Here is a 56,109-nt window from a genome sequence, read left to right on the forward strand (position 1 = left end):
TTGTTTACAACCCCTGCAAAGAAAAATGCCGTTCAGACTTAACTGAACGGCATTACCGCAATCCCGCGGGCTTTTTTGTTGGCTGAGGCGTCTTGCATGCCGGCCGCGCCAAGGGGGGCGACGGCTCGCTTCAATCCCCGCCCGGCGTCCGCTCGATCTCCTCCAGCGTGGCGTCCAGCCACTCCACCAGCCGGGCCTCCAGCGACTGCGTCAGCTCGCTGGCGAGCTGCGCCGTCAGCGGCGCCAGCCGCGCCTGCAGCGTGGCTTCGGTATGGGCCTCGACCACCTGCGGCCACTCGGTGCGAAAGCGCAGCATCACGCGCGACAGCAGCTCGCTGCGCATGGCGCGCAGGTCGTCCTCGCCGGGATCGGTCGCCCCTGCCGGGGCTTGCGGCGCCGCTGCTTCGGCCTGCGGCTCCGCGCTATCGCCAGTATCGCCCACATGCATGACCATGCCGGATTCGGCCATGCCGAAGGTATCGATGACGCCCTCCTGCGTAGCGGCCTGCGGCTGCGCCGCCGATTCCGCATCCGGCAGTTCGACCACCTCCGTCAGCAGCGGAATGCTGTCGTTGGGCCCCGGCCGCGGAATCACCCGCGATGTGGTGCGTTCGCTCATGCTGCGTCTCCCTTGGGCTGGCCGATATCGTGATGAGTCAGCGGATAGCCGCGTTCGCGGTAGAAGCGGTAGCGCTGGCGGCCGGCTTCGCGGGCGGCGTCGCCGGACCCCACCACTTCAATCAGGCGTTCGAAACTGGCGAATTGCGCCGGCGGCTGGTCGGACACGTTGATCAGCAGCTGGTGGTGCGGCACGCCTTCGGTGGTGGCGGCCAGCAGGATCGGCGTGACCGCCGCATTGGGGTGTTCAAGCCCGCAATGCGGCAGGAAATCCAGCGCCGAAAAGGTCCACAGGCGCGCATCCAGGTCCGCCAGCTGCGCCGGCGTGCCGTGGATCACTACCTTCTGGCCGGCGCCGTAGGCCTTGCGGACCAGCCGGCAGACATAGCCGAGCAGGTCCGGCACGTTGCTGTGGAAGTCGATGCGCGTCATGGGCGTTTGCTGCTTGCGTTGCCGGGGTGGCTGACTGCTGCCGTCAGGCCGCGCGGTCCATCAGGAACTGCGTCAGCAGCGGCACCGGGCGGCCAGTGGCGCCCTTGGCCGCACCGCTCTTCCAGGCGGTGCCGGCGATGTCCAGGTGGGCCCAGTCGTACTTCTCGGTAAAGCGCGACAGGAAGCAGGCCGCGGTCACGCTGCCCGCCGGGCGCCCGCCGATATTGGCCATGTCGGCGAAGTTGGACTTGAGCTGGTCCTGGTACTCGTCATCGAGCGGCATGCGCCAGGCGGTATCCATGGCATGGCGGCCGGCCTGCAGCAGCTGGTCGGCCAGCATGTCGGAGCGCGAGTACAGGCCGCTGTTCTGGTGGCCCAGCGCGATGATGCAGGCGCCGGTCAGCGTGGCCACGTCGATCACCGCGGCCGGCTTGAAGCGCTCGACGTAGGTCAGCGCGTCGCAGAGGATCAGGCGGCCCTCGGCGTCGGTGTTCAGGATCTCGATGGTCTGGCCCGACATGCTGGTGACGACATCGCCCGGCTTGGTGGCGACGCCGCTGGGCATGTTCTCGCAGGTCGGCACCACGGCCACGACGTTGAGCTTCAGGCCCATCTCGGCCACGGCCTGGATGGTGCCCAGCACCGAGGCGGCGCCGCACATGTCGTACTTCATCTCGTCCATGCCCTCGCCCGGCTTGAGCGAGATGCCGCCGGTGTCGAAGGTGATGCCCTTGCCCACCAGCACCACCGGCGCCTGCTTGGCACCGGCGCCGTCATAGCGCAGCACGATGAACTGCGGCGGCTCCTCGCTGCCCTTGGTCACGGCCAGGAAGGCGCCCATGTTGAGCGCCTCGATCTGCTTGCGGCCCAGCACTTCGGCCTTGAGCTTGTGGCGCTTGGCGATGCTGCGCGCGGCATTGGCCAGGTAGGTCGGGGTGCAGATATTGGACGGCAGGTTGCCCAGGTCACGCGTCACTTCCATGCCGTTGGCGATGGCGGTGCCGCGCACAGCGGCCTGGGTGGCGGCGCGGGCGTCGCTGCTGTCGACCGCGATCACGACCTTGCGCAGCGACGACTTGTCGGCGCCGTTGGGCTTGCCGTTGGCATTGGCGCGCTTCAGGCCGGGGTGGCGCTCGAGCAACCGGTAGCCGGCGTCGCGCACCAGCGTGATGGTGCTGATGATGGCCCACGAAACGTCGCGCTGCTGCGGCGCCTGCTGCGCCAGGCACCACAGCGCGGTGGTGGCGCGCGTGGACGACAAGGCACGCACCGCGGTGCGCACGGCGTCGGCAAAGGCCTTGTCCGAGAACTCGGCTTCCTTGCCCAGGCCCACCAGCAGCACGCGCGCGGCGCCGACGCCGGCCACTTCGTGCAGCATCAGGTGGGTGCCGCGCTTGCCTTCGAAGTCGCCCTGCTTGACCAGCCGCGCCACCAAGCCCTTGGTGGCCGTATCCAGCGCCTTGGCCACGCCGGCCAGGTTCTGGCCCTCGAACAGGCCGACCACGAGGCAGTCGGTCTTGGTCGCCAGGAAACCATTTTGGCCGGCTTTGCTCAAATCAAGGGCTTTTGTGCTAAATTCCATCGCGCTTCCTTCCAGGGGCTCGTTAGACACGAAAGCCTCCATTATCCGCGATTTTTACCCCGCGACCTGCCGCCGCTGATACGCCCCGGCCACGCTGACAGCCAGTTGTGCTGCCAGCCCGCTGTTCTGCCAGGCACCTCGCACGGCACATCGCCCGCTCCGGCCGGCAGCCCGGAACCGAACCCGCATGATCCTTCAACAAGCCCTGCGACGCGAGCTCGCCTACACCGCCGGGGCGGTGTTCCTGGTGATGCTGACCTTCATGCTCACGTCGCTCGTGATCCGCATCCTGGGATTGGCCGCCAACGGCAAGGCCAGTCCCAACGACGTGCTGATGCTGATCGGCCTGGCCACCATCGGCTACCTGTCCATCCTGCTGTCGGCCACCCTGTTTATCTCGACCCTGATCGTGCTCACGCGCTGGTACAAGGATTCGGAGATGGTGGTGTGGTTCTCGGCCGGCATCTCGCTGCGCGACCTGGTCAAGCCGGTGCTGCAGTTCGCCGCGCCGTTCATCGTGCTGGCGCTGCTGCTGGGCATGTTCGCGTGGCCGTGGGCCAACCAGCAGAGCGCGCTGTTCCGCGACCGCTTCGAGCAGCGCGGGGTGATGTCGATGATCGCCGCCGGCCGCTTCATCGAGCCGGCCAAGGCCAACTACGTGCTGTTCATCGAGGGCATGGACCCCGGCATGAAGTTCGCGCGCAATGTCTTCGTCGCCAATGCCGAGGCCGACAAGATCGGCGTGGCGCTGGCGCACCAGGGCAAGTTCGAGACCATGCCCAATGGCGACCGCCTGGTTGTGATGGAGAACGGCCGCCGCTATTCCGGCACGCCCGGCCAGATCGACTACCGCATCGTCGAGTTCGAACGCTACGCGGTCAAGGTGGACAGCAAGCCGCCCGAGTCCGAGGCCAAGTTGCCGCCCAAGAGCCGCGACACCATCGAGCTGATCCGCAACCCCACGCGCGAGAACCTGGGCGAGCTGATCTGGCGTATCTCGCTGCCGATCCTGGCGTTTAACTTCGTGATGATCGCGATCCCCCTGGCCTATGTGAACCCGCGCCTGGGCCGCTATACCCCGCTGGTGTTCGCGGTGCTGATCTACCTGACCTACAGCAACCTGGTCAACCTGACGCAGTCCTGGGTGCGCAACGGCTCGGTGCCGTTCTGGCTGGCCTGGTGGCCGATCCACCTGACGGTGTTCCTGGGGGCGCTGATGCTGTTCCGCTACCGGCAGAACCGCAGCCTGGGCGGCTGGCGCGCCGTGTTCGGCCTGAAACGGCGCAATGCCGCCACCAGCGGGAGCCAGGCATGAGGATCCTGCGCGTCTATGAACGCTACTTCGGGCGGCTGGTCTATAGCGTGTTCGCCTTCATCCTGTTCGCGGTGCTGTCGCTGTTCGTGTTCTTCGACATGCTCAACGAGCTGGAGAACGTCAACGCCCAGTACACCTCGCTGGTGGCGCTGTTCCACGTGCTGCTGCAGGCCCCTACCCGGGTCTACGAGGTGCTGCCGATCGCGGTGCTGATCAGTGCGATCTACGTGTTCTCGCAGCTGGCCAGCCAGTCCGAGTTCACCATCTTCCGTGTCGCCGGCCTGAATACGCGGCAGGCGCTGTTCTCGCTGTTCAAGCTGGCGGTGCCGCTGGCGATCGTGACCTTTCTCTTCGGCGAGTTCATCGGCCCGCGCGCGGAGCAGTATGCGCAGAAGCTCAAGCTCGAGGCGATCGGCGCGACGGTATCGGCGGGCTTCCGTTCCGGCGTCTGGGTCAAGGACCGCGACCAGGATCCGGCCGGCGGCGGCGAGATCACCCGCTTCGTCAACGTGGCGGGGCTGCGCCCGGACCAGACCATCACCGGCATCACCATCTACGAATTCGACCCGCAATACCGCCTGCGCGTGATCCGCGTGGCCAACGAAGGCCGCTACCAGGGCGGCCAGGCGTGGGAACTGCAAGGGGTCAGCGAGACGCGCTTTACCGAGCTGATGCCGCAGGCCGATCCGGCCAAGCCCGCGCCGCCGCGTGATGCACTGGCGCCGGATTTCCGCGCCGAGCAGCTCAAATTCCCGCGCGTGGCGATGCACTCGGAGCTGACACCGCAGATCCTGTCGGTGCTGCTGGTGACGCCGGAGCGGATGTCGACGCTGGACCTGTTCCGCTATATCCGCCACCTGCGCGACAACAAGCAGGACACGCAGCGCTACGAGATCGCGTTCTGGAAAAAGGTGATCTACCCGCTGACGCTGTTCGTGATGGTGGCGCTGGCCCTGCCCTTTGCCTACCTGCACGCGCGTGCCGGGGCGGTGGGCGTGAAGGTGTTCGGCGGCATCATGCTGGGGCTGTCGTTCCACCTGTCGAATACGCTGTTCTCGCACGTCGGCCTGCTGCATACCTGGCCGCCGATCATCTCCGCGCTGGTGCCAGGCACGCTTTACCTGACGGTGGCGCTGCTGGCGCTGCGCTGGGTCGACCGGCACTGAGGACGGCCATGGCAGCTTCCGGTCGTGCCCTGGTCCTGTTCGCACACGGCGCGCGCGATGCGCGCTGGCGCGAGCCGTTCGAGCGGCTGCAGCAGAAGCTGGTTGCCGCCCTGCCCGGCTGCGAAGTGCGGCTGTCGTTCCTGGAACTGATGTCGCCCCTGCTGCCGGATACGCTGGCGGAACTTGCCGCGGGCGGCGTGGCCGAGGTCACCGTGGTGCCGGTGTTCTTTGGCCAGGGCGGCCATATCCGGCGCGACCTGCCTGCCCTTCTCGACCAGTGCCGGCAGGCCCATCCTGGCCTGCAGCTTCACTGCGCGGCCGCGGTCGGCGAGTCCGATGCGGTGCTGGATGCGATCGCGGCTTACTGCATGGCGTCGCTGCCGGGCGCGGATCGCGCACAGCCCTGAGCGGCACCTTGCCTCGAAACAATGAAAAAAGCCCCGTGCCGGCATACCGGCACGGGGCTTTGTCATTCTGGCGTGCGCTTGTGGCTCAGGCAGCGCGCGGCGTGCGCACTTCAGTCACGCCCACGTCCTCCCGCGGCGCCTCCGTCGCGCGCGCGGCCAGCGCGGCGCCGATCATCAGCAAGCTGGGTTGCACCGGGTCAATCCATGCCGCCGCTTCCCCGGCCGCCATCTGGCCGAGCGTGAACTCGCGGCTGCGCTGGCGCGGCGTGGTGGCGGCTTCCACCACCCATGCCGGCGTCGATGCGGGCTTGCCGTGCGCGATCAGTTGCGCGGCGATCGAGGCGGCCTGGTCGCGGCCCATGTAGTAGACCAGCGTGTCGGCCCTGACCGCGGCTTCGATATCGGGCGAACCCTCGCCGTCCGCCGCCTTGGCCTGCGTGGCAAACGCCACGCTGCGCGACACGCCGCGCCTGGTCAGCGGCTTGCCGATGGCCGACGCGGCCGCCAGCGCCGCGGTGATGCCGGGCACCACCTCATATTCGATGCCGGCCGCTTCCAGCGCCTGCAGTTCCTCGTCGGCGCGGCCGAACAGCATCGGGTCGCCGCCCTTCAGGCGCACCACGCGCTCGTACTTGCCGGCCAGGTCGACGATCTGCCGGTTGATGAACAGCTGCGCGGTGGAGCGCTGGCCGCAGCGCTTGCCGACTTCGACCAGTTCCGCCTGCGGACACCAGGCCAGCATCTCCGGTGACACCAGTGCATCGTGCAGCACCACCTGGGCTTCGCCCAAAAGCCGTGCACCACGCACCGTAATGAGGTCTGCCGCACCGGGGCCTGCCCCGATGAGGTACACCTTGCCGTAAGTCTTCCGTGCCTGCTTGCCCATCTCCAGCCCCTCGTCCGCCGTGTTCCTGTTGATTACCGATCAGGAGAACGCACGGATCATGCCTGCGGCCACCGTGTGGTTGGTCGCCTCGTCGATCAGCACGAAGGCGCCCGTTGCCGGATTATCGCCGTAGGCATCGCACACGATCGGCTTCTGCAGCGAGATCTGCACCGAACCGATATCGTTCAGGCGGATGTCGTGGCGGCCGGTCTCGTGCGACAGCGTGTGCACGTCCAGCACGCGGTCCACCGCCGACACGCGCGCGAACACGCTGGCCGTGGTGTGCTTGAGCACGTACTTGCGCGACGGGTTCAGCGACTCGTCGTCGAACCAGCACAGGTCGGCCTGCAGCTTCTTGGCCGACGCCGCGGTCGCGTCGGCGGCAACGAACATGTCACCGCGTGATACATCGACGTCCTCGGCCAGGCGCACGGTGACGGTGTCGCCGACGTTGGCCGATTCAGCGGCGCCATTCGGTGTCAGCACTTCGGCCACCACCGCTTCGCGGTTGGCGGGCAGCACGCGCAGCCTCTGGCCGACGCGCACGGTGCCGGCTTCCACGCGGCCGGCATAGCCGCGGAAATCGTCCGATTGCGAACCGTCCTGGCGGATCACCAGCTGCACCGGGAAGCGCAGCGCGGCGTCATCCTCGGGCGCGGCTTCTTCCACCGGCAGCTCTTCCAGCAGCGGCAGCAGCGGCTCGCCCTGGTACCACGGCATGGCGTCGCTCTCGTGCACGATGTTGTCGCCGCGCAGCGCGGAGACCGGCACATAGCGCACGTCCTTCAGGCCCAGTTGCTCGGCCAGTTCGGTATAGGCGGTGCGGATCTCGTTGAAGCGCTGCTCGCTGTAATCAACCAGGTCCATCTTGTTGACGGCGACGATCACGTGCTGGATTTCCAGCAGCTTCAGGATCGCCGAGTGGCGCTTGGTCTGCGCCAGCAGTTCGGCGCGGCCGTCATTGACGGTGACGCGCGTGGCATCGACCAGCACGATGGCCGCATGCGCGGTGGAGGCGCCGGTGACCATGTTGCGGGTGTACTGCTCGTGGCCCGGCGTATCCGCGATGATGAACTTGCGGCGCGCGGTCGAGAAGTAGCGGTAGGCCACGTCGATGGTGATGCCCTGCTCGCGCTCGGCTTCCAGGCCGTCGGTCAGCAGCGAGAAGTCGATCTGCTCGCCCGCGGTGCGCTTGTTCTTGGCGTTGGCCAGCGCGGTCAGCTGGTCGGACAGCACAGCCTTGCTGTCGTACAGCAGGCGGCCGATCAGCGTGCTCTTGCCGTCGTCGACGGAGCCGGCGGTGATGAAGCGCAGCAGGCCTTGATGAGTTGCTTGGTGAGTCATGTCTGAATCCTTTGCTGCGGCTTAGAAGTAGCCTTCCTTCTTGCGGCGCTCCATCGAGGCTTCGCTCGTCTGGTCGTCCATGCGGGTGGCGCCGCGCTCGGTGATCTCGGTCACCGCGGTCTCGGCGATGATCGCTTCCGGCGAATCGGCAACGCTGGCCACCGGGCAGGTGCAGCTGATGTCGCCGACGGTGCGGAAGCGCACCGACAGCACTTCGCTGACGTCGCCGTCCTGCTTGGGCGTGATCGGCGTGACCGGCACCAGCAGGCCGTTCTTGCGCACCACTTCGCGCTGGTGCGCGTAGTAGATCGGCGGCAGCGCCAGGTTTTCGCGGGCGATGTACTGCCACACGTCCAGCTCGGTCCAGTTCGAGATCGGGAACACGCGCATCTGCTCGCCCTGCGCCATGCGGGCGTTGTACAGGCTCCACAGCTCGGGGCGCTGGGCCTTCGGGTCCCACTGGCCGAACTCGTCGCGGAACGAGAAGATGCGTTCCTTGGCGCGGGCCTTCTCTTCGTCGCGGCGGGCGCCGCCCATCAGCGCGTCGAACTTGTGCGCCTCGATGGTTTCCAGCAGCGTCACGGCCTGCGCCGCGTTGCGCGAATCGGTTTCCTTGCGCAGGCGCACGGTGCCACGCTTGATCGAGTCTTCCACATGGCCCACCACCAGGCGCGCACCCAGTTCGGCCACGCGCTGGTCGCGGAACTCGATCACTTCCGGGTAGTTGTGGCCGGTGTCGATATGCACCAGCGGGAACGGCAGCTCGATCTTGCGGTCGCCCAGGCGGAAGGCCTTCAGCGCCAGGTGCAGCATCACGATCGAGTCCTTGCCGCCGGAGAACAGCAGCGCCGGGTTGCGGCACTCGGCCACCACCTCGCGGATGATGTAGATCGATTCCGCTTCGAGGCGGTCGAGATGGTCGTTCTGTACCTGCAACAGGTGCGCCACACTGGAGGTGGCTTCTGCGATGTCGTTCATGATGCCCATTTTTGTACCGGCCTCAATGCTTGATGTTCTGTTCGTGGAGCCCGCACTCTTTCGAGTCCTTGCTCTCCCACCACCAGCGTCCCGCGCGCACATCCTCGCCCGCGCGTACCGCACGCGTACAGGGTTCGCAGCCGATGCTGGGATAGCCCTTGGCGTGCAGGTCGTTGACCGGCACGTCGTGGCGCTTCAGGTAGGCCCACACCTCGGCCTCGCTCCAGTCCGCCAGCGGATTGAACTTGGGGATGCCGCGGGCGTCGTCCATTTCCTCGAACGGCAGCTCGGCGCGCGTCACGGCCTGCTCGCGGCGCTGGCCGGTCAGCCAGGCGTCGGCGTGCGACAGCGCGCGGTTGAGCGGCTCGACCTTGCGGATGCCGCAGCATTCCTTGCGCAGGTCGATGCTGTCGTAGAAGGCGTTCAGGCCGTGCTTCTTCAGGTAGTTCTCGACCGCCTCGGCGTCCGGCGTGTATTGCTCGATGCTGTAGCCGTAGTGCGACTGCACCTTGTCGAGCACCGCCAGCGTCTCGGCGTGCAGGCGCCCGGTCTGCAGCGTGAAGACGCGGATGCCGGCTCGCACGGCGGGGGTGCCGCGCAGGATGGCATCGGTCAGCACCATGTCTTCGGCAGCCAGGCTGGAGGCAAAGCGCGCGCGGTAGAAACGCGCGGCGATGCCGGCCAGGCGCTCGCCCAGCTCGCGCTCCTTCTGTTCCAGCGCTTCGATGCTGCCGGTGTATTCCGGCGCCACCCACAGCGCGGGCGGCCGCAGTCCCGACACCGCACTGGCATCGACCACCGCGATATCGCTCAGCACCGTGCTCATGCCGTCGCCTTCGGCTGCACGGCGCCGCCTTCGGTGCGGGCACGGCGGAACAGCGGCAGCGGCTCGTCGACCGAAGCCTGGTAGGTCACGGTGAACTCGGTGAAGCCCTTGATGGCGTCGTCGATGTTCTTGTCGGCGCGGACCGCGAAGGCATCGAAGCCGCAGCGCTTCATGAAGTTGAGCTGGTCGCGCAGCACGTCGCCGACGGCGCGCAGCTGGCCTTCCCACTTGTAGCGGGTGCGCAGCAGGTAGGCCGTGGAGAAGCCGCGGCCGTCGCGGAACACCGGGAAGTCCACCGCTACCAGCGACACGCGGTCGAAGTACGCGGCGGCATCGCCCGGCTCGTCTTCCGGCGCCAGCCACACGCCGGTGCGGGCCGCGTCGCGGCCGGCCAGCAGCGCTTCATTGGCCTTCCACACCGACAGCGGGAACAGCACGGCGTCCTGGCTTTGCACTGCGGCGGCGATGCGCTCTTCGGTCAGCGGTTGCTCTTCAGTGGCGCGTAGCACGGTCCAGTTGTCTTCGACGATCACCGGGGTGACGTTCGCACTGCCCGTTGCATCCTGGCGTTGCAGTTGAATGATCTTTGCCATGTTCAGTCTCTCCGGTCCTCAGGCTTCGGCGCGCTCGCGCGGCTGCTTGTCGGCATAGACGCGCTCCTTGAACGGGGCGATGCCGATGCGGGACAGGGTTTCGATAAAGCGTTCGTCTTCGATGCGGTTGGCCACGAAGGTGTCGATGATGCGGGTCACGACCTCGGGCATTTCCTCGGCGCTGAACGACGGGCCGATCACCTTGCCCAGCGCGGTCTGGTTGCCCTGCGCGCCGCCCAGCGTGACTTGGTACCACTCCGAACCATCCTTGTCGACGCCCAGCACGCCGATATTGCCGACGTGGTGGTGGCCGCAGGCGTTGATGCAGCCCGAGATGTTCAGCGAGATCTCGCCCAGGTCGTAGACGTAGTCGAGGTCATCGAAACGGTCCTGGATCGCCTGCGCGATGGGGATCGACTTGGCGTTGGCCAGCGAGCAGAAGTCGCCGCCCGGGCAGGCAATGATGTCGGTCAGCAGGCCGATGTTCGGCGTGGCCAGGCCAGCCTTCTTCGCCAGTTGCCACAGTGCGTACAGGTCCTGCTTCTTCACGTCCGGCAGCACCAGGTTCTGCTCGTGCGCCACGCGCAGCTCGCCGAAGCCGAACTGGTCGGCGAAGTCCGCCACGGCTTCCATCTGCGCGTCGGTGGCATCTCCCGGGGGCGAGGCCAGGCCCGGCTTGGTCGACAGCGTCACCGCGGCGTAGCCCGGCACCTTGTGGCCGTGCACGCTGCGGCTGACCCAGCGCGCGAACGCCTTGTCTTCCAGCAGGTGGTTTTCGTACGAGGCGTCGGTGTCGGCCAGCTTTTCATACGCGGGCGGCGTGAAGTACTGGGCCACGCGGTCGAACTCGACCTGCGTCAGCGTGGCGGGGCCGTCCTTGCTGTGCTGCCATTCTTCCTCGACTTCCTGCGCGAACTTCTCCACGCCGATGGCCTTCACCAGGATCTTGATGCGGGCCTTGTACTTGTTGTCGCGGCGGCCATAGCGGTTGTACACGCGGATGGCCGACTCGACGTAGGTCAGCATGTGCTGCCACGGCAGGTCTTCCTTGATCACCGAGCCCAGGATCGGGGTGCGGCCCAGGCCGCCACCGGCCAGGATGCGCAGGCGCGTTTCGCCGTCGGCATTCTTGTAGGCGTAGATGCCGATGTCATGCATCTGCACCACGGCGCGGTCATCCTTCGAGGCCGAGATCGCGATCTTGAACTTGCGCGGCAGGAAGGCGAATTCCGGCTGGAACGTGCTCCACTGGCGCAGCAGTTCGGCCAGCACGCGCGGGTCCACCGACTCGTCCGGCGCAACGCCGGCGAAGTGGTCGGTAGTGATGTTGCGCACGCAGTTGCCCGAGGTCTGGATGCCGTGCATCTCGACGCTGGCCAGCTCGGCCAGCACGTCGGGCACGCGCTCCAGCTCCATCCAGTTGTACTGGATGTTCTGGCGGGTGGAGAAGTGGCCATAGCCGCGGTCGTATTCGCGCGCGATGTGAGCCAGCTTGCGCAGCTGCGTCGACGACAGCAGGCCGTACGGGATCGCCACGCGCAGCATGTAGGCATGGCGCTGCATGTACAGGCCGTTCTGCAGGCGCAGCGGCAGGAATTCTTCCTCGGTCAGCTCGTCCGACAGGCGGCGGCGCACCTGGTCACGGAACTGGGCGACGCGCTCGTTGACGATGCGCTGGTCGTATTGGTCGTACTGATACATGGCGGGGTCCGTTCAGTATTCGTTGAATTCAGGAAACGAGCTTGATGGCGACCAGCGTCAGCGTGGTCGCCAGGGCGGCACGCACCAGCCGTTCGGGCAGCGCCCGCGACAGTTGCGCGCCCAGCCAGATGCCGGGGATCGAACCCACCAGCAGCGCCAGCAGCAAATTCCAGTTGACGGTGCCGAGCCACACGTGGCCCAGCCCGGCCAGCGCCGTCAGCGGGACGGCGTAGGCGATATCAGTGCCGGCGACTTCGGCCGGCTTCATATGGGGATACAGCAGCAGGATCAGCGTGGCGCCAACCGCGCCGGCGCCGATCGACGACACCGTCACAAGCACGCCGATGACCGCGCCGACCACGATGGTGGCGATGACCTGGGTGCGGCCGTGCAGCTGGAAGCGCGGGTTGCGCTCGAGCCAGGCCAGCATCTGCTTGCGGAACAGCAGCGACAATACGGTCAGCAGCACCGACACGCCGATGGTCACGCGGATCGCGTGCAGCCACTGGGCGTTGAGCTCGCCGGCGCTCTTGAGCACCAGGATCGCCACGACCGCCGCCGGCAGGCTGCCGATGCACAGGCGCCGCACTACCTGCCACTGCACATGGCCGTGGGCACGGTGCGCGATAGTGCCGAAACCCTTGGTGATGGCCGCGAAGGCCAGGTCGGTGCCGACAGCGGTCGCCGGCGAAAAGCCGAACAGCAGCGTCAGCAGCGGCGTCATCAACGAGCCCCCACCCACGCCGGTCAGACCGACGAGGACGCCTACAAACAGACCGGAAACGGTATAGGCCAGCGACATGAGGGACTCGGTGGGCCCTGGCCCGTGAGGCTCGCATCACAATCCGGGGGCTGCGAGCGGACGCACTGAGGGCAGGACGTTCATTAACAAAGTTCGAGAATCGTAATAAACTGGCCTCATACCTCAAACTAATAAGAAGTTGTTTGTTTATACGACCCGAGTTATATGAACCTGCACCAGTTTCGCTTCGTGCGCGAGGCCGTCCGGCAGAACTACAACCTGACCGAAGCCGCTAAAGCGCTCTATACGTCACAACCCGGCGTGTCCAAGGCCATCATCGAGCTGGAAGAAGAGCTGGGTGTCGATATCTTCACGCGCCATGGCAAGCGCATCCGCAGCCTGACCGAGCCCGGGCGGCGGATCCTGACCTCGGTCGAGAAGATCCTGCAGGAGGTCGAGAGCCTGAAGCGGGTCGGCATGGACTATGCTGCGCAGGACCAGGGCAACTTCACCATTGCCACCACCCATACCCAGGCGCGCTACGCGCTGCCGCGGGTGATCGGCGAGTTCACCAAGCGCTACCCCAAGGTGCGGCTGTCGATCCAGCAGGGCAACCCGGCGCAGATCGCCGACATGCTGCTGCATGACCAGGCCGATATCGGGATCGCCACGGAAGGCATCACCGACGACAAGAACCTGGTGTCGCTGCCGGGTTACCAGTGGACACATATGGTGATTACGCCACCCGATCATCCGCTGCTGGACAAGAAGCACCTGGCGCTGGAAGACCTGATGGGCTACCCGCTGATCACCTACGATCCCAACTTTGCCGGCCGGCCCAAGATCGACAAGGCCTTCGAGCTGCGCCACCTGAAGCCGGACATCGTGCTCGAGGCGATCGACGCCGACGTGATCAAGACCTACGTGGAGATCGGCCTGGGCGTGGGCATCGTCGCCGGCGTGGCCTATGATGCCGAGCGCGACCGAAACCTGCGCGGGATTTCGGCCGGGCACCTGTTCGGCAGCAATGTGACGCACCTGGCGGTCAAGCAGGGGGCCTACCTGCGCAGCTTTGTCTACACCTTTATCGAGCTGTTCTCGCCGACGCTGAACCGCAAGCTGGTCGAACAGGCCATGTCGGGCGAGCACGAAGCCTACGAACTCTGAGCGCGGCAGCCCGCCGCCTCTCTCTATATAAGAAGCAGAACCCAATATGCATTCCCAATCCGTCACGCCGCGCCGGCCGGAGGCGCTGTGAGCAAACCCATGAGCGAACCCATGAGCGAAGCCACCAGCGAACTGCCCCGCATCCACTGGACCGAGGACGGCACCGAGCGCAGCGCCGCCTGGCGCTCCGAGGCCGGCAACCCGCCGCCGCGCCGCGTGGTGGTCGCCGACGACACCACCAGCGCCGACACCGCCTACCGGCTAGCCTGCGAGGGCACTGCCCTGCTGTGGCGCGGCGACTTCCAGAACGCGCGCCAGCTGCTCAACGCCATGGCGCGGCGCACCGAGCGCAAGCCCAAGAAGGCCAGCCGGCCAGGCCAGAAGGCCAAGGGCGCGCCCGGCTCCGCCACCGAGGCGTTCCACCTGCACCGGCTGGCGCAGTCGCAGCGCGCCCGCACGCTGGGCATGCTGCTGCTGCCGTTCGAGGCCGACCACAGCGTGCCGCTGCGCCGCGCGCCCGATGTCCGCGAAGCTTGCGAGCAGGTCTACGGTCCGGCGGGCGAGCCCTATGTGGCGTCGCTGCGAGAGCTGCTGGGCATGATCGGCGCCTATGAATGGCGCAGGAAAGGCGTGGAAATCCCGGCGCTGGAAGACCGCATCCATCCCTGGTACGGCGTGTTCTCGCCGGTGCGAGGCGAGTATGTCGACCTGGTCGCCGCCGAGCCGCTGCCGTCGAAAACGCTGGCCTTCGACATCGGCACCGGCACCGGCGTGCTGGCCGCGGTGCTGGCCCGGCGCGGCGTGCAGCGCGTCGTCGCCACCGACCAGGACCCGCGTGCGCTGGCCTGCGCACGCGAGAACATCGGCCAGCTCGGCTATGCCGGCGCCGTCGAGATCGTGCAGGCCGACCTGTTCCCGGAAGGCCGTGCGCCGCTGGTGGTGTGCAACCCGCCGTGGGTGCCGGCCCGGCCCAGCTCGCCGGTCGAGCGCGCCGTCTACGATCCGGACAGCGCCATGCTGCACGGCTTCCTCGATGGGCTGGCCGCCCACCTGGAACCCGGCGGCGAAGGCTGGCTCTTGCTATCCGACCTGGCGGAGCACCTGGGCCTGCGCCCGCGCGAGCAGCTCGAAGGCTGGATCGAGGCCGCCGGGCTGAAGGTGCTGGGCCGCTCCGATATCCACCCGCGTCATCCGCGCGCCGCGGACCCCAGCGATCCGCTGCATGCGGCGCGCTCGGCCGAGGTGACTTCGCTGTGGCGCCTGGGCGTGCGCTGACGCGCGTGCCCTTGCAGGCGGAGTTCGGCTATCCTTCCCGTCACAAATAAGACTGGAGGAGACAAATGCCGAAGTTGCCCCGCCTGCTGCCCGCCATCGTACTTTCCACCCTGCTTGGCGCCAGCGCCGCCGCGCTGGCCGATATCCGCGTCGGCATCGACGTGTCCACCACCGGACCGGCGGCCTCGATCGGCATCCCCTCCAAGAACACCGTGCTGATGTGGCCGCAGACGCTGGGCGGCCTGAAGGCGCACTACGTGATCCTGGACGACGGCTCCGACCCGGCCGCGGCGGTGCGCAATGTGCGCAAGCTGATTTCCGAGGAAAAGGTCGACGTGATCGTCGGCCCCAATATCACGCCGACTGCGCTGGCCGCGCTCGACGCCGTGTCCGAGGGCGAGACGCCGATGGTGGCGCTGGCCGCGTCGGCGTCGATCGTCGAGCCGCAGACCGACGCCAAGCGCCGCTGGGCCTTCAAGATGCCGCAGAACGACTCGCACATGGCGACCGTGCTGACGGAGTACATGAGCAACCACGGCATCAGGACGGTCGGCTTCATCGGCTTTGCCGATGCCTATGGCGAAAGCTGGTGGCGCGAGTTCTCCAGGCTGGCCGAAGTGCGCAAGATCAAGGTCGTCGCCAACGAGCGCTTCTCGCGCAACGATACTTCGGTGACCGGCCAGGTGCTCAAGCTGATGGCGGCAAACCCCGACGCCGTGCTGATCGCCGGCGCCGGCACGCCCTCGGTACTGCCGCAGAAGACGCTGGGCGAGCGCGGCTACAAGGGCAAGGTCTACCAGACCCACGGCATCGCCACCTGGGAATTCCTGCGCATGGGCGGCAAGGACGTGGAAGGCACGCTGTTCCCGACCGGCCCGGTCGTGGTCGCGCGCCAGCTGCCCGAGAACCACCCCGTGCGCAAGGTCGCGCTGGACTTCGTCAACCGCTACGAGGGCAAGTACGGCGCCGACAGCGTGACGCAGTTTGCCGGCGACGCCTGGGGCGCGTGGCTGCTGCTGGACGATGCCGCGCGCCGCGCGCTCAGGACCGGCGCCCAGCCCGGCACGCGCGAATTCCGCGCCGCCATGCGCGACGCGCTCGAATCCACCACCAATCTCACCATCCCCAACGGCGTGCTGAACCTGAACGCGAAGGACCACCAGGGCTTCGACCAGCGTTCGCGCGTGATGGGGGTGATCCGCAACGGCAAGTTCGCCTATGCGGGCGACAAGTAGCCCAGCGCCCGCCGAACCCGGCCTTCTGAAAGGAAGCATCGCATCATGACCACCACTTCCACTCCTTCCGCCACCGTTGCCTTCATCGGCCTGGGCGCCATGGGCTCGCACATGGTCCGCCACCTGCTGGCCGCCGGCCACACCGTGCGCGCCTTCGTGCGCCGCGCCGAGGCCGCCGAAGCGGCGCGCGCCATGGGTGCGGAGCCGTTCTTCACGCCCGCCGAGGCCGCGCGCGGCGCCAGCGTCGTCTTCACCAACGTGACCTCGTCCGAAGACGTGCGCGAAGTGCTGCTGGGCGAGCAAGGCGTGATCCACGGCGCGGCCCCCGGCACGGTATGCGTCGACCACAGCACCATCTCGCCGGTGGTCACGCGCGAGATCGCCGCGGCACTGGCCGAGCGCGGCCTCGAGGCGCTCGACTGCCCGGTCTCCGGCGGCACCATGGCCGCCGCGTCCGGCAAGCTGACCATCATGGTCGGCGGCAAGCTCGACGTTCTGGAACGCGTGCTGCCGCTGCTGGAGCTGCTGGGCACGACCATCACGCATATCGGCGACAACGGCGCCGGCCAGGTCGCCAAGCTGTGCAACCAGATCGCGCAGGTGGTCAATATCGAAGGCATCGCCGAAGCCATGCGCTTTGCCTCGGCGCAGAACGTCGATACCGGCCGCGTGCTGCAGGCCATGTCGACGGGCATGGCGGGCAGCCGCATGCTCGACCTGATGGGGCCCAAGATGGTGTCGCGCAATTTCGCCGCCGGCATCGAGGCGCGGCTGCACGACAAGGACTTCGGGCTGGCGCGCGCTATCGCCGAGGAAATCGGCCTGGACCTGCCGGCGATGCAGGCCACCTCGGCGCAGCTGCGCACGCTGATGGCCAACGGCTGGGGCAAGGACGATACCTCGTCGCTGCTGCGCGTGCTGGAGGGCTGAGGGCCGCTCAGGTGCCCGCTCAGGTGCCTGTCAGGCGCAGGACGGCGCGTACCAGCGCGCTGTCGGCATCATTGAAGCCGTCGAGCACATTGAAGTGATGGCAGCCCGGCAGCACGAGATCGCTCGCTGCCGGACTGCCGACATTGGCGGGCCACGCCGCCCGCATCAGCGCATGCTGGCGGTGGTATTCGGCCGCTTCCAGCTCGCCCACGGCGAGCGCCAGCGGCGCGGCGGTGGCTGGCGCCATGTACGCCGGCGACAACCGCGTCACATCGTCTTCCGATAGCCGCAGGTCGCATTGCAGGAACGCGGCGCGGCGCAGCGGCTCCATGTCGTACAGCCCGCTGACCGAGAGCCCGCCCCGGACCAGGTCCGCGGGCAGGTCTGGCGCCAATTGCGGCCAGCGTGCCGCCATCAGCATCGCCACCAGGTGGCCGCCGACGGAATGCCCGGCGGCGAACAGCCGTTGCGGGTCATGTCCCAGCACGCCGGATTGCCGGTACAGCCACGCCACGCTGCGCAGCACCTGCCGCACGATGTCGGGCACCGTCACCGACGGCACCAGCGAATAATTGACCACGGCCACCGACACGCCGAGCGCCGGCAGCACGCTGGCGACGAAACTGTGGTCGCGCTTGTCGAGCGCGCGGTAGTAGCCGCCGTGGACGAACACCAGCAGCGGCGGCGCCGCGCCGTCATCCGCTGGCGCCGTCGCCGGGAAATAGTCCAGCGTCTGATCCTGCGGATGCCGCGAGCCTGCATCGGCATAGCCCAGGTCCGCGATAAAGCCACCGCGCTCGCGCACCCGCGCCGACCATTCACCCCAGCGCGCCATATGCGCCGGGTTGTCCGGCACATTGGCTCGGTTGTTGTATTCGCGGTCGTAGAAGACGGGGTCCTGCGAGGGCAGGCTGGCGAGGCTCGCCAGCGAGGCTTGGTCGGTCATGGCGGTCGGTGGGTGCGGGGTCGGGACTGGTTTGGCGCGGCGTCGGTGATGCACGCGGTGACGGCGATGCTAACCGCAATCGCGATGCACAAGTTATCGGGGCCATTACCATCGCCACGGCGGCCGGTTGTCGGCCGGGGGGAATTGCGGCATAATCGCCGGCTCAGCCCGGCATCGGTTCCGATGCCGTCACACCTGCCCGGGTGGTGAAACAGGTAGACGCAGGGGACTCAAAATCCCCCGCCGCAAGGCGTGTCGGTTCGAGTCCGACCCCGGGCACCACATTTCCCTCCAAAGCAATCAGTCGTCCACATGATGGGCGGCCCGGGGCTCATGCTCAAACCTCGATTTCGTCGAGCTTGTGCGTTTTCAGCCAATCGCGAACCAATACGTTGAGCCGTGTTTGCCAACGTGGCCCGCTCGCCTTCAGGGCTTCCAGGACATCGTCATCGAGTCGCACCGTGGTGGCTGTCTTCGTGGTACCGCGCGGACGGCCGCGCCCTCGCTTGACGAGCTTGTCAGACAACAGTGTTTTTGTACGTACGAAATTAGCTCTGCATCACCAGCCAATCACGTCACTTATACCCGCGACTCCTTTCGGCTAAAGCCTTGAAAGGTGTCGGACAGCGCCCACTGGTGCCCCTGCGCCTGGCTTCCTATCCTATGGCATTGCCATCCCGTCAACAGGAGCCACCATGAACCGACCGACCCTACCCGCCCTCGCCTGCGCCGCCCTGCTCGCCGGCTGCGCCGGCGCAAATGTGGAAAACCTGACCCAGGCAGGCGGCAGCCTGTTCACCGCCGCCACGCTGTCGGACACCAACGTCAAGACGCTGTCCGACCAGTCGTGCGCGGAAATGGACCAGAAGAACACCATTGCCCCGCCCGACAGCACCTACGCCAGGCGGCTCGCGAATGTGATGAACGGGCTTGGCAATACCGGGCTGCCGCTCAATGCCAAGGTCTACGTGACCAAGGACATCAACGCATGGGCCATGGCCAATGGATGCGTGCGCGTGTACAGCGGGCTGATGGACTTCCTCAGCGACGACGAGGTGCGCGGCGTGGTCGGACACGAGATCGGCCATGTGGCGCTGGGCCATACCAAGGCGGCGATGCAGGTGGCCTACTCCACCGCCGCTGCGCGCGGCCTGCTGGGATCTACCGGCATTGCTTCGCTGACCGCGCTGTCGTCCTCACAGATCGGGGATCTGGCGGAGACGTTCGTCAATGCACAGTTCTCGCAGCGCCAGGAAACCGCTGCGGACGACTACTCCTTCAACTTGCTGACCAAGAACGGCGCCAACCGGCAGGCGCTGGCGTCGGCGTTCCGCAAGATGTCGCAGCTTGACGGCGGGAAGTCGAGCATGCTCGGCACGCACCCCGGCTCGCTGGAGCGCGCCAAGCATATCGAAGATCGCCTGGCTGGCGGGCGCTGAGCGCGCTGCCTGACGCGCCCCGCCTGGCGCCTTACCGCGATTCGACGAACGCGAGCACCGTGGCCAGCATGCCTTGCAGCGCCGGCTGCAGCGCCGCCGACCGCGCCTCATCGTAGGCGAACGGGTATGTCTCGCTCATATACGCACACTGCGACAGCTCGAGCTGCACCGCGTGCACGCCATCCTGCGGCTTGCCGTACTGGCGCGTGATATAGCCGCCCTTGAAGCGGCCGTTGAGCACCGCGGTATGGCCGGGCACCGCGCTCGCCAGCTCGAGCAGCTGGTTCGCGAGCCCCGCGTCGCAGCTCTCGCCATTGGCCGTGCCGAGGTTGAAATCCGGCAGCTTGCCTTCGAAGAAGCGCGGCAGCAACGAGCGGATCGAATGCGCGTCCCACAGGGCGACGGTGCCGTGCTCGGCCTTCAGGCGCGCCAGTTCCGCAGCCAGCGCTTCATGGTATGGGCGCCAGATCGCGTCGCGGCGTGCGGCGATTTCCGCGTCGTCGGGGCCGTTGCTGCCATCGGCATAAAGCGCCGTCTTGTCGAAGGTGTCGACCGGGCACAGGCCGGTGGTGTCCTGGCCGGGATACAAGTTGGCATTGTCGGGCGGGCGGTTCAGGTCGACCACATAGCGCGAATGCGTGGCGACCAGCACCGAGGCGCCCAGCTCGCGGGCAAAGCCGTAGAGCCGTTCCAGGTGCCAGTCGGTATCGGGCACGGTGCGCGCCTCGGCGGTAAGGCGCTGAGAGACCGAAGCCGGCAGGTGCGTGCCGACGTGCGGCATCGATACCAGCAGCGGGCGCGTGCCGCGATGCAGGGTGAAGGCGGGGGTATCGGTGGAGAAGGACATGTTCTTTGCAATGCGTTGGGCGGTGCCCGTATTTGTCGCGTACTTGTCGCGTATCAGTCGGCCAGCAGGCTGGCGCGGGCGGCGATGAACTGCCGGGCCGCTTCGGACTGCAGCGCATGCGCGCCATGCTGCACGCGGCTGCGGCCGGCGGTGCGGACCTCCGCTAGTGTCTCATGACCGTGGTTCGCAAACACGTGGGTGGCCAGCGCCTGGGCGCCGTCGAGGCCGGTCAGCGTCGGGTGCGCACCGTCCAGCACCACGAAGTCCGCCTGCTGGCCAGGCGCCAGCCCGGCCACGCCGCGGCCACTGGCGCGTGCGCCGCCCGCCACGGCTTCCAGATAGAGGCGGTCGGCCACCTGCAGGTGGGTATCCGAGGCCAGCACGTTGCGCTGCTGCAGGCCCAGCCGCTGGCCGTATTCGAACAGGCGCAGTTCCTCGGCCACGCTGACGCTGGCATGGCTGTCCGAGCCGATACCCCACGCGCCGTGCTGCGCGAGGTAAGGCGCCGCCTCGAACACGCCATCGCCGAGGTTCGCTTCGGTGGTCGCGCAGATGCCGGCCACGGCGCCGCTATGCGCGAGGCGCCGGCGCTCGTCCCAGTCCATGTGCGTGGCGTGCACCAGGCACCAGCGCGCGTCGACGTCGACATGATCGAACAGCCATGTCACCGGGCGCGTGCCGGACCACGCGATGCAGTCGTCGACTTCGCGCTGCTGCTCGGCGATATGGATATGGACCGGCGCCTGCGCGTCGATCGCCTTCAGCCCCGCCAGCGCATGCAGCAGGCTGTCTTCGGGCACAGCGCGCAGCGAATGCGGCGCCAGGCCGAGACGCGCGCCGGCCTGCGCGCACACGGGCGACAGCCGCTCCAGCAGGCGCAGCATGGCGTCGGTGTTGTGCAGGAAGCGGCGCTGTTCGGCGAGCGGCGGCTTGCCGCCGAAGCCGGCGGTCTGGTACAGCACCGGCAGCAGCGTCATGCCGATGCCGGTGCGCTGCGCCGCGCGCAGCAGCCGCAGCGACATCTCGGCGGCATCGGCGTAGGGCTTGCCGTCGGCGTCGTGGTGGACGTAGTGGAACTCGCACACGCTGGTATAGCCTGCGCGCAGCATCTCGATGTAGAGCTGGGTGGCGATGGCTTCCAGCGTGTCGGGCGAGATCCGCTGCGCGAAGCGGTACATCAGCGTGCGCCAGCTCCAGAACGAATCGGCGCCGGCGGGATTGTCGCCCTGCGGGCGGCTGCGGTATTCGGTCAGGCCGGCAAAGCCACGCTGGAATGCGTGCGAATGCAGGTTGGGCATGCCCGGCAGCACCGGGCCCGCGGCGCGCGGCACGCCGGCATTTGCGGCGGCACCGGCCTGCACGGTGGTCAGGCGGCCCTGCTCGTCCCAGGCGAGCAGCACATCGCGCGCCCAGCCTTCGGGCAGCAGGGCCCAGTCTGCGAACAGCTGCGATGCGCTCATGGCTGTGCCCCCGCTTGCGCCGGATATACGCGCCCTTGCCGCACGACCGCGGCAGCAGGATTGCGGCCGAACCAGTACGCCAGCTCCGCCGGCGAATCGACGCGCCATAGCACGAAGTCGGCCTCTCGCCCCGCTTCCAGCTTGCCATGGCGATCCGATGCGCCCAGCGCGCGCGCCGCATGCAGCGTCACGCCGGCCAACGCTTCGGGCACCGTCAGGCGGAACAGCGTGCAGGCCATATTCATCATCAGCAGCAGCGACGTCACCGGCGACGTGCCGGGATTGTGGTCGGTAGAGATCGCCATCGGCACGCCGTACTGGCGCAGCAGCGTGATCGGCGGCAGGTTGGTGTCGCGCAGGAAATAGTAGGCGCCGGGCAGCAGCACCGCGACCGTGCCCGCATCTGCCATCGCGGCGACGCCGGCCTCGTCGAGATGCTCGAGGTGGTCCGCCGACAGCGCGCGATGGCGTGCGGCCAGCGCCGCGCCGCCGAGATTGCTGAGCTGCTCGGCGTGCAGCTTGACGCGCAGGCCGTGGCGCGCAGCGGCATCGAAAACGCGTTCGGTCTGCGCGATCGAGAAGCCGATCGATTCGCAGAAGGCATCGACGGCGTCGACCAGCCCTTCTTCGGCCAGCGCCGGCAGCATGCTGCCGCACACCAGGTCGATGTAGTCGTCGGCGCGCCCCGCGTACTCGGGCGGCAGCGCGTGCGCGCCGAGGAAGGTGGTACGCACCGCGACGCCGAACTGCTCGCCCAGGCGACGCGCCACGCGCAGCTGCTTGCGCTCGGCTTCCAGGCTGAGGCCATAGCCGGACTTGATCTCGATGGCGGTCACGCCTTCGGCGAGCAGCGGTTGCAGGCGCGCGGCGGCCTGCGCGAACAGCGTGTCTTCGTCGGCGTCGCGGGTGGCGCGCACGGTCGAGACGATGCCGCCGCCGGCGCGCGCGATTTCTTCATAGCCGGCACCGGCGAGCCGCATCGCGAACTCGTCGGCGCGCTGGCCGCCGTAGACCAGGTGCGTGTGGCAATCGACCAGTCCCGGCGTGATCCACGCGCCGTTGGCGTCGTGGCGCGGCAGGTCGCGGTAGGACTGCGGCAATTCTGCCGCGGCGCCAAGCCAGGCAATGCGGCCTTGCTCGACCACGAGCGCGGCATCGCGGATGGCGCGCGCCGGGTCGGCGTCGGGCAACAGGTGGCAGTTGTGCCAGACACCGTCGGCGCTGGCAGCATTGGCTGCACTGGCGGTGCCAGGTACGGAAGGCAGCGTCATTGATCGGACTCCATTTCCAGCGTGACACACAGGCACAGCGCGTCGCCGGCGCCTGGCGCGAAGGCTTGCCGGCCAGCGGGTTCGCCGGCGGGATACAGCACGCCCTGCCCCGCGTCCAGCGCTACGGCCGGCTGCGCGTCCTGCGCCAGCCAGGTGCCGGACACGGCAAGCAGGCAAACGGTATCGGCGCCGGTGCTGATGGCAAACCCCTGGCGAAAGGCGTCGACGCGCGCGCGGCAGCGGCCACGCCGCGTCATCACGTTGAAGTCGCGCGTGGCGCCATCGAGCAGCGCAGCCTGCAGGCCGGTGTCGCCCGAGAATGCAAAGGGCGCGCCCGGCTGGACCATCCGATGGTTAAAGCTGCCATCGTCGGCGCGCAGCATCACGCCGGCGCCGTCGAGCAGCACGATCTGCCGATCGATGCCGGGAAAGGCGGAGAACGGGCCGTCGGCTTCGATATCGGCCACGCTCAGGCGCCAAACGAAGTCATCCATGCCGGCACCCGGCGGCCACACCGCGATCTCGCGCGTGTTGCCGCCGCCATTCTTCCAGCGCGTCGGGTCGATGGCCGCGAGCGTGAACGTCCTCATACGCCCTTCACCATCGGCAGGTTCAGGCCCTTTTCCTGCGCGCATGCGATGGCGATGTCGTATCCCGCATCGGCATGGCGCATCACGCCGGTGGCCGGGTCGTTCCACAGCACGCGCTCGATGCGTTTGGCTGCTGCATCGGTGCCATCGCAGACGATCACCACGCCGGAGTGTTGCGAGAAACCCATGCCCACGCCACCTCCATGGTGCAGGCTGACCCAGGTGGCGCCGCCGGCGGTATTGAGCAGCGCGTTCAGCAGCGGCCAGTCGGACACGGCGTCGGAACCGTCGCGCATCGCTTCGGTCTCGCGGTTGGGCGACGCCACCGAGCCGCAGTCCAGATGGTCGCGGCCGATCACCACCGGCGCCTTCAGCTCGCCGGACTTCACCATCTCGTTGAAGGCCAGGCCGGCGCGGTGGCGCTCGTCCAGGCCAACCCAGCAGATACGCGCCGGCAGGCCCTGGAAGGCGATGCGGTCGTGCGCCATGTCGAGCCAGCGGTGCAGGTGCTTGTCCTCGGGGAACAGCTCCTTCATCTTGGCGTCGGTCTTGTAGATATCCTCGGGATCGCCCGACAGCGCGACCCAGCGGAACGGGCCCTTGCCGCGGCAGAACAGCGGGCGGATATAGGCCGGCACGAAGCCCGGGAAATCGAAGGCATTGTGCACGCCCTCATCGAACGCCACCTGGCGGATGTTGTTGCCGTAGTCGACCGTCGGCACGCCCATCTTCTGGAAGTCGAGCATGGCCTGCACGTGCTTGACAATCGACGGGCGCGCGGCGGCTTCCACCGACTTGGGATCGCGCTTGCGTGCGTCTTCCCACTGCTCTACCGTCCAGCCTTGCGGCAGGTAGCCGTTGACCAGGTCGTGCGCCGAGGTCTGGTCGGTAACGATATGCGGACGCATGCCGCCGGCCTGCGCCCGTTTGGCCAGTTCCGGCACGATGTCGGCGGCGTTGCCGAGCAGGCCGACCGAGATGGCTTCTTTCTTTGCCGTGGCCTCGGCGATCATCGCCAGCGCCTCGTCCAGCGTGGTGGCCTTCTTGTCGAGGTAGCGCGTGCGGATGCGGAAGTCGATGCGCGATTCCTGGCACTCGATCGCCAGCACGCAGGCACCCGCCAGCACGCCGGCCAGCGGCTGCGCGCCGCCCATGCCGCCCAGGCCCGCGGTCAGGATCCACTTGCCCGACAGGTCGCCGTCGTAGTGCTGGCGGCCGGCTTCGACAAAGGTCTCATACGTGCCCTGCACGATGCCCTGCGTGCCGATGTAGATCCACGAGCCCGCGGTCATCTGGCCATACATCATCAGGCCGGCGCGGTCCAGTTCATTGAACTTGTCCCAGGTGGCCCAGTGCGGCACCAGGTTGGAGTTGGCGATCAGCACGCGCGGCGCGTCGGGGTGCGTGCGGAACACGCCGACCGGCTTGCCCGACTGCACCAGCAGCGATTCGTCCTCGCCCAGGCGGCGCAGGCTGTCGAGGATGGCGTCAAAGCATTCCCAGTTGCGCGCGGCCTTGCCGATGCCGCCGTACACCACCAGGTCCTGCGGGCGCTCGGCCACGTCGGGGTCCAGGTTGTTCTGGATCATGCGGTAGGCAGCTTCGATCAGCCAGTTCTTGCAGTGCAGCTGGGTGCCATGCGGGGCGCGGATTTCGCGCTGGCCGCGCTGGATGAATTGGCTTTCGTTGGCGTTCATGTGCTTGTTCTCCTTCGTTGGCGCTTGTGACGCGCTCCAATCAACCAGCGTTGGTCGGCAAGATTTCCCGAACCGCCTGCGGCCACCCCGCCCCCGCATCCCCCTGCACCACCCACTGCTTCATCGCTTCGATATCCGGCGCCAGGTAGCGGTCGCCTTCCACAAAATCCACCCGCGCACGGATACGTGCCAGTTCCTGCTCCACCAGCGGCGATGACTTCAACGGGCGGTGGAACTCGATACCCTGCGCCGCTGCCATCGCCTCGATGCCGACCACTACCGCGGTGTTGGCCGCCATGTCGCCCAGCCGGCGCGCGCCGTAGGTGGCCATCGACACATGGTCCTCCTGGTTGGCCGAGGTCGGCAGGCTGTCCACGCTGGACGGATGCGCCAGCGACTTGTTCTCCGAGGCCAGCGCGGCCGCGGTCACCTGCGCGATCATGAAGCCCGAGTTCAGGCCGCCGTCGCGCACCAGGAACGGCGGCAGGCCCGACAGGCCGGTATCGAGCAGCAGCGCCAGCCGGCGCTCGGAAATCGCACCGATCTCGGCGATCGCCAGCGCAATGATGTCGGCGGCAAAGGCCACCGGCTCGGCGTGGAAGTTGCCGCCGGAGACCACGTCGCCCTGCTCGGAAAACACCAGCGGGTTGTCCGACGCGGCATTGGCCTCGATCTGCAGGATGCGCGCGGCGTGCTGCAGGTTGTCCAGGCAAGCGCCCATCACCTGCGGCTGGCAACGGATCGAATACGGGTCCTGCACGCGGCCGCAGGTTTTGTGCGAATCGACGATCTCGCTGCCATCCAGCATCGCGCGCACGGCGCCGGCCACGGCGATCTGGCCGGCCTGGCCGCGGGCTTCATGGATGCGGGCGTCGAACGGCTTGACCGAGCCCTTGATCGCTTCCAGCGACAGGGCGCCCGCCACCAGGCCGGCGGCAAAGGTGTCTTCGGCGGCAAACAAGCCGGCCAGTGCCAGCGCGGTCGACACCTGCGTGCCGTTGAGCAGCGCCAGGCCTTCCTTCGGGCCCAGCTCGAACGCCTTCAGGCCGGCACGGGCCAGGCCCTCGGCTGCCGGCACGCGCTTGCCGTCGACCAGCACGTCGCCCACGCCGATCAGCGTGCACGACATATGCGCCAGCGGCGCCAGGTCGCCCGAGGCACCGACCGAACCCTTGGCCGGGATGCACGGCGTCACGCCGTGGTTGACCAGCGCCAGCAATGCCTCGATCAATTCCGGACGCACGCCGGAATGGCCGCGCGCCAGGCTGACCGCCTTGGTGGCCAGGATCAGGCGCACCGTATCCTCGGCCAGGTCCGGGCCGGTGCCGACGCTGTGCGACAGCACCAGGTTGCGCTGCAGCTGCGCCAGTTTGTCGTTGGGGATACGGGTCTGCGCCAGCTTGCCGAAGCCGGTATTGATGCCGTAGACCACGGCGTCGGCGTCGATGATGTCCTGCACGGTGGCCTGCGCGGCGCGCACGCCGGGCCAGGCGGAATCGGCCATGGCCACGCGCACTTCGCCGCGGTAGATGCGGCGCAGGTCGGCCAGGGTGACTTGGCCCGGCTGCAAGGTCAGCAGCGGGCGGGAGGCTTGGTCGTGTTGGCTCGCAGTCATTTGTATGTTCCTGTCTATACAGCTTAGGATAAAAATTGAAGCAATGGCTGACCCTCGCGCGGATCAGCCGAAAGCGGGATTGCCGTCGGCGCGGAATCGGCTGCCGAGGCGGTAACGGTTGCCCGGGTGCAGGCAACGAACGAATGTCACTGGCACGCCATTGGTCCAGGTGCGGCGGGTCAGCATCAGGCAAGGTTGCGTTGGCGGCATTTCCAGTTGCGCGGCCTGCTCCGGCGTGGCGGCAATGGCATCGACCACGTGCTCTACCTGATCGTAGGGCACGTGGCGCAACAGGTATTCGCCGGGCTGGGTCGCGCTGAAGTCCTGGCCGATGAAGTCCGGCGCCACGCGCGGGTTCACGTAGCGGTCTTCCAGCTGCACCGGCACGCCATCTTCGCGATGCACGCAGACCGAATGGAACACGGACTCTCCGGTGTGCAGCTCCAGCGCGGCCGCCACCTCGATCGACGCCGACACCCGCTCGACCAGGATCACGTCGCAGGCATAGTCATGCCCGCGCATGCGGATCTCGTCCTGCAGGTTGACCACCGACAGCAGCGTGGACTGCGGCTTGTGCTCGGCGACGAAGGTGCCGACGCCGGCGACGCGCACCACCCGCCCCTGCTCCGACAGCTCGCGCAGGGCCCGGTTGACGGTCATGCGCGAGACGCCGAAGCGGTTCACCAGTTCCTGCTCCGACGGCACCCGGTCGCCCGGCTGCCACGCGCCACTCTGGATCTGGCGGGCGATGTACTCCTTCACCTGCTGGTAGAGCGCGGTGGGAGAGGAAGCTGGGGTGGCGGAGCCGACGGCGTGGTTCATGGCGTTTCAGTGCTCGGCCGCGGCAATGGCCTCGGCGCGGATTTCCTCGGTCAGCCGCGCCTTGAGCGCGGAAAACTCCGGAGAGGTCTTGATCGTGTAATGGCGCGGATGCGGAAAATCGACCGCGATATCGCTCTTGATCCGGCCCGGCCTGGCGGAAAACACCGCCACCCGGTTGGCCATGAAAATGGCCTCGTCGATATCATGGGTCACGAATAATACCGTCTTGCGCGACGCTTCCCATATGCCGAGCAATAACTCCTGCATCAGCACGCGGGTCTGGTTGTCGAGCGCGCCGAACGGTTCGTCGAGCAGCAGGATCTTGGGATCGTTGGCCAGCGCCCGCGCGATCGCGGTGCGCTGCTGCATGCCCCCCGACAGCTGCTTCGGGTAATGGTGCTCGAATCCGCGCAGCCCCACGCGCTGGATAAAGAAGTCGCTGCGCTCCTTCTGCTCCGCCGCGCTCATGCCGCGCTCGCGCAGGCCGAAGCGCACGTTCTGCTCGATCGTCAGCCACGGGAACAGCGTGTACGACTGGAACACCATGCCGCGGTCGGCGCCCGGGTCGGAGACCGGCTGGCCGTCGAGCAGCACGCGGCCGGTGGAAGGCGTGTCCAGCCCGGCCACGATGCGCAGCAGCGTGGACTTGCCGCAGCCCGACGGGCCCAGGATGGTGACGAAGTCGTTATCGCGCACTTCGAAATCGACCGGCTGCAGCGCCAGCGTCTTCCCGCCGCGCGGGTTGGAGAAGGTACGCGAGACCTGCTGGATGGACAGTGCGCTCATTGGATCGAACTCCACGGGAACAGGCGCTGGTTGGCGCGCTTGAAGACAAGGTCGGAGACCAGGCCGATGCAGCCGATCACGATGATGCCGAAGATGATCTGCCCGGTATTGAGCAGCGCCTGGCTGTCGGTGATCATGTGCCCGATGCCCGACGACGAGCCGATCAGCTCGGCCACGATCACGTAGGTCCAGGCCCAGCCCAGCACCAGCCGCAGGATCTCGGCGATTTCCGGCGCGGCGCCCGGGATCAGCACGCGGCGCACGATGCCGGCGCTGTTGGCGCCGAGCGTGTAGGCGGCCTCGACCAGGTCCTTGCGCGCGCCGCCGACCGCCACCGCCACCATCAGCACGATCTGGAAGAACGAGCCGATAAAGATCACCAGCAGCTTCTGGGTCTCGCCGATGCCGGCCCACAGGATCAGCAGCGGGATGAAGGCCGACGCCGGCAGGTAGCGGCAGAACGAAACAAAGGGCTCGAAGAACGCCTCGGCCGCCTTGTACGCGCCCATGAAGATGCCCAGCGGCACCGCCAGCACCGCCGCCAGCACGAAGCCGCCTACAACGCGCCACACCGTCATGCCGATGTCGCCGATGAAGTTGTGCTCGGTGAACAGGATCAGACCCTCTTTGGCCATCGTCAGCGGATCGGCCAGGAACGTGCGCGGCACGAAGCCGCCCAGCGTCACCACGGCCCACACGCCGAAGAACAGCACGAAGAAAGACAGGCCCAGCATCCAGCGGGTATTGGGCTGCACCGGCACCAGCGGTGCCAGCCAGGGATGGCGCCGGCGCGCCGGTGCCGCCGGGGGGGCGGACACCGCTGCGGGCGCGTGGGAACCGATTCGGGCTTGCGTCATGACGTTCACGCCTCCTTGCGACTGCTCTGCTTACTTGAGGAAACGCGCGTCATACAACGCCGTCACGTCGGGCACCTGGCGGATCACGCCGATTTCCATCAGCACGCCCGCCGCTTCCTTGCTGAAGCTGGCGAGTTCGCCGGAGAAGAACTTCTTGTTGGCCTCGCGATCCTGCCAGCGCAGGTAGGCGGCCGACTTGGCGAACTGCTCGCCGGTCTGCTTGACTGCGGCACCCATGATTTCGTTAGCCTTCGCCGGCTCCTTCTGGATCATCTCGAGCGCCTCGAAGTAGCTGTCGACCAGCGCCTGCGCCGCCTTGGGGTTCTCCTTGAGCCACTTGGGCGCGCAGCCCAGCGTGTCGGTCACCATCGGGTAATCCAGCGTGGTCGCCAGGATCTTGCCCTTGTCCGGGTTCTGGCGGACGGTGGACAGGTAGGGCTCGTAGGTCATGGCGCCGTCGTTCTGGCCGGCCACGAACGCCTGCGCCGCCGCCTGCGGCGACAGCGTCGTGGTCTTGACGTCCTTCAGCGACATGCCGTTCTTCTTCAGCATCCAGGCCAGGCCGAAGTACGGCGCGGTGCCCGGCGCATCGACGCCAATGGTCTTGCCCTTCAGGTCGGCAAAGGTCTTGACGTCGCCGCGCACGGCCAGGCCGTCGGCGCCGTAGGACTTGTCGAGCTGCACGATCTGGGTGATCGGTACGCCGTTGGCGTTCCAGGCCACATGGGTCTCGACCGTGGTCGCCGCGCACTGGATCGCACCGGCGGCCAGCGCCAGGTGGCGGTCCTTCTGCGGGATCATCTTGATGTCGACCTCGACACCGTTCTTCTTGAAGATGCCTGCCTTGTCGGCCAGCGTCAGCGGCGCGAAGCCGGTCCAGCCGCTCATGCCGAGCGTGACCTTGGTGGTCTGCGCGTGGCCGGCGCCTGCCATGGTGACTGCCGCGGCAAACAGCGCGGCCTGCATTGCCTTGCGGCCACGAATCCTGCCTTGAATCCTGCCCTGCATGCGGCTTTCCATCCTCATCGAAACGCTCCTTTGGTGTGTCCGTCGACGGCAGGCCATGCTTGTGGCGCGCTCGTTTTCGGGCATTAAACAATGCCTGTATATACAAGTCAATGTAGGGCTTCCCCCGAGGGGTTAGACGTCACATCACCGCGGAAATCGGCTGGACGGCGCGGAGGCATCAACCACCACAACGGTGCTGCGGCTTGCCGTAGGTGCGGAAAGCACCACGTTGGCACGCCAGAAGTGTTGCTGTATAGACAGGATTGAAGTGACGCCAGGATGAGCAAACCCCGTGCCAGGGGCACGGGGCGCGACCGCGGGCGCGCTCAGGCGTCGAAGAAGGAAGCGACCGTGGGAAAGCGCAGCCGCAGCCGCAACTCGCGCTTCAGGCGGCGGTTGTCGAGCCGGCGCGACTCGCTCATGAAGCTCAGCAGCGTCGGCTCAATCACTTCACGCGCCTGGCCGCGCGTAATACGCGGGGGCCGCGGCAGGCCGCGCCGATCGGCAACGAGGTCGAAGTAGTCGGCCATACGCAGCTCGGTATCGTCGCTGGCATGGACCACCCGCTGCGGCCGGCCGCGGACCAGCGCGGCAACCATGATGCGAGCCAGGTCGTCGGCATGGATATGGCTGGTGTAGACGTCGTCCTGCGGCACCAGCGCGGGCGTGCCCCGCTTGAGCCGGGCCACCGGCAGCCGCTCGGCGGCATAGATGCCCGGGATGCGCACGATGCTGGTGCGCCAGCCGGCATCGCGGCCAAAGGCGCGCACCGCCCCCTCGGCGGCCACGCGGCGGCGCGCGCGCGCCGTCTGCGGCCGCACGGCATGAAATTCCGACACCCGCGCGCCCTGCCGGTCGCCGTAGACGCCCGAGGTGCTGGCGTAGACAAAGGCACGGCGGCGAAGGCCCCGGTCGGGTAGAATGGCGGGCTCGCCGCCAGGCGTGCCGCCCTGCCGCCAGGCCTTGCGGCGCAAGGCGGCGAGCAAGGCACGCGTACGCGGATCGCCCTCGCCCTGACCGGGCGGCGGCGCCAGGTCCAGCACCTGCGTGGCCAGCCCGCGCAGCCGCGCCAGCGTCACCGGCCGGTCCAGGTCCGCCACCAGCGGCACCGCACCGGCGGCGCGCAGTTCGGCGCGGCGCGCCGGCTGCGACGTGACGGCAAACACGCGCATGCGCGACGACAGGATTCGCAGGCAGCGCGTCCCCACATCCCCGCACCCGACGATCAACAGGCGCGGACGACCCAGCCGGCGGCTGGGGACCGGCAAAACTGGTAAAGCCGGCAGGAGCGGGAGGCGCGAGGGCTGCAGCATCGACTGAATTTGGCTCATAGACCGATTATGGCTTATCAAGTAACCGTCATGCCCAGTGGCCACAAGTTCGAAGTGGCCGCGGACGAAACCATCCTCGGCGCGGCCCTGCGCCACAGCATCGGCCTGCCCTACGGCTGCAAGAACGGCGCCTGCGGCTCGTGCAAGGGCCGCGTGCTGGAAGGCACCATCGTGCAGGGCGACCACGCCCCGGCCGCGCTGACCGCGCAGGAAAAGACCGAGGGCCGCGCGCTGTTCTGCTGCGCCAACGCGTCGTCCGACATTACCATCGAATGCCGCGAAGTCCACGGCGCCGGCGACATCCCGATCAAGAAGGTGCCGTGCCGCGTGACCTCGCTGGAGCGGCTGGCCGATGACGTGATCGCCATCAAGCTGCAGCTGCCCGCGACCGAGCGCATGCAGTACCTGGCCGGCCAGTACGTGGAATTTCTGCTGCGCGACGGCAAGCGCCGCAGCTATTCGATCGCCACGCCGCCGCACGAGGACGGTCCGATCGAACTGCATATCCGCCATATGCCGGGCGGCGCCTTCACCGACTATGTCTTCGGCGCCAAGGAAGGTGCCCCGGCGATGAAGGAACGCGACATCCTGCGCTTCGAAGGCCCGCTGGGCAGCTTCTTCCTGCGCGAGGAATCGACCGCCCCGATCATCCTGCTGGCTTCCGGCACCGGCTTCGCCCCGATCAAGGCCATCGTCGAGCATGCCGCCTACACCGGCATCACGCGCCCGATGACGCTGTACTGGGGCGGCCGCCGGCCCAAGGACCTGTACATGCACGCGCTGGCCGAGCAATGGGCGCGCGACCTGCCCAACTTCAGGTACGTGCCGGTGGTATCCGACGCGCTGCCCGAAGACAATTGGCAGGGCCGCACGGGCTTCGTCCACCAGGCGGTGATCGCCGACCATCCCGACATGTCGGGCCACGAGGTCTACGCCTGCGGCGCGCCGGTGATGATCAACGCCGCGCGCGGCGACTTCACCCGCCAGTGCAAGCTGCACGAAGACGCGTTCTTCGCCGACTCGTTCACCTCCGAGGCCGACATGCACCCGGCCACGCCGGCAGCACCCGCTGCCTGACCCGCCCGGGCCGGCACGCCGTTCCGCCAGCGCAACAATGCCCGGGTCCGCCAAAATTGGTTTTGACACCCGGGCCCATGCGCCTTATATTTGCCCGCATGCATACGACCTTCAACCGACGCCGCAGCTTCCGTACGTCGCTCCCCGCTGGGGTGCCACGCGGCTGACCGTCGACTGCGTCTGTTCAGGTCAACGAGCCACGGGCAACCCCCGTGGCTTTTTGTTTTTCCGCGCTTTTCCGCTTTTTTCCTGCTTGTCCGTCCATCGTTTAAAGCCGACCCCTGGAGTCCGCCATGGCATTTGCTGAGTTTCCCGTCCAATCCCTGATGTACATCACCAACCGGCCCGAGCTCGTCTTCACCGAAGGCAAGGGCTCCTGGCTGACGGACCACAACGGCAAGCGATACCTGGACTTTGTGCAGGGCTGGGCGGTCAACTGCCTGGGCCACTCCAACCAGGGCATGATCGACGCGCTGGTCGAGCAGTCGAAGAAGATCATCAACCCGAGCCCGGCCTTCTACAACGAGCCGATGCTGCGCCTGGCCAAACAGCTGACCGATAACAGCTGCTTCGACAAAGTCTTCTTCGCCAACAGCGGCGCCGAAGCCAACGAAGGTGCGATCAAGCTGGCGCGCAAATGGGGCCGCAAGCACAAGAACGGCGCCTACGAGATCATCACCATGGACCACAGCTTCCATGGCCGCACGCTCGCCACCATGAGCGCGTCGGGCAAGGCCGGCTGGGACACCATCTTCGCGCCGCAGGTGCCGGGCTTCCCCAAGGCCGAGCTGAACGACCTGGCCTCGGTCGAGAAGCTGATCACCGACAAGACCGTCGGCATCATGCTGGAACCGGTGCAGGGCGAAGGCGGCGTGATCCCCGCCACGCGCGAGTTCATGCAGGGCCTGCGCGCACTGGCCGACAAGCACAGGCTGCTGTTCATCGTCGATGAAGTGCAGGCCGGCTGCGGCCGCTGCGGCACGCTGTTCGCGTACGAGCTGTCGGGCGTCGAGCCGGACATCATGACGCTGGGCAAGGGCATCGGCGGCGGCGTGCCGCTGTCTGCGCTGCTGTGCAAGGCCGAAGTCGCCAGCTTCGAGGCCGGCGACCAGGGCGGCACCTACAACGGCAACCCGCTGATGACCGCGGTGGGCAGCGCAGTGATCGAGCAGCTGACCGCGCCGGGTTTCCTGGATGACGTCAAGGCCAAGGGCGAATACCTGAAGGAGCAGCTGCTGGCGCTGTCGGCCGAGTTCGGCCTGGGCGGCGAGCGTGGCGAAGGCCTGCTGCGCGCCCTGCTGCTGGACAAGGACATCGGCCCGCAACTGGTGGAAGAAGCCCGCGACATGGATCCGCAAGGCCTGCTGCTGAACGCGCCGCGCGCCAACCTGCTGCGCTTCATGCCGGCGCTGAACGTCACGCGCGAAGAGATCGACCAGATGATCGGCATGCTGCGCACGCTGCTGAAGAAGCTGGCCTGACAAAAAAGCCTCGCGTAAGCGAGGCGTGAGGGCTGCTGCAAACCTTGCACACTGGCAGGTTTGCTCCCCTCTCCCGCTTGCGGGAGAGGGGCCGGGGGTGAGGGCAGGAGCGTCAAAAGCTGATGCTCGCGGGTTTAGAACCGTTGGCTTCGCTCGGCGTGGTGCCTTGCTAGCCCGCCCCTCACCCCAACCCTCTCCCCATGAGGGGGAACACCTTGTTTAGGCCAGTTCGAGCGGCTTGGGAGCACCCAAAACCACTCGACCTTGCCGACGCCTTTACTCGCCCAGGTAGGCGGCCCGCACCTTGGGATCGTCCAGCATCTGCTTGGCGTCACCGCTCATGGTGATCAGCCCGGACTCCATCACGTAGCCGCGGTGCGCTGCCTGCAGCGCCAGGCGCGCGTTCTGCTCGACCAGCAGCACGGTCACGCCCTGCGCCGAGATATCGCGCACGACCTCGAAGATCTTGTCGACCATGATCGGCGACAAGCCCATCGACGGCTCGTCCAGCAGCAGCACCTTGGGCTGGCTCATCAGCGCGCGCGCCATCGCCAGCATCTGCTGCTCACCGCCGGACATGGTGCCCGCCAACTGGTTGGCGCGTTCCTTCAGGCGCGGGAAGATGCCGAACATGCGGTCGACGTCGGCCTTGATGCCGGCCTCGTCGTTGCGCGTGTAGGCGCCCATCTGCAGGTTCTCGGTGATGGTCATGCGCGCGAACACGCCGCGGCCTTCCGGCACCATCGCCAGCCCCTGCTTGAGCAGCGTGTAGCTGGGCACGCCCTTGATCGACTTGCCCATGTACTCCACGTCGCCGCCGGCCCAGCCCTGCAGGCCGGTGATGGCCTTCATGGTGGTGGTCTTGCCGGCGCCGTTGGCGCCGATCAGCGTGACCAGTTCGCCGTCCTGGATTTCCAGGTCGATGCCCTTGACGGCCTGGATGCCGCCGTACGCGACCTTCAGGCCGGAGATCTTCAGTACTGTCTGTTTCATTGCTGGCTGTGTCATTGCTTTCCCTCCCGCCATCAGTGCGCCGAGGTGCCGAGGTATGCCTCGATCACCGCGGGGTTGTTCTGCACCTCGTGCGGCAGGCCCTGGGCAATCACCTTGCCATAGTCCAGCACGGTCAGGCGGTTGCACAGGCCCATCACCAGCTTCACGTCGTGCTCGATCAGCAGGATGGTCTTGCCGTCGTTCTTGATCTTGTCGAGCAGGCCACGCAGCTCTACCTTCTCGGTCGCGTTCATGCCCGCGGCCGGCTCGTCCAGCGCCAGCAGCTTGGGCTCGGTCGCCAGCGCGCGGGCGATCTCCAGCCGGCGCTGGTGGCCGTACGACAGGTTGCGCGCGGTGAAGTTGGCGTACTTGCCGATGCCAACGTAGTCGAGCAGGTCATGCGCCATGTCCTCGATGCCCTCTTCCTCGCGGCGCACCGAAGGCGGCCGGAAGATCGCACCGAACAGCCCGGCCTTGGAGCGCACGTGCCGCCCCACCATCACGTTTTCCAGCGCGGTCATCTCGCCGAACAGGCGGATGTTCTGGAACGTGCGCGCGATGCCGGCCTTGGCCACCTCATGCACGGCGGTCGGCTGGTAGGGCTTGCCGCCCAGCACGAACTCGCCCGAATCCGGCGTGTACAGCCCGGTAATCACGTTGAAGAAGGTGGTCTTGCCGGCGCCGTTGGGGCCGATCAGGCCATAGATCTCGCCCGGCTTGATCTGCAGGCCCACCTCGGACAGTGCCTGCAGGCCGCCGAATCGCTTGTTGACCCCCTGTACCGACAGGAGGAAATCGTTGTTGCTCATGTTGTCCTCCTGGTCAGAAACGGCCCACGCTGCCCGCACGGCGCACCACCGGGCGGTCTTCCTTGCGCGGCGACGGCCAGATGCCTGCCGGGCGGTACAGCATGACGCCAACCAGGGCCAGGCCGAACAGCAGCTGGCGCAGGACTTCGGCATCCACAATCACATGGCCGAACAAGCCGGTCTGCATCGGCTCCGCCACCACGCGCAGCAGCTCCTGGAAGCCCACCAGCAGGACGCCGCCCAGGATCACGCCCGGGATATGGCCCATGCCGCCGAGCACCACGATGGCCAGCACGTAGATCGATTCCCACAGCGTGAACGATTCCGGCGACACGAAGCCCTGGAACGCGCCGAACACCGCGCCAGAGGCGCCGCCGAACGACGCGCCCATGGCAAAGGCCAGCAGCTTGATATTGCGGGTGTTGATGCCCATTGCCTTGGCGGCGATCTCGTCCTCGCGGATAGCGACGAAGGCCCGGCCGATGCGCGAGGTCTGCAAACGCAGGCACACGAACACGATCACGATGACCAGGAACACCAGCAGGTAGTAGTACATGAACACCGGCGTGAACTTCAGCCCGAAGATCTCGTGCGACTTGGAGAAGTCGAAGCCGAAGATATGGACCGGGTCCACCGCGGTGATGCCCTTGGGCCCGTTGGTGATGTTCACCGGACGGTCCAGGTTGTTCATGAAGATGCGGATGATTTCGCCGAAGCCCAGCGTCACGATGGCGAGGTAGTCGCCGCGCAGTTTCAGCGTCGGCGCCCCCAGCAGCACGCCGAACGTGGCGGCCACCAGGATCGCGATCGGCAACACGAACCACATCGACAAATGGATGCCGGTAGGGAACAGCTGGTGGATCCACTCGAACTGGTTCGCCAGGTGCGGCGAGCCGAGCAAAGCCATCAGGTAGGCGCCGACCGCGTAGAACGCGATATAGCCCAGGTCAAGCAGGCCGGCAAAGCCCACCACGATGTTCAGGCCCAGCGCCAGCATGATGTACAGCAGCGCAAAGTCCAGCACGCGGACCCAGTAGTTGCCGCCCAGGGTCTGGACGATGAACGGTGCGCACAGCGCGACCACCAGGAAGCCGATCAGCGCGGCCAGGGTCTTGGCCGGCACCTTCGTCGGAGCCGCGACGGCGGCCGTGGATGGAATCGGGGTATTCATGGATTCGCTCTCCTCAGGCGCGGTCCGCCACGCGTTCGCCCATGATGCCGGACGGACGGAAGACGAGCACAGTGATCAGTACGATGAAGGCGAAGACGTCCTGGTAGTTCGAGCCGAACACACCACCGGTCAGGTCGCCGATATAGCCGGCACCCAGCGCCTCGATCAGGCCCAGCAGCATGCCGCCGACCATCGCGCCGGCAAGGTTGCCGATGCCGCCCAGCACCGCGGCGGTGAACGCCTTCAGGCCCGGGATGAAGCCCATGTAGAAGTGGGCGTTGCCGTAGTTGGTGGCCATCATCACGCCGGCCAGCGCCGCCAGCGTGGCGCCGATCATGAAGGTGGCGGAGATGACAAAATTGGGGTTCACGCCCATCAGGCCGGCCACCTTCTGGTTCTCGGCGGTGGCGCGCATGGCGCGGCCGAGCTTGGTGCGGTTCACCAGTGCCAGCAGGCCCGACATCACCATCACGGCCAGGCCGATGATGACCATTTCCTTTCCGGTGATGGTGGCGCCGGTTCCACCGATATCAATCGGCTCCGACGGCAGCAGTTGCGGGAAGGTCAGCGGGTTGCGCGACCAGATCAGCATGCCCATCGTCTGCAGGATGATGGACACGCCGATCGCGGTAATCAGCGGGGCCAGCCGTGGCGCATTGCGCAAGGGCCGGTAAGCGATTCGCTCGATCGAGTAAGACAGTATTGCGCAGACCGGCATCGCGACCAGGGTCGCAATGACCAGCGTCAGCCATTCGGGCAAGCCGGGGGCGAACTTCTGCAGGCCAAGAATCGCTGACAGGGCGGTCAGCGCGCCGATCATCAGGACATCGCCGTGGGCGAAGTTGATGATCCCCAGAATGCCGTAGACCATGGTGTAGCCCAGTGCGATCAGCGCATAGATGCTGCCGAGCACCAGACCGTTCACGATCTGCTGGATAAGGATATCCATGAAAACTCCTGCTTCAGTCCCTTACCTGACGGCATGGTGTGGATGCCGGGGGAGGGACATTGATGTGGTGATGGGTAAGGTTGCCGAGGTTGCGTTGCTGGTAAGCGGCCCGCCATGCTCCATCCAGGGTAAGGATGCTTCTACATTAGGCGAGGCTAAAAAGAACGGCACCGCAAAATACTCACGGTGCCGTTCGGATGGGCCGGTAAGCCCTGATTACATCTTCACGACATCAAGGACGGACTTCTTCTTGTCCTTGTACTCGTACAGCGTGATGGTGCCTTCCTTCATGTCGCCCTTCTCGTCGAAGGCGATGTTGCCGATCACGCCCTTGTAGTTGGTCTTGGGCATTTCGGCCAGGATGGCAGCCGGTTCGGTCGAGTTGGCGCGCTTCATGGCGTCGACGATGACCATCACCGCGTCATAGGTGAACGGCGCGTAGATCTGCACCGGCGCGTTGAAGCGTGCCTGGTAGCGCTTGGAGAAGTCCGCGCCCTGCTCCATCTTCGACAGGGCCAGGCCGGCCTCGGAGCAGATGATGTTGGTCACGGCATCGCCGGCCAGCTCGGCCACCTTGTCGGTACAGACGCCGTCGCCGCCGACGATCTTGGCGCCGATGCCCAGTTCCTTGGCTTGCTTGGCGAACGGGCCGCCGGTGGCGTCCATGCCGCCGTACATGATCACGTCAGGCTTCTTGCCCTTGATCTTGGTGAGAATGGCCTTGAAGTCGGTAGCCTTGTCGTTGGTGGCCTCGCGTGCCACCACGTTCACGCCGGCCGCCTTGGCGGTCTTCTCGAACTCGTCGGCCAGGCCCTTGCCGTAGGCGGTGGCGTCGTCGACGATCGCCACGCTCTTGGCATGGAGGGTCTTGCTGGCATAGTTGGCCAGTGCCGGGCCCTGCTGTGCGTCGGTGGCCACCACGCGATAGGTGGTCTTGAAGCCCTGCTTGGTGTAGTCCGGGTTGGTGGACGACGGCGAGATCTGCACGATGCCGGCATCGCTATAGATCTTGGAGGCCGGGATCGACGTGCCCGAGTTCAGGTGGCCGACCACGGCCACGACCTTGGCGTCGACCAGCTTCTGTGCCACCGAGGTGCCAGTCTTCGGATCGGCGGCATCGTCTTCGCCGACCAGTTCCAGCTTGATCTTCTTGCCACCGACCTCGAGGCCGGCCTTGTTGACTTCTTCCACGGCCAGGCGGGCGCCGTTTTCGTTGTCCTTGCCAAGGTGCGCGATACCGCCGGTCAGCGGGGCCGCGTGGCCGATCTTGACGACGGTCTCGCCACCGCCCGCGGCAGGGGCTGCTGCGGCCGGCGCCGAAGAGGCCGCATCCGCCGGCTTCTCTTCCTTCTTGCCGCAAGCTGCTACCAGCGCCACTGCGGCCGCGATCGGCAGAATCTTGGCAAACGTGATTTGCATGAGTGATCTCCTAGGATTCACAAAAACAGGGATTTGCAACGCCTCCCGGACGTTTCCCTGGACCGCCTTTGTTTAGTTTCAATTTGAAACGCGCGCATTGTATCCCCTTTCTTTGCAGATGCAATACGCGACGCAACAAGTCGACCGATTTACCCTGCAAATGAGCTAGGGAATTTCCCCAATGCACAAATTGGGGCAATTCCCACTCACATGGCGGGGCCGTCCCACATACTTACAAGAATCGTGCCTGCACCGCCTGGCGGGCGGCATTAGGCGCGGGCTGCGCCACTATAATAGGCCTTAATTAATTAGGCATTTCATTTCAAATGCGGCGCACCAATCTCTAATGTGCAGAATGTAGCGCCGCACCATAATAGGGAAAACCCCAGTTACGGGGATTACCCCTATTTGTCTGTTCGCCAAACACGCGGGTTATACATGCACCGATCGCATTGCACCGATAATGTGCATTGCGCGTCATAAGCCCATGAATCGCGACCGCGCAGGCAAGCGCAAAAAAAAAAGCGCCGCATTGCGCGGCGCTTTTGTCATCGGCGTATCGAGATGCGGGCCGGCCCGCTGCCGTTCAGGCGGCGACGCTGGCCGGCATCAAGCCGCGCGGCAGCGGGAACGCCATGTTTTCCTCGATGCCCTCCAGTGCCCGCACCTGGCGCGCACCGAGCGCGCGCAGGCGATCGACGATCGACTGCGCCAGCGCCTCGGGCGCCGAGGCCCCGGCGGTCAGGCCGATGCGGCGCTTGCCGGCGATCCATTCCGGGCGCACCTGCTCCGGCGCATCGACCATATAGGCCGGCACGCCCAGGCGCTGCGCCAGTTCGCGCAGGCGGTTGGAGTTGGAGCTGTTGGGGCTGCCGACCACGATCACCACCTCGACCTGCGGCGCCATGAACTTGACCGCGTCCTGGCGGTTCTGCGTGGCATAGCAGATATCCTGCTTCTTCGGCTCTCGGATCTGCGGATAGCGCGCCTTCAGCGCGGCGACGATCTCGCGGGTCTCGTCCACCGACAGCGTGGTCTGGGTCACGAAGGCAAGCCGCGCCGGGTCCGCGATCTGCAGCCTGGCGACGTCGTCGGCCGTCTCGACCAGCACCATGCCGCTGTTGGCCTGGCCCATGGTGCCTTCGACCTCCGGGTGGCCGCGATGGCCGATCATTACGATCTCGCAGCCTTCCGCGCGCATCTTGCTGACTTCGACATGCACCTTGGTCACCAGCGGGCAGGTTGCGTCGAACACGTGCAGGCCGCGCTTGGCGGCGTCCTCGCGCACTTCGCGCGACACGCCGTGCGCACTGAAGATGACGGTGGCGCCGGCGGGCACCTCGTCCAGCTCGCGCACGAACACCGCGCCCTTGCTGCGCAGGTCCGCCACCACGTAGGCGTTGTGCACGATTTCATGGCGCACGTAGATCGGCGCGCCGAAGCGCGCGAGCGCGCGCTCGACGATCTCGATGGCACGATCCACGCCTGCGCAGAAGCCGCGCGGCTGGGCCATCAGGATCTCGGCGTCGGGTGCGGTGGTCAGGTCAGGCATGCTGCGTATCTGGACAGGAGTCGGCACGTTGGCGCAATCAGAGGATGCCGATCAGCTGCACGTCGAACAGGATGGTCTGCCCGGCCAGCGGATGGTTGAAGTCGAACAGCGCCGCGGTCTCGCCGATTTCCTTCAGCACGCCCGCGTACTTGCCGCCGCCGGGCGCGTTGAACTCGACCAGGTCGCCCGGGCTGTAGTCTTCCTCGAACGAGCTGTTCTCGCGCAGCGTGGCCAGCGACACCCACTGCAGCAGTTCGGGATTGCGCGGCCCGAACGCGTGCTCCGGAGCGAGACGGTAAGTCATGCGCTCGCCTTCCGGCATGCCCAGCAGCGCCTGCTCCAGCGTGGGCGCGAGCTGGCCCTGGCCGAGCAGCAGCGTGGCGGGCTTGTCGTCGAAGGTGCTGACGACCTCGGTGCCGTTCTCTAGCGAGATGCTGTAGTGCAGGGTCAGGAAAGAGTCGGCCAGGACAGTCTTGCGGCCAGCCGTGCCGCCGTCGGCTTCCGACGCGAAAGTTTGCAAATTCATGGGTGATCAACCGAGGAACAACCCGTATTGTATTCGACTGGCCCATCGCTCGCCGTGCCGAAGCGTATACCCCTTCTACCCTTCCAGTCTCCGGCCGGCGGTCCAAACCCTGAACGCCCATGACCATAGCCAATTGGCCCGCCTGCGAGCGGCCGCGCGAAAAACTGCTGGAATGCGGCGCCGCCGCCCTGTCAGACGCCGAACTGCTGGCGGTGTTCCTGCGCATCGGCGCGGCTGGCAAAAGTGCCGTCGACCTCGCCCGCGAGCTGTTGCACCGCTTCGGCTCGCTGACCGCCCTGTTCGCGTCCGAACCCGGCGCGCTGGCTGGCATCAAGGGCATGGGCGTTGCCAAATACGCACAGCTGCAGGCCATCCCCGAACTGGCGCGCCGCGCGCTGGCCGAATCCCTAAGGCTGCCGACCGGCTTCGACTCGCGCGCGGCGGTGCACAACTACCTGCGCCTGACGCTGGCATCGCTGCCGCACGAAGTCTTCCTGTGCCTGTTCCTCGATCCGCGCAACCGCATGATTGCCTGCGAAGAACTGTTCCGGGGCACCCTGACGCGCACTGCGGTGTATCCGCGCGAGGTCGCGCGCCAGGCGCTGGTGCATAATGCGGCGGGCGTGATCGTGGCGCACAACCATCCTTCCGGCACCACCGCGCCCAGCCAGAGCGACGTGCACCTGACTCGCGAGCTGGCAAGGACGCTCGAACTCATCGACGTGCATCTGCTCGACCATTTCATCGTGGCCGGCCAGGAAATCCGTTCGCTGGCTGACGGTTGCGAATGCCTGCCGGGACTGTGACGCCTGCGGCACAGTGCTGGACGAGACACAACACATGCTGCCGTCATCGTACGGCAGGCATTGATTCGCCGGAGGATTCCGGTCTATAATTTACGTTTCACTGAAGTCCCAACCGCTGCAGTCCGGGCCCGCGCGCCTTTTGTTGATCTGTTGCGAACATTGTCCACGAATAAGATTTAGGAGTGCTTCATGGCACGCGTCTGTCAAGTGACCGGGAAAGCGCCGATGGTCGGCAACAACGTTTCCCACGCAAACAACAAGACCAAGCGCCGTTTTCTGCCCAACCTGCAGAATCGTCGTTTCTTCGTTGAATCCGAAAACCGCTGGGTGAGCCTGCGCGTCTCGAACGCCGGCCTGCGCCTGATCGACAAGAAAGGCATCGACTCCGTGCTCGCAGACCTGCGCGCACGCGGCGAAGTCTAATTAGGAGCACATCATGGCAAGCAAGGGCGGCCGCGACAAGATCAAGCTGGAATCGACCGCAGGCACGGGTCACTTCTACACCACGACCAAGAACAAGCGCACCATGCCGGAGAAGATGGAGATCATGAAGTTCGATCCCGTCGCTCGCAAGCACGTCGCTTACAAGGAAACCAAGATCAAGTAATTGATCCGGTATCCCGACAAGAAGCCCCGCCCGGTTGCGGGGCTTTTTGTTGCCCACTCGTTCTGCTTACGGCGCTCCACGCGCGACGTTGGCGCCCGCAGAAGGCAGGAAGCGCGCCGTTCGGCACACCGCGGCCGGTGCCGCGCCCTTCCGGCGCGATCACCGCCCAATCCCGCCCGGTGCACTGATGCACGGTATGGCGCGCACGGTGTAGACTTTGCCGTTTCCCCCATCCGCCTGGCGCCCTGCGGCGCTCTCTCCGCACCATGAATTTTGATGTCGCCATCGTCGGCAGCGGTCTGGCCGGCCTTACGGTCGCGCTGCAACTGGCCGACACCCACCGGGTTGTCATTCTCAGCAAGCGCGCCATGACACAGGGCGCCAGCGACTGGGCACAAGGCGGCATCGCCGCCGTGCTGGATTCCGGCGACAGCCATGACGAGCACACGCAGGACACGCTCGTTGCCGGCGCAGGACTGTGCGACGAAGAGGCAACCCGCTTTATCGTGGAGCACGGGCGCGAGGCGATCCAGTGGCTGATCGACCGCGGCGTGCCATTCACGCGCGACGAGCAGGCCGAACTGGGCTTCCACCTGACCCGCGAAGGCGGCCACAGCCGCCGGCGCATCATCCATGCGGCCGATGCCACCGGACACGCGGTGGTCAGCACGCTGCTGCAGCAGGCCACGCAGCATCCGAACATCACCATCCTGGAAGACCATTTCGCGATCGACCTGATCACGTCACGCAAGCTGGGACTCCCGGGCAACCGGTGCTATGGCCTTTACGTGCTCGACGACAATACCGGCGCGGTACACACCCTCACCGCCACGCATACGGTGCTGGCCGCGGGCGGCGCGGGCAAGGTCTACCTGTACACCACCAACCCCGACACCGCCACCGGCGATGGCATCGCCATGGCGTGGCGCGCGGGCTGCCGGGTGTCGAACATGGAATTCATCCAGTTCCACCCGACCTGCCTGTACCACCCCTATGCCAAGTCGTTCCTGATTTCCGAGGCGGTGCGCGGCGAAGGCGGGCTGCTCAAGCTGCCCGACGGCACCCGCTTCATGCCCGAGCACGATGAGCGTGCCGAGCTGGCGCCGCGCGACGTGGTCGCGCGCGCCATTGACTTCGAGATGAAGAAGCGCGGCCTGGACTGCGTCTACCTGGACATCAGCCACCAGCCCGAAGCCTTCCTGAAGGAACACTTCCCGACGATCTACGCGCGCTGCCTGGAACTGGGCATCGACATCACGCGCGAGCCGATCCCGGTGGTGCCGGCCGCGCACTACACCTGCGGCGGCGTTGTCACCGATACCGCGGGCCGCACCGATATCGGCAACCTGTATGCAGTGGGCGAGTCTGCCTGCACCGGCCTGCACGGCGCCAACCGGCTGGCCTCCAACTCGCTGCTCGAATGCATGGTGATCGGCCGCGCCGCGGCGGAAGACATCGCCTCGAAGGACAAGGCCGGCGCACCCAATATCACGCTGCCGGCGTGGGACGAAAGCCGCGTGTCCGATGCCGACGAGGAAGTCGTGGTGTCCCACAACTGGGATGAACTGCGCCGCATGATGTGGAACTACGTCGGCATCGTGCGCACCAGCAAGCGGCTGGAACGCGCGCAGCACCGCATCGGCCTGCTGCGCGAGGAAATCGCCGAGTACTACGCGAATTTCCGCGTCACGCGCGACCTGCTGGAGCTGCGCAACCTGGTGGAGGTGGCCTCGCTGATCGTTGACAGCGCGTACTCGCGGCATGAAAGCCGCGGACTGCATTTCAGCCGGGACTATCCGGATTCGCTGCCGAAGGCCCTGCCTACGGTGATGCAACCGCCTGCCGTGCGCAAGCGCTGAGCGCCGCGCAGCAATAAAAAACGGGGTGCGAGCCTGATGGCTCCACCCCGTTTTGGCTTCGGGCTGGCGATGCGTCAGCCGATGATACGCAGCGAGTAATCCGTCGCGCGCACGTCCTTGGTCAATGCGCCCACCGAGATCCGGTCCACGCCGGTCTCGGCGAAAGTGCGGATGGTCTCGGCATTGACGCCGCCCGACACCTCAAGTAGCGCCCTGCCCTGGTTGATCTTCACCGCGTCCTGCATCATCGGCACGGTGAAGTTATCGATCAGCACCGACTTCGCGCCTGCTGCCAGGGCTTCTTCCAGCTCCGCCAGCGACTCGACCTCGACCTGCACCGACGCATCGGTATCGAGCGCCTGCGCCGCCTGCAGCGCGGCGGTGATGCTGCCTGCCGCGGCGATATGGTTTTCCTTGATCAGGATGCCGTCGTACAGCGCCAGCCGCTGGTTCTCGCCACCGCCGATGCGGACCGCGTACTTCTGCGCCAGGCGCAGGCCCGGCAGCGTCTTGCGGGTATCCAGCACGCGCGCGCGGGTGCCGGCGATCAGGTCGGCATAGCGGCGCGTCACGGTGGCCACGCCGGACAGCAGTTGCAGGAAGTTCAGCGACGGGCGTTCGGCAGTCAGCAGCGAGCGCGCCGGGCCGGTGATCTCGCACACCACGGAATCCGCCGCCATCCGCGCGCCCTCTTCCTGCAGCCAGCGCACTTCCAGCGCCGGGTCGACCGCGCGCATGCAGGCATCGAACCACGGCTGTCCGCACAGCACCGCCGCTTCGCGCACGATCACGCGCGCGTGCGCGGGCTTGCCAGCGGGCACCAGCAGGCCGGTCAGGTCGCCGCTGCCGACATCCTCGGCGATGGCGGCCTGCACATTGGCTTGCAGCGCTGCGTGCAGCGCTGCGCCGTAGCTGTCGAAAATCGGATTCACGCTCATGCCGGGCCGATCCCCTGGAACAGCGCCTGTTCCTTCGCCAGGTCGGACGACGGACGCACATTGCGCTTCTGCGCCGCGGCGAAATCGAGCATGCGGTTGATGCAGGTCACCGCCTTGACGCCGATGGCCGGGTCGACGTGGATCTCGTTGCGCCCGGTCTCCAGCACCTCGGCCAGGTTGGTCAGCGCATTCATCGCCATCCACGGGCAGTGCGCGCAGCTTTTGCAGGTCGCGCTGTTGCCGGCCGTCGGCGCCTCGATGAAGTGCTTGCCAGGCGCGGCCATGCGCATCTTGTGCAGGATGCCGTTGTCGGTGGCAACGATAAACTCGGTCGCGTCCAGCTTCTGCGCCGCTTCGATCAGCTGCGAGGTGGAGCCGACCACATCGGCCTGCGCCACCACGTTTTCGGGCGATTCCGGGTGCACCAGGATCTTGGCGTTGGGGAATTCGCGGCGCAGCAGGTCCAGCTCGATGCCCTTGAACTCGTCGTGCACCAGGCACGAGCCCTGCCACAGCAGCATGTCGGCGCCGGTCTGCTTCTGGATATAGCTGCCCAGGTGCTTGTCGGGTGCCCACAGGATCTTCTTGCCCTGCGCGTGCAGGTGCTCGACGATCTTCAGCCCGATGCTCGACGTGACCATCCAGTCCGCGCGCGCCTTCACCGCCGCGCTGGTATTGGCGTACACCACCACGGTGCGGTCCGGGTGCGCATCGCAGAAGGCGGCGAATTCGTCGGCCGGGCAACCCAGGTCGAGCGAGCAGGTCGCATCCAGGTCCGGCATCAGCACGGTCTTCTCGGGGCTGAGGATCTTGGCGGTCTCGCCCATGAAGCGCACGCCGGCCACCACCAGGGTCTTGGCTTCGTGGTCGCGGCCGAAGCGGGCCATTTCGAGGGAGTCGGAGACGCAGCCGCCGGTTTCTTCGGCGAGGTCCTGCAGGTCGGCGTCGACGTAGTAGTGCGCCACCAGCACCGCATTACGTTCCTTCAGCAAGCGGCGGATACGCGCCTTCAGCGACTGCCGCTCATCGGGCGACAGCACCGGCGGCACCTTGGCCCAGGCATGGGCCACGCAGCTGCCGCCAGTGGCGTTTTCGGCATCCGCCAGGTTCGGCTTCTCGAACTCGACGGTCTTGATCGATTGTGGGGTCATCTCCGGGTACTCCTCTAGACCTCCGCCAACAGGGTGCGGCCGGCCAGAACATGGGGGAGTTTATCTAAAACAAAAGCCCCGCCATGGGCGGGGCTTTGTCAAACCATACGGCGCGGCCGAATTGTATCAGGCGTAGCGGCGCAGGCGCAGCGAGAAATCGTGCAACGCCTGGATGCCGCTGGCCTCGGCACGGTGGCACCAGGCCTGCAGCTGCTGCAGCAGCTGCTCGCGCGTCAGGTTGGAACGGCCCCAGATGGCGGCCAGTTCACGGCGCATTTCGACGAAGGTCTGCAGCGCCTTGTTCTGCTCGACGATGCTCGCCAGCTGCTCGCGCTGCTGTGCGGCCAGCTTGGTTTCCTCGCGGTGGAACCACTTGCTGGCGGGCTTGAAGCTGCGGTACTCGGCCACGCCGCCTTCCTTGAGCTTGTCCAGTTCCTGGCGGAACGCACCCTTGACGGCCTTGGCGTAGCGCGCCATCACGTCATAGCGGTTGGCGATGATGGCTTCCAGCGTGTTGTGATCGACCGGACGGGCTTCCACCAGGCGCGCCTTGGGCGGGGTCTTCTTGACCTTGGCCAGGCCGACCGCCTGCATCGCGCGGATATAGCCCCAGCCCACGTCGAACTCATACCACTTGATCGAAAACTTGGCCGAGGTCGGGTAGGTGTGGTGGTTGTTGTGCAGTTCCTCACCGCCAATGATCAGGCCCCACGGCGACACATTGGTTGACGCGTCTTCGCAATCGTAATTGCGGTAGCCCCACCAGTGGCCCAGGCCATTGATGATGCCGGCGGCATGGATCGGGATCCACAGCATCTGCACTGCCCACACCGACATGCCGATCACGCCGAACAGCGCCAGGTCGATGATCAGCATCAGGCCAACGCCCTGCCAGGTGAAGCGCGAGTACAGGTTGCGCTCGATCCAGTCATTCGGGCAGCCATGGCTGAACTTGGCGATGGTTTCCTTGTTCTTGGCCTCGGCGCGATAGAGTTCAGCCCCTTCCAGCAGCACCTTGCGGATGCCGCGGGTCTGCGGGCTGTGCGGATCGTCCTCGGTCTCGCACTTGGCGTGGTGCTTGCGATGGATCGCGGTCCACTCCCTGGTGACCATGCCGGTGGTCAGCCACAGCCAGAAGCGGAAGAAATGCTGGGCGATCGGGTGCAGGTCCAGCGACCGGTGCGCCATGCAGCGGTGCAGGAAGATGGTGACGCCAGCGATGGTGATATGCGTCATCACCAGGGTGTAGATGACGATCTCCCACCAGGCCCAATTGGCAAGGCCGTTGGCGGCCCAGTCAAGAATAGTGTCGAACAAACTGTTCTCCGTCGGTTAAACAGGACTTTCCCGTGCAGGCCGGCTGGCCGGTGCACACAACGCGCAGAAAAAATAGCTGCGAATCTATTGATTGCGATAGCTGTCTGGCGCTTGCCTCGGGACCCGAAGTCGCTCCGGGCTCCCTGGCACGCGAGTCTGGCGCCGGCCGTGGCAGGCGGGACAAGGTACGAGCCGCTGCAATCTGGCGGCTGTCTGATGTGGGAGCGGGATGTCTCAACCCGCGACAACCCGGCATTCTACCGGATTGGCGAGGGCGCAAGCATACGCTATTTCCCGGATTTGGACGGGGTGCAACGGTTTTCGTTCCGTGGGGTGCCGAACTCGCCGCCTGGCTGGCATCTGCACGGTCCTGTGACGCTCAGGTGACAGTCTAGGTGGCGTTGGCGGCTTCCGGCAAGGTACTTGCCTTGGGGGCGCCTGGTCCGGGCATCGGCGTCTCGTGCATCACACGCAGCTCACGCTGGGGATAGGGAATCGAAATGCCGTGCTCGCGCAGCGTGCGCCAGATGGCGCGGTTCATCGCGGATTGCACCCCTAGCTTTCCGTTCTGTGGATCGGCAATGTAGGCCGCGACTTCGTACTCGATGCCGCTGTCCGCAAACAGCACCAGGAAGGCCGCCGGCTCCGGGTCTTTCAGCACGCGCGGCAGTTCGCGCACGCATTCGGTCAGCAGTGCGATCACGGTCTCCGGGTCAGCGCTGTAGTCGGCCTGGACACGCGTCGCCACGCGCACATTGGTGTTCGAGAATGAATGGTTCTGCACCGACTGCGCCACCAATTGCTCGTTCGGCACCAGCGTCTCGCCGTCGCCGTTGCGCACCACGGTGTAGCGGGTGCGGATCTGCGACACGATGCCGGTGTACTTGTCCACCGTGATCTGGTCGCCCAGCTTGACCGAGCGGTCCAGCAGGATAATGAAGCCCGAGATGTAGTTGCTCGCGATCTTCTGCAAGCCCAGGCCCAGGCCCACGCCCAGCGCACCGCCGAACACCGACAGCACGGTCAGGTCGATCCCGACCAGCGACAGGCTCAGCAGCAGCGACACCAGCAGCAGCAAGGCCTTGGAGATGCGGGTCAGCACCACCTTCAGGTTGACGTCGAGGTTGGCCGAGCGCATCAGCCGCTCCTCCAGCCAGGACCCGAACCACATCGCCACCAGCACCGTCAGCAGGATCCAGACCCCCGCCATCAGCGTGTCGGCGAGGCTGATCTTCTGCTTGCCGCCGATCGAGAAGCGCACGTCCTGCATCCACGCGACCACCTCCGACAGCACGCCAAGCACATAAAGCGCCATGCCGATCCACACCAGCGTGGTCAGCACCTTCTCCACCAGCAGCAGCATGCCGTGCAACTGCCCGCTGCCGGACATGACCCGCCGCAGGATATAGAAGACGACATTGAGCGAGGTGATACCGAACAGCGGCACCAGCGCCAGCCGCAGCACGCTGATCGGGATCAATGGCTCCAGCGCGAAGCGCGCGACCATCACCAGCACCCAACCTGCCAGCGGGAACATGGCCCGCTCCAGGCTGGCGGCTGCAAAGCGCAGCGAGAAGCTGGAACTGGCGTAGCGCGCCTCGAGCCGGTGCACCACATAGCGCCCCAGCGGCCACGCCACCGCGAGGCAGCCGGCCAGCACCAGCAGCTGCCAGAAGAACCCCGGGCCGCCGGCATCGCGGATCAGGTCGTCCAGCATCTTGCCGAACATCGAATGGGAGGCCGTCAGCTCGCCGCCGAGGCCGGACAGGGTTTCACCGTTCATCGGGGAGACTCAGGTTGAGGGCCGCCGTCCGCTGCAGACGGGCGGCGGCCACAGGCGTCAGCTGGTGCGTTCCAGCACCGCGGCAAAGAAGCCGTCGGTCTGGTGCAGATGCGGATACAGCGCGAACATGCCGCTATCCTGAGGCAACGCGGGCACTTCGATCTTCTGGTCGGCCAGCACCTCGCTGGCCGGAACCAGGCGGAAGTTGGGGTGCGCGGCGAGGAAATCGCGCACGATGGCCTCGTTTTCGGCTTCGAGCACGGAGCACGTGGCGTAGACCACGCGGCCGCCGCCCTTGACCAGGCGCGCCGCCGACTCAAGGATAGCGCTCTGCTTGGCAGTCAGCTCCAGCACCGATTCCGGCGTCTGGCGCCACTTCAGGTCGGGGTTGCGCCGCAGCGTTCCCAGCCCGCTGCACGGCGCGTCCACCAGCACCCGGTCGACCTTGCCGGCCAGGCGCTTGATCTTGGCGTCGCGTTCGGAGTCGATCAGGACCGGATGGACGTTGGACAGGCCGCTGCGCGCCAGGCGGGGCTTCAGGTTGGCCAGGCGCTTTTCCGACACGTCGAAGGCGTACAACCGGCCGGTGGAGCGCATCGCGGCGCCCAGCGCCAAGGTCTTGCCACCCGCGCCGGCACAGAAGTCGACCACCATCTCGCCACGCTTTGGCGCCACCAGGTTGCACAGCAGCTGGCTGCCTTCGTCCTGCACCTCGACCAGGCCGTTGACAAAGATTGGCAGCTGGTTCAGCGCGGGCTTGCCGGTCATGCGGATGCCGGCGGGCGCCATCGGCGTCGGCTCGGCGCCCAGGCCGGCGGATTGCAGCTCGGCCAGCGCCGCATCGCGGCTGGTCTTGCCCAGGTTGACGCGCAGGTCAAGCGGCGCCGGGCGCAGCCAGGCATCGCCCAGTGCCGCGGTAAATTCTTCGCCATGGCGGCGCACCAGCTCGTCGTACAGCCATTCGGGCAGATTGGTGCGCACGCGCGGGGCCAGGCTGGAACGCTCGATCGTGGTCAGGCGGTCCAGCCATTCGGCCTCTTCGGGGTGCAGGAACGGCGTCAGCACGTCGCGTCCGAGCGTGGCCGCCAGGCCCAGCAGCGCCAGGCGGCGCGAGCTGGCGCCGGTGCCGCTTTCCGCAAACTGCGCGAACTCCACGCGCCGGCGCAGCACCGCATAGATGGCCTCGGCGATGATGCCGCGCTCGCGATGGCCCAGCTTGCTGTTCTCGCGGAAGTAATAGCTCACCACGGCATCGGCCGGGCGGGCGAACAGCATGACCTTGCCAAGCAGGCGGTCGATATGCTGGATATGCGAGGCGTGCAGCCCGCCGTGCATGCGCGGCGCGCCGTCGCGGACGGCATTGCCGTTGGCGGGCTTGCGGATGGGGCTGCCCTTGCCCTTGCCCTTGCCCTTGCTCTTGCCGCGCGGCGGCGCGTGGCCCTCGCTACGGGTGGGACGGGTTCCTGCCTGGTTGCGGCTCATGCCTCGACTCCTGCCGCCCGGGTATGGGCGGAGATGGCCATCAGCAGTTGCGGCTCGGCCGGGTTGATAACGTTGACCACGCCGTCCTGCAGTCGCAGGCGGTCCTCGACGAACCAGCGGACGGCGCGGGGATAGATCTGGTGCTCGCAGTCGAGCAGGCGCTCGGCCAGGCTTTCGGGCGTGTCGGTGGGCAGCACATCAAGTGCGGCCTGGATCACGATCGGACCGTGGTCGAGTTCCGGGGTAACGAAGTGCACGGTGGCGCCGTGCAGCTTGACGCCGGCGTCCAGCGCTTGCTTGTGGGTGTTCAGCCCCGGGAAGCACGGCAGCAGCGACGGGTGGATATTCAGCAGCCGGCCCGCATAGCGGTCGACAAAACCCGGCGTCAGGATGCGCATGAAGCCGGCCAGCACCACCAGGTCGGGGGCGTGGGCATCGATGGCCTCGGCCATCGCGGCATCAAACGAGGCGCGGTCGGGGAACTGGCGATGGTCGACCACGCCGGTGGCAATGCCTTGCTGCTGCGCGAACTGCAGCCCGGCGGCATCGGGCCGGTTCGACAGCACCGCTGCCACGCGCGCCGGCCAACCGCCGCCCGCGCAGGCACGGACGATGGCTTCCATGTTGGAGCCACGCCCGGAAATCAAGATGACAATTTTTTTCATCGCGCAATTCTACCAAGGCGAGGCACTAAACTCCGGTAAAGCGAACCCATTAGGTACTTAATTCAGCAGATCCGGACAAGTGCAATGCCCCTAACATGTGACGATGGCGCCGCATACCCCCGATTGATGGATTGTGACGCTTCGCCCCCTCTGCTAGAGTGGGCGCTACGTCCACGCGCCAATCCTGTGCAGGTTTTTCACGACACAGTGCTCCAAGCGAGCGGGTGACAACAAGGACAAAACGGGAAATTAGACGGGAACTCGCATGTCGAACGCTGCACCGACGTTGTTGGTGGTCGATGATCATCCTATGGCCTTGTCAGGCACCACGGCCTTCCTTGCCGAAGTCATGCCGGATGTCGCGGTACACGCCGCCGGCAGTGCCCGAGAAGCCCTGGCGAGCCTGCAGCAGGGGCTGCGCCCGGATATTGTGCTGCTCGATATCTGGCTGAACGACGGCACCGGCTTCGATGCCATGCAGTCGTTCAAGACCGTGATCCCCGGGGCGCGCTTTATCTTCATGTCCGCAGAAGCCACGCCCGAAATCGTCGGCCGCGCCCGTGCGCTGTCGGCATGCGGCTTCGTCGGCAAGCATCTCGATGCCAATGCCTTCACCGCCGCGGTGCGCAAGGTGCTGGCGGGTGACACCTCCTTCCCTACCGATGAAGCCCTGAACGGGCGGGCCCAGTCGTTTGGCCCCGCGCACGGCATCCCGGTTACGCCGGCCGAGCTGGGCCTGACGCCGCGCCAGGGGTCCGTGCTGGCCCTGGTGCTCGAAGGCCTGCCGAACAAGGTGATCGCGCGCCGGCTCGGGCTGACCGAGAACACGGTCAAGGAGCACGTGTCGGCGATCCTGCAACGCCTGGGCGTGCGTACCCGGATGCAGGTGATGTCGCGGATGGAACGGTTCCGCCTGCGCCAGTAAGGCGCCGCACTTGCCCTCCCCAGCCTAAGCCGGGCGCAGCCATCGCCGCAGCAGCATCCGCAGCGACGCCGGGTCCACCGGCTTGGGCAGCACGAAATACCCCGCCTCTTCCGCCGCCGCCAGCGCGGCCGATTTCAGGTCGCCGGTCAGCAGCGCGCTGCGCGCCTGCGGTTGCGTGTTCTGCCAGCGCTCCAGCAGGTCCAGGCCGTTCTCACTGCCCGGCAGCCGCAGGTCGCAGAAGATGATGTCCGGGCGCAGGCCCTTGGCAAACAGCTTGTCGGCCTCGGCGCCGTGCGCGGCGCAGGCCACGTGGATGCCCCACGCCTCCATCAGCGCGATCCACGCCTTGCGGATCTGGCTGTCGTCGTCGACCACCAGCACCGTGCCCTGCAGCCGGTCGGGCTTGGCTTCCTGGGCCTGCGCCATGGCACGCATCTCGCGCACGCTGGCGACGGTCTCGGCCGGCACCGGGGCCAGGGCGAACCAGAACACCGAGCCCTTGCCCGGCACCGAGCGCACGCCATAGGTGCCGCGCATCAGCCGCACGCACTCCTTGAAGATCGCCAGGCCGAGGCCGAGGCCCTGAGACGGGTCGCGCTGCGGGTTGTTGACCTGGTAGTACGGCGAGAAGATATCGGGCAGGTGCTCGGGCGTGACGCCGGCGCCGGTGTCCCACACCTCCAGCCGCACGTGCTTGCGGCGCTGGCGCGCGGTCACCAGCACGCCGCCGCGCTGGGTATAGCGCAACGCGTTCTGCACCAGGTTGAACAGCGCGCGGCGCAGCAGCACCGGCTCGGCCATCGCGTACAGTTCGTCGGGCACGCGCGGCGTCAGCATCAGGCCGCTTTCGCGGGCGTCGGCGGCAAACTGGCTCATCACGTCGCGGATCAGCGCGCCCAGCTCGCACGGCTCCAGCGTCGGCAGGACCTTGCGCCCTTCCAGCTTGGACAGGTCCAGCAGCGAGCGGAACAGCAGGTCGATGGTCTGCGTGCCCGCCGCCACCTGCTCCACCAGCGGATGCAGCGACGACGACTGGTTGCGCGCGCGCAGCGCTTCAACCAGCATCACCAGCGCATGCACCGGCTGGCGCAGGTCATGGCTGGCGGCGGCAAGGAAGCGCGATTTTTCTTCGCTGGCATGCAGCGCGCGCTCCTTTTCTTCCTGGAACTGCTTGGCCAGCCGGCGGCTGTCACCCTCGAGCTGGATCGCGCGGACCAGCGTGAGCTGCAGGTTGAAGGCATGGCGCGACAGCATCAGCGCGTAGATCACCAGCAGGCCCTGTACATAAGCGCCATGGCCGGGGAAGGCGAACTCCGCCATCAGGATGCTGGGCACCAGGATCGGCACGCCGGCGTACACCAGGTTGGACGGCACCGGGGCCTGCGATACCGCGCCGCCGGCCAGCACGCCCAGCGTCAGCAGGTACAGCACGCTGGAGAAGACCACCGAGTCCGTATACAAATGCAGCAGTGCCGAGCTGCCCCAGGTTACCCCGGTCAGCAGCGCCAGCACGCGCATGTTGTTCCACCACCTGCGCGTATGCGCGGAACGGCTCATCGAGGCCCCGTCGCGCTGGTAGCCGACATGGAACCACAGGCCGCCCGCGGTCAGCAGCAGCATGATCGCGCACCAACCCAGCAGTGCGGCGTGGCTGACTTCGCCCCAGAATCCCAGCGTGGTCAGCGCCGGCAGCAGCACGGAAGCGACGATGGCGGTCGGCGCATTCTTGTGCACGATGGCCATCAGCTTGGCGCGGGTCTCGACGTCAAGCTCACCGCTCGATTGCGGCAGTATATGGGGCCGAAGCCGGGGGAGAAGCCGGGACAGGAACCGGTTGGGCAGCGCGTTCAAATGTGGCTGGCTTGAGATGGCAGGCGCAAGGCGAGAAAAAGCGGCAAGAAATGTCGTGTCGCGCGCGTTTTGGCTGCATGTGACGTCGGCGTGACACACAAGTGGTGCATATCATGCCGCCTTTTGCCGTATCGCGCCATGCCGGGGTAGGCGGATGCAGCACAAAAACAGCAGCTTAGCGCACATGGGGGCGCAGGCAGCGGCAAGCCGACCCATTCGCCTTATAATGCCCGCTTTAGTGCGACACGCACCCTCGTGTCCGGATAGCTCCAACGTAAGGAGCATCGACCCTGTTGGGACAAGGAGAAGGCTTCGGCCTGACCCGTCCAATCCCAACCATTGCTTGCTTAGACAAACCCGGCCGACCAGCTAGGGGGAGTCCGATGTGCGGTGGGAAAGCCGGAACACTGGCTGACCTGCGGCTTGCTTTTTGCTGGATGGATTTCCAGCCATTGCCCAAGGGCGGGGACGCTCGCCTTTGGGCGAGTTTCTCTGTAAACGCCTCTCTTCGGAGGGTGCGGGTGATTGCGCAGCGGTACTTTAGCTGCGAAATCGCTACATAGCATTCAAACCGATCCGTATGGATCGGCGCTACGTTCTTTGGGGCGGAGGCCCGCGCTCGCAAGAGCCCGAAGCCGACGTCAAGCGCTCGCCTGGATGGGAGCACGTGAGCAAGAAGTGAGGTCCCGGAGCGTCAGCTCCGCGCGTTATGGTTCAGTCAAGCACGCCCGCGAGGACGCCTTGATAGAGAACCTGCTATGCGATTAGCAGTAGCCTAGGGGGACATGCGTCACTGGCAACGGTGGGGTGTGAAGCTTCCCTGACAATGTAGCCCCCGCAAGGGTGCCCGTGGATTGTGAGATTCGCGGGTAGAAGACCGAA

At 66.6% G+C, this 56,109-nt stretch carries 51 protein-coding genes, 1 tRNA gene and 1 pseudogene; 16 read left to right on the top strand and 37 right to left on the bottom strand.

Annotated elements, in window-relative coordinates; genetic code table 11:
- Positions 1–130: 130 nt before the first annotated feature.
- Genes IPF36_RS30620 through IPF36_RS30630 form a run of 3 tightly spaced genes read right to left on the bottom strand, consistent with a single transcriptional unit; the run spans position 131 to position 2,632 of the window.
- Positions 131–619 (bottom strand): hypothetical protein, encoded by a 489-nt coding sequence (locus IPF36_RS30620; protein WP_135705846.1) that lies wholly within the window; start codon positions 617–619, stop codon positions 131–133.
- On the bottom strand, positions 616–1,050 hold the full coding sequence (locus IPF36_RS30625; protein WP_135705848.1) for a DNA polymerase III subunit chi: 435 nt from the start codon (positions 1,048–1,050) through the stop codon (positions 616–618). The genes IPF36_RS30620 and IPF36_RS30625 overlap by 4 nt, the downstream gene beginning before the upstream one ends.
- Before the next feature lie 43 nt (positions 1,051–1,093).
- Positions 1,094–2,632: a leucyl aminopeptidase gene (locus IPF36_RS30630; RefSeq protein WP_133092179.1), complete on the bottom strand. Its 1,539-nt coding sequence runs from the start codon at positions 2,630–2,632 to the stop codon at positions 1,094–1,096.
- A gap of 187 nt (positions 2,633–2,819) precedes the next feature.
- Between IPF36_RS30630 and lptF the strand changes: the two genes are divergently transcribed.
- The 3 genes from lptF to IPF36_RS30645 are packed head-to-tail and all read left to right on the top strand — an operon-like array spanning position 2,820 to position 5,520.
- Positions 2,820–3,947 carry an LPS export ABC transporter permease LptF gene (lptF, locus tag IPF36_RS30635; RefSeq protein WP_133092180.1) on the top strand — a complete coding sequence of 376 codons (1,128 nt, stop codon included), beginning with the start codon at positions 2,820–2,822 and terminating at the stop codon, positions 3,945–3,947.
- Positions 3,944–5,113 (top strand): LPS export ABC transporter permease LptG, encoded by a 1,170-nt coding sequence (lptG, locus tag IPF36_RS30640; RefSeq protein ID WP_133092181.1) that lies wholly within the window; start codon positions 3,944–3,946, stop codon positions 5,111–5,113. The genes lptF and lptG overlap by 4 nt, the downstream gene beginning before the upstream one ends.
- 8 nt (positions 5,114–5,121) lie before the next feature.
- Entirely contained in the window at positions 5,122–5,520 is a 399-nt protein-coding gene (locus tag IPF36_RS30645) for a sirohydrochlorin chelatase (RefSeq protein ID WP_133092182.1), read from the top strand.
- Between the two features lie 85 nt (positions 5,521–5,605).
- On the opposite strand, the gene cobA is transcribed toward IPF36_RS30645, so the two are convergent.
- The 7 genes from cobA to IPF36_RS30680 are packed head-to-tail and all read right to left on the bottom strand — an operon-like array spanning position 5,606 to position 12,650.
- On the bottom strand, positions 5,606–6,406 hold the full coding sequence (cobA, locus tag IPF36_RS30650) for a uroporphyrinogen-III C-methyltransferase (protein WP_133092183.1): 801 nt from the start codon (positions 6,404–6,406) through the stop codon (positions 5,606–5,608).
- Between the two features lie 39 nt (positions 6,407–6,445).
- A complete protein-coding gene (locus IPF36_RS30655; protein WP_195431901.1) occupies positions 6,446–7,750 on the bottom strand; it encodes a sulfate adenylyltransferase subunit 1 in 1,305 nt (434 codons plus the stop codon).
- A 21-nt stretch (positions 7,751–7,771) separates the two neighbouring features.
- Positions 7,772–8,737 (bottom strand): sulfate adenylyltransferase subunit CysD, encoded by a 966-nt coding sequence (gene cysD / locus IPF36_RS30660; protein WP_133092185.1) that lies wholly within the window; start codon positions 8,735–8,737, stop codon positions 7,772–7,774.
- Positions 8,738–8,750: 13 nt separating this feature from the next.
- Positions 8,751–9,554: a phosphoadenylyl-sulfate reductase gene (locus tag IPF36_RS30665; RefSeq protein WP_133092186.1), complete on the bottom strand. Its 804-nt coding sequence runs from the start codon at positions 9,552–9,554 to the stop codon at positions 8,751–8,753.
- Positions 9,551–10,147: a DUF934 domain-containing protein gene (locus IPF36_RS30670; protein WP_133092187.1), complete on the bottom strand. Its 597-nt coding sequence runs from the start codon at positions 10,145–10,147 to the stop codon at positions 9,551–9,553. Before IPF36_RS30670 ends, IPF36_RS30665 begins: the two co-directional genes overlap by 4 nt.
- Positions 10,148–10,165: 18 nt before the next feature.
- Positions 10,166–11,848, bottom strand: coding sequence for a nitrite/sulfite reductase (locus IPF36_RS30675; RefSeq protein ID WP_133092188.1), 1,683 nt, complete (start codon positions 11,846–11,848; stop codon positions 10,166–10,168).
- Positions 11,849–11,876: 28 nt separating this feature from the next.
- Complete coding sequence (locus tag IPF36_RS30680) at positions 11,877–12,650, bottom strand: sulfite exporter TauE/SafE family protein (protein ID WP_133092189.1); 774 nt, start codon at positions 12,648–12,650, stop codon at positions 11,877–11,879.
- A gap of 165 nt (positions 12,651–12,815) precedes the next feature.
- On the opposite strand from IPF36_RS30680, the gene IPF36_RS30685 reads away from it, so the two are divergent.
- The 4 genes from IPF36_RS30685 to IPF36_RS30700 all read left to right on the top strand — a co-directional run bounded on the left by IPF36_RS30685 (position 12,816) and on the right by IPF36_RS30700 (position 17,197).
- Positions 12,816–13,757 (top strand): CysB family HTH-type transcriptional regulator, encoded by a 942-nt coding sequence (locus IPF36_RS30685; protein WP_135705854.1) that lies wholly within the window; start codon positions 12,816–12,818, stop codon positions 13,755–13,757.
- A 111-nt stretch (positions 13,758–13,868) separates the two neighbouring features.
- Positions 13,869–15,032: a class I SAM-dependent methyltransferase gene (locus IPF36_RS30690; RefSeq protein WP_195431902.1), complete on the top strand. Its 1,164-nt coding sequence runs from the start codon at positions 13,869–13,871 to the stop codon at positions 15,030–15,032.
- A gap of 65 nt (positions 15,033–15,097) precedes the next feature.
- Positions 15,098–16,267: an ABC transporter substrate-binding protein gene (locus IPF36_RS30695; RefSeq protein WP_195431903.1), complete on the top strand. Its 1,170-nt coding sequence runs from the start codon at positions 15,098–15,100 to the stop codon at positions 16,265–16,267.
- 45 nt (positions 16,268–16,312) lie between these two features.
- A complete protein-coding gene (locus IPF36_RS30700) occupies positions 16,313–17,197 on the top strand; it encodes an NAD(P)-dependent oxidoreductase (RefSeq protein WP_195431904.1) in 885 nt (294 codons plus the stop codon).
- Between the two features lie 19 nt (positions 17,198–17,216).
- Here IPF36_RS30700 and IPF36_RS30705 read toward each other — a convergent pair whose 3' ends face one another.
- Positions 17,217–18,143, bottom strand: a complete 927-nt coding sequence (locus tag IPF36_RS30705) for an alpha/beta hydrolase (RefSeq protein ID WP_135705858.1) — start codon at positions 18,141–18,143, stop codon at positions 17,217–17,219.
- Between the two features lie 197 nt (positions 18,144–18,340).
- Here IPF36_RS30705 and IPF36_RS30710 point away from each other — a divergent pair.
- Positions 18,341–18,425, top strand: a tRNA-Leu gene (locus tag IPF36_RS30710).
- A gap of 55 nt (positions 18,426–18,480) precedes the next feature.
- On the opposite strand, the pseudogene IPF36_RS30715 reads toward IPF36_RS30710, so the two are convergent.
- Positions 18,481–18,669 (bottom strand): annotated as a pseudogene (locus IPF36_RS30715) (BrnA antitoxin family protein); the annotation flags it as partial.
- Positions 18,670–18,838: 169 nt separating this feature from the next.
- On the opposite strand from IPF36_RS30715, the gene IPF36_RS30720 reads away from it, so the two are divergent.
- On the top strand, positions 18,839–19,582 hold the full coding sequence (locus tag IPF36_RS30720; RefSeq protein WP_195431907.1) for a M48 family metallopeptidase: 744 nt from the start codon (positions 18,839–18,841) through the stop codon (positions 19,580–19,582).
- A gap of 31 nt (positions 19,583–19,613) precedes the next feature.
- Here the strand turns inward: IPF36_RS30720 and hutG are convergent, their stop codons facing one another.
- From hutG to IPF36_RS30775, 11 genes are all read right to left on the bottom strand, one after another.
- Positions 19,614–20,429 (bottom strand): N-formylglutamate deformylase, encoded by an 816-nt coding sequence (gene hutG, locus IPF36_RS30725; RefSeq protein WP_133092197.1) that lies wholly within the window; start codon positions 20,427–20,429, stop codon positions 19,614–19,616.
- A 53-nt stretch (positions 20,430–20,482) separates the two neighbouring features.
- A complete protein-coding gene (locus tag IPF36_RS30730) occupies positions 20,483–21,889 on the bottom strand; it encodes a formimidoylglutamate deiminase (protein WP_135705859.1) in 1,407 nt (468 codons plus the stop codon).
- Positions 21,886–23,160 (bottom strand): imidazolonepropionase, encoded by a 1,275-nt coding sequence (gene hutI, locus IPF36_RS30735; protein WP_195431908.1) that lies wholly within the window; start codon positions 23,158–23,160, stop codon positions 21,886–21,888. Before hutI ends, IPF36_RS30730 begins: the two co-directional genes overlap by 4 nt.
- Positions 23,157–23,750, bottom strand: a complete 594-nt coding sequence (locus tag IPF36_RS30740; RefSeq protein WP_195431910.1) for a HutD family protein — start codon at positions 23,748–23,750, stop codon at positions 23,157–23,159. The genes hutI and IPF36_RS30740 overlap by 4 nt, the downstream gene beginning before the upstream one ends.
- A complete protein-coding gene (hutU, locus tag IPF36_RS30745) occupies positions 23,747–25,447 on the bottom strand; it encodes a urocanate hydratase (RefSeq protein ID WP_133092201.1) in 1,701 nt (566 codons plus the stop codon). Before hutU ends, IPF36_RS30740 begins: the two co-directional genes overlap by 4 nt.
- Before the next feature lie 40 nt (positions 25,448–25,487).
- Positions 25,488–27,062: a histidine ammonia-lyase gene (gene hutH, locus IPF36_RS30750; RefSeq protein ID WP_133092202.1), complete on the bottom strand. Its 1,575-nt coding sequence runs from the start codon at positions 27,060–27,062 to the stop codon at positions 25,488–25,490.
- Positions 27,063–27,125: 63 nt separating this feature from the next.
- The gene (hutC, locus tag IPF36_RS30755; protein ID WP_029046008.1) at positions 27,126–27,884 is read right to left on the bottom strand and encodes a histidine utilization repressor; all 759 of its coding nucleotides are present in this window, start codon (positions 27,882–27,884) and stop codon (positions 27,126–27,128) included.
- 6 nt (positions 27,885–27,890) lie between these two features.
- Entirely contained in the window at positions 27,891–28,670 is a 780-nt protein-coding gene (locus IPF36_RS30760; RefSeq protein WP_133092203.1) for an ABC transporter ATP-binding protein, read from the bottom strand.
- Entirely contained in the window at positions 28,667–29,527 is an 861-nt protein-coding gene (locus tag IPF36_RS30765; RefSeq protein WP_133092204.1) for an ABC transporter permease, read from the bottom strand. The genes IPF36_RS30760 and IPF36_RS30765 overlap by 4 nt, the downstream gene beginning before the upstream one ends.
- 30 nt (positions 29,528–29,557) lie before the next feature.
- Entirely contained in the window at positions 29,558–30,460 is a 903-nt protein-coding gene (locus tag IPF36_RS30770) for an ABC transporter substrate-binding protein (RefSeq protein WP_240746003.1), read from the bottom strand.
- Between the two features lie 401 nt (positions 30,461–30,861).
- A complete protein-coding gene (locus IPF36_RS30775; protein WP_195431912.1) occupies positions 30,862–31,866 on the bottom strand; it encodes an NAD-dependent epimerase/dehydratase family protein in 1,005 nt (334 codons plus the stop codon).
- Positions 31,867–31,875: 9 nt separating this feature from the next.
- Here IPF36_RS30775 and IPF36_RS30780 point away from each other — a divergent pair, with 9 nt between their 5' ends.
- Positions 31,876–32,943 (top strand): CDP-6-deoxy-delta-3,4-glucoseen reductase, encoded by a 1,068-nt coding sequence (locus IPF36_RS30780; protein WP_135705864.1) that lies wholly within the window; start codon positions 31,876–31,878, stop codon positions 32,941–32,943.
- A 293-nt stretch (positions 32,944–33,236) separates the two neighbouring features.
- The gene (locus IPF36_RS30785; RefSeq protein WP_133092207.1) at positions 33,237–34,424 is read left to right on the top strand and encodes an acetylornithine transaminase; all 1,188 of its coding nucleotides are present in this window, start codon (positions 33,237–33,239) and stop codon (positions 34,422–34,424) included.
- A gap of 276 nt (positions 34,425–34,700) precedes the next feature.
- Here IPF36_RS30785 and IPF36_RS30790 read toward each other — a convergent pair whose 3' ends face one another.
- The 7 genes from IPF36_RS30790 to IPF36_RS30820 all read right to left on the bottom strand — a co-directional run bounded on the left by IPF36_RS30790 (position 34,701) and on the right by IPF36_RS30820 (position 41,843).
- Entirely contained in the window at positions 34,701–35,417 is a 717-nt protein-coding gene (locus IPF36_RS30790; RefSeq protein ID WP_195431914.1) for an ABC transporter ATP-binding protein, read from the bottom strand.
- A gap of 32 nt (positions 35,418–35,449) precedes the next feature.
- Entirely contained in the window at positions 35,450–36,226 is a 777-nt protein-coding gene (locus tag IPF36_RS30795) for an ABC transporter ATP-binding protein (protein ID WP_133092209.1), read from the bottom strand.
- A gap of 13 nt (positions 36,227–36,239) precedes the next feature.
- Positions 36,240–37,397 carry an ABC transporter ATP-binding protein gene (locus IPF36_RS30800; RefSeq protein WP_133092210.1) on the bottom strand — a complete coding sequence of 386 codons (1,158 nt, stop codon included), beginning with the start codon at positions 37,395–37,397 and terminating at the stop codon, positions 36,240–36,242.
- A gap of 13 nt (positions 37,398–37,410) precedes the next feature.
- Positions 37,411–38,346, bottom strand: coding sequence for a branched-chain amino acid ABC transporter permease (locus tag IPF36_RS30805; protein WP_135705865.1), 936 nt, complete (start codon positions 38,344–38,346; stop codon positions 37,411–37,413).
- A 216-nt stretch (positions 38,347–38,562) separates the two neighbouring features.
- Positions 38,563–39,765: a branched-chain amino acid ABC transporter substrate-binding protein gene (locus IPF36_RS30810; protein ID WP_133092212.1), complete on the bottom strand. Its 1,203-nt coding sequence runs from the start codon at positions 39,763–39,765 to the stop codon at positions 38,563–38,565.
- 586 nt (positions 39,766–40,351) lie between these two features.
- Positions 40,352–41,317, bottom strand: coding sequence for a 4-hydroxy-3-methylbut-2-enyl diphosphate reductase (gene ispH / locus IPF36_RS30815; RefSeq protein WP_133092213.1), 966 nt, complete (start codon positions 41,315–41,317; stop codon positions 40,352–40,354).
- A 37-nt stretch (positions 41,318–41,354) separates the two neighbouring features.
- The gene (locus IPF36_RS30820; RefSeq protein WP_133092214.1) at positions 41,355–41,843 is read right to left on the bottom strand and encodes a peptidylprolyl isomerase; all 489 of its coding nucleotides are present in this window, start codon (positions 41,841–41,843) and stop codon (positions 41,355–41,357) included.
- Positions 41,844–41,962: 119 nt separating this feature from the next.
- On the opposite strand from IPF36_RS30820, the gene radC reads away from it, so the two are divergent.
- From radC to nadB, 4 genes are all read left to right on the top strand, one after another.
- On the top strand, positions 41,963–42,649 hold the full coding sequence (gene radC / locus IPF36_RS30825; protein WP_133092215.1) for a DNA repair protein RadC: 687 nt from the start codon (positions 41,963–41,965) through the stop codon (positions 42,647–42,649).
- A 189-nt stretch (positions 42,650–42,838) separates the two neighbouring features.
- Positions 42,839–43,072, top strand: a complete 234-nt coding sequence (rpmB, locus tag IPF36_RS30830; protein WP_006575661.1) for a 50S ribosomal protein L28 — start codon at positions 42,839–42,841, stop codon at positions 43,070–43,072.
- A gap of 13 nt (positions 43,073–43,085) precedes the next feature.
- Entirely contained in the window at positions 43,086–43,256 is a 171-nt protein-coding gene (gene rpmG / locus IPF36_RS30835) for a 50S ribosomal protein L33 (RefSeq protein WP_010814980.1), read from the top strand.
- A gap of 266 nt (positions 43,257–43,522) precedes the next feature.
- Entirely contained in the window at positions 43,523–45,115 is a 1,593-nt protein-coding gene (nadB, locus tag IPF36_RS30840) for an L-aspartate oxidase (RefSeq protein ID WP_135705867.1), read from the top strand.
- Positions 45,116–45,189: 74 nt separating this feature from the next.
- On the opposite strand, the gene nadC is transcribed toward nadB, so the two are convergent.
- From nadC to purN, 6 genes are all read right to left on the bottom strand, one after another.
- On the bottom strand, positions 45,190–46,053 hold the full coding sequence (gene nadC / locus IPF36_RS30845) for a carboxylating nicotinate-nucleotide diphosphorylase (protein WP_195431916.1): 864 nt from the start codon (positions 46,051–46,053) through the stop codon (positions 45,190–45,192).
- Positions 46,050–47,204: a quinolinate synthase NadA gene (gene nadA / locus IPF36_RS30850; protein ID WP_195431918.1), complete on the bottom strand. Its 1,155-nt coding sequence runs from the start codon at positions 47,202–47,204 to the stop codon at positions 46,050–46,052. Before nadA ends, nadC begins: the two co-directional genes overlap by 4 nt.
- A gap of 126 nt (positions 47,205–47,330) precedes the next feature.
- Positions 47,331–48,521 (bottom strand): acyl-CoA desaturase, encoded by a 1,191-nt coding sequence (locus IPF36_RS30855; protein ID WP_133092219.1) that lies wholly within the window; start codon positions 48,519–48,521, stop codon positions 47,331–47,333.
- Between the two features lie 391 nt (positions 48,522–48,912).
- Entirely contained in the window at positions 48,913–50,304 is a 1,392-nt protein-coding gene (locus IPF36_RS30860; RefSeq protein WP_133092220.1) for a mechanosensitive ion channel family protein, read from the bottom strand.
- Between the two features lie 57 nt (positions 50,305–50,361).
- Positions 50,362–51,786 (bottom strand): RsmB/NOP family class I SAM-dependent RNA methyltransferase, encoded by a 1,425-nt coding sequence (locus IPF36_RS30865; RefSeq protein ID WP_195431919.1) that lies wholly within the window; start codon positions 51,784–51,786, stop codon positions 50,362–50,364.
- On the bottom strand, positions 51,783–52,451 hold the full coding sequence (gene purN, locus IPF36_RS30870; RefSeq protein ID WP_195431920.1) for a phosphoribosylglycinamide formyltransferase: 669 nt from the start codon (positions 52,449–52,451) through the stop codon (positions 51,783–51,785). Before purN ends, IPF36_RS30865 begins: the two co-directional genes overlap by 4 nt.
- A gap of 265 nt (positions 52,452–52,716) precedes the next feature.
- On the opposite strand from purN, the gene IPF36_RS30875 reads away from it, so the two are divergent.
- Positions 52,717–53,376, top strand: coding sequence for a response regulator transcription factor (locus IPF36_RS30875; protein WP_133092223.1), 660 nt, complete (start codon positions 52,717–52,719; stop codon positions 53,374–53,376).
- A gap of 24 nt (positions 53,377–53,400) precedes the next feature.
- On the opposite strand, the gene IPF36_RS30880 is transcribed toward IPF36_RS30875, so the two are convergent.
- Positions 53,401–55,119: a hybrid sensor histidine kinase/response regulator gene (locus IPF36_RS30880; RefSeq protein WP_255519952.1), complete on the bottom strand. Its 1,719-nt coding sequence runs from the start codon at positions 55,117–55,119 to the stop codon at positions 53,401–53,403.
- Between the last annotated feature and the right edge of the window lie 990 nt (positions 55,120–56,109).

This window comes from Cupriavidus sp. IK-TO18, from assembly GCF_015549295.1.
Classification (GTDB): domain Bacteria; phylum Pseudomonadota; class Gammaproteobacteria; order Burkholderiales; family Burkholderiaceae; genus Cupriavidus; species Cupriavidus oxalaticus_A.

Excerpts from the sequence above, each read along its gene's own strand:
- lptG (WP_133092181.1), top strand. The coding sequence starts at position 3,944 with ATGAGGATCCTGCGCGTCTATGAACGCTACTTCGGGCGGCTGGTCTAT.
- ispH (WP_133092213.1), bottom strand. The coding sequence starts at position 41,317 with ATGCCTGACCTGACCACCGCACCCGACGCCGAGATCCTGATGGCCCAG.
- cysD (WP_133092185.1), bottom strand. The coding sequence starts at position 8,737 with ATGGGCATCATGAACGACATCGCAGAAGCCACCTCCAGTGTGGCGCAC.
- IPF36_RS30620 (WP_135705846.1), bottom strand. The coding sequence starts at position 619 with ATGAGCGAACGCACCACATCGCGGGTGATTCCGCGGCCGGGGCCCAAC.
- hutU (WP_133092201.1), bottom strand. The coding sequence starts at position 25,447 with ATGAACGCCAACGAAAGCCAATTCATCCAGCGCGGCCAGCGCGAAATC.
- IPF36_RS30625 (WP_135705848.1), bottom strand. The coding sequence starts at position 1,050 with ATGACGCGCATCGACTTCCACAGCAACGTGCCGGACCTGCTCGGCTAT.
- IPF36_RS30810 (WP_133092212.1), bottom strand. The coding sequence starts at position 39,765 with ATGCAAATCACGTTTGCCAAGATTCTGCCGATCGCGGCCGCAGTGGCG.
- IPF36_RS30685 (WP_135705854.1), top strand. The coding sequence starts at position 12,816 with ATGAACCTGCACCAGTTTCGCTTCGTGCGCGAGGCCGTCCGGCAGAAC.
- IPF36_RS30795 (WP_133092209.1), bottom strand. The coding sequence starts at position 36,226 with ATGAGCAACAACGATTTCCTCCTGTCGGTACAGGGGGTCAACAAGCGA.
- IPF36_RS30670 (WP_133092187.1), bottom strand. The coding sequence starts at position 10,147 with ATGGCAAAGATCATTCAACTGCAACGCCAGGATGCAACGGGCAGTGCG.
- rpmG (WP_010814980.1), top strand. The coding sequence starts at position 43,086 with ATGGCAAGCAAGGGCGGCCGCGACAAGATCAAGCTGGAATCGACCGCA.
- IPF36_RS30645 (WP_133092182.1), top strand. The coding sequence starts at position 5,122 with ATGGCAGCTTCCGGTCGTGCCCTGGTCCTGTTCGCACACGGCGCGCGC.
- IPF36_RS30665 (WP_133092186.1), bottom strand. The coding sequence starts at position 9,554 with ATGAGCACGGTGCTGAGCGATATCGCGGTGGTCGATGCCAGTGCGGTG.
- IPF36_RS30690 (WP_195431902.1), top strand. The coding sequence starts at position 13,869 with ATGAGCGAAGCCACCAGCGAACTGCCCCGCATCCACTGGACCGAGGAC.
- IPF36_RS30675 (WP_133092188.1), bottom strand. The coding sequence starts at position 11,848 with ATGTATCAGTACGACCAATACGACCAGCGCATCGTCAACGAGCGCGTC.
- IPF36_RS30860 (WP_133092220.1), bottom strand. The coding sequence starts at position 50,304 with ATGAACGGTGAAACCCTGTCCGGCCTCGGCGGCGAGCTGACGGCCTCC.
- IPF36_RS30700 (WP_195431904.1), top strand. The coding sequence starts at position 16,313 with ATGACCACCACTTCCACTCCTTCCGCCACCGTTGCCTTCATCGGCCTG.
- IPF36_RS30800 (WP_133092210.1), bottom strand. The coding sequence starts at position 37,397 with ATGAATACCCCGATTCCATCCACGGCCGCCGTCGCGGCTCCGACGAAG.
- hutG (WP_133092197.1), bottom strand. The coding sequence starts at position 20,429 with ATGTCCTTCTCCACCGATACCCCCGCCTTCACCCTGCATCGCGGCACG.
- hutH (WP_133092202.1), bottom strand. The coding sequence starts at position 27,062 with ATGACTGCGAGCCAACACGACCAAGCCTCCCGCCCGCTGCTGACCTTG.
- IPF36_RS30805 (WP_135705865.1), bottom strand. The coding sequence starts at position 38,346 with ATGGATATCCTTATCCAGCAGATCGTGAACGGTCTGGTGCTCGGCAGC.
- nadB (WP_135705867.1), top strand. The coding sequence starts at position 43,523 with ATGAATTTTGATGTCGCCATCGTCGGCAGCGGTCTGGCCGGCCTTACG.
- nadA (WP_195431918.1), bottom strand. The coding sequence starts at position 47,204 with ATGACCCCACAATCGATCAAGACCGTCGAGTTCGAGAAGCCGAACCTG.
- IPF36_RS30775 (WP_195431912.1), bottom strand. The coding sequence starts at position 31,866 with ATGAGCCAAATTCAGTCGATGCTGCAGCCCTCGCGCCTCCCGCTCCTG.
- IPF36_RS30765 (WP_133092204.1), bottom strand. The coding sequence starts at position 29,527 with ATGACGCAAGCCCGAATCGGTTCCCACGCGCCCGCAGCGGTGTCCGCC.
- IPF36_RS30875 (WP_133092223.1), top strand. The coding sequence starts at position 52,717 with ATGTCGAACGCTGCACCGACGTTGTTGGTGGTCGATGATCATCCTATG.
- IPF36_RS30680 (WP_133092189.1), bottom strand. The coding sequence starts at position 12,650 with ATGTCGCTGGCCTATACCGTTTCCGGTCTGTTTGTAGGCGTCCTCGTC.
- IPF36_RS30865 (WP_195431919.1), bottom strand. The coding sequence starts at position 51,786 with ATGAGCCGCAACCAGGCAGGAACCCGTCCCACCCGTAGCGAGGGCCAC.
- lptF (WP_133092180.1), top strand. The coding sequence starts at position 2,820 with ATGATCCTTCAACAAGCCCTGCGACGCGAGCTCGCCTACACCGCCGGG.
- IPF36_RS30880 (WP_255519952.1), bottom strand. The coding sequence starts at position 55,119 with ATGGCCATCGTGCACAAGAATGCGCCGACCGCCATCGTCGCTTCCGTG.
- IPF36_RS30760 (WP_133092203.1), bottom strand. The coding sequence starts at position 28,670 with ATGAGCGCACTGTCCATCCAGCAGGTCTCGCGTACCTTCTCCAACCCG.
- hutI (WP_195431908.1), bottom strand. The coding sequence starts at position 23,160 with ATGACGCTGCCTTCCGTACCTGGCACCGCCAGTGCAGCCAATGCTGCC.
- hutC (WP_029046008.1), bottom strand. The coding sequence starts at position 27,884 with ATGAACCACGCCGTCGGCTCCGCCACCCCAGCTTCCTCTCCCACCGCG.
- IPF36_RS30820 (WP_133092214.1), bottom strand. The coding sequence starts at position 41,843 with ATGAATTTGCAAACTTTCGCGTCGGAAGCCGACGGCGGCACGGCTGGC.
- IPF36_RS30655 (WP_195431901.1), bottom strand. The coding sequence starts at position 7,750 with ATGACTCACCAAGCAACTCATCAAGGCCTGCTGCGCTTCATCACCGCC.
- IPF36_RS30780 (WP_135705864.1), top strand. The coding sequence starts at position 31,876 with ATGGCTTATCAAGTAACCGTCATGCCCAGTGGCCACAAGTTCGAAGTG.
- IPF36_RS30720 (WP_195431907.1), top strand. The coding sequence starts at position 18,839 with ATGAACCGACCGACCCTACCCGCCCTCGCCTGCGCCGCCCTGCTCGCC.
- IPF36_RS30705 (WP_135705858.1), bottom strand. The coding sequence starts at position 18,143 with ATGACCGACCAAGCCTCGCTGGCGAGCCTCGCCAGCCTGCCCTCGCAG.
- rpmB (WP_006575661.1), top strand. The coding sequence starts at position 42,839 with ATGGCACGCGTCTGTCAAGTGACCGGGAAAGCGCCGATGGTCGGCAAC.
- purN (WP_195431920.1), bottom strand. The coding sequence starts at position 52,451 with ATGAAAAAAATTGTCATCTTGATTTCCGGGCGTGGCTCCAACATGGAA.
- IPF36_RS30790 (WP_195431914.1), bottom strand. The coding sequence starts at position 35,417 with ATGAAACAGACAGTACTGAAGATCTCCGGCCTGAAGGTCGCGTACGGC.
- IPF36_RS30740 (WP_195431910.1), bottom strand. The coding sequence starts at position 23,750 with ATGAGGACGTTCACGCTCGCGGCCATCGACCCGACGCGCTGGAAGAAT.
- IPF36_RS30630 (WP_133092179.1), bottom strand. The coding sequence starts at position 2,632 with ATGGAATTTAGCACAAAAGCCCTTGATTTGAGCAAAGCCGGCCAAAAT.
- IPF36_RS30695 (WP_195431903.1), top strand. The coding sequence starts at position 15,098 with ATGCCGAAGTTGCCCCGCCTGCTGCCCGCCATCGTACTTTCCACCCTG.
- radC (WP_133092215.1), top strand. The coding sequence starts at position 41,963 with ATGACCATAGCCAATTGGCCCGCCTGCGAGCGGCCGCGCGAAAAACTG.
- IPF36_RS30730 (WP_135705859.1), bottom strand. The coding sequence starts at position 21,889 with ATGAGCGCATCGCAGCTGTTCGCAGACTGGGCCCTGCTGCCCGAAGGC.
- IPF36_RS30785 (WP_133092207.1), top strand. The coding sequence starts at position 33,237 with ATGGCATTTGCTGAGTTTCCCGTCCAATCCCTGATGTACATCACCAAC.
- cobA (WP_133092183.1), bottom strand. The coding sequence starts at position 6,406 with ATGGGCAAGCAGGCACGGAAGACTTACGGCAAGGTGTACCTCATCGGG.
- nadC (WP_195431916.1), bottom strand. The coding sequence starts at position 46,053 with ATGAGCGTGAATCCGATTTTCGACAGCTACGGCGCAGCGCTGCACGCA.
- IPF36_RS30770 (WP_240746003.1), bottom strand. The coding sequence starts at position 30,460 with ATGGCAGGCGCCGGCCACGCGCAGACCACCAAGGTCACGCTCGGCATG.